Source organism: Halomonas sp. A29 (assembly GCF_046723295.1).
Lineage (GTDB): Bacteria > Pseudomonadota > Gammaproteobacteria > Pseudomonadales > Halomonadaceae > Halomonas.
Map to the genome: position 1 here is coordinate 225,502 of NZ_JAXQPR010000008.1, position 57,671 is coordinate 283,172.

44 protein-coding genes and 1 riboswitch (2 of these 45 only partly in view) are annotated in these 57,671 nt (G+C 64.8%); of the genes, 26 read left to right on the forward strand and 18 right to left on the reverse strand.

Going from position 1 to position 57,671, the window contains the following annotated elements:
• Positions 1-787, reverse strand: the 5' portion of a protein-coding gene (locus tag SPH52_RS17135) for an ROK family protein (protein ID WP_411796265.1). 419 nt of this gene lie to the left of the window's left edge; 787 of the gene's 1,206 nt are visible here — the first part of the coding sequence; its start codon is at positions 785-787; the stop codon falls past the left edge of the window.
• A 340-nt stretch (positions 788-1,127) separates the two neighbouring features.
• On the opposite strand from SPH52_RS17135, the gene SPH52_RS17140 reads away from it, so the two are divergent.
• The 11 genes from SPH52_RS17140 to SPH52_RS17190 all read left to right on the forward strand — a co-directional run bounded on the left by SPH52_RS17140 (position 1,128) and on the right by SPH52_RS17190 (position 14,406).
• The gene (locus tag SPH52_RS17140) at positions 1,128-1,898 is read left to right on the forward strand and encodes an SDR family NAD(P)-dependent oxidoreductase (RefSeq protein WP_411796266.1); all 771 of its coding nucleotides are present in this window, start codon (positions 1,128-1,130) and stop codon (positions 1,896-1,898) included.
• 64 nt (positions 1,899-1,962) lie between these two features.
• Complete coding sequence (locus SPH52_RS17145; protein WP_411796267.1) at positions 1,963-3,255, forward strand: ABC transporter substrate-binding protein; 1,293 nt, start codon at positions 1,963-1,965, stop codon at positions 3,253-3,255.
• Between the two features lie 66 nt (positions 3,256-3,321).
• The gene (locus SPH52_RS17150) at positions 3,322-4,254 is read left to right on the forward strand and encodes a carbohydrate ABC transporter permease (protein ID WP_411796268.1); all 933 of its coding nucleotides are present in this window, start codon (positions 3,322-3,324) and stop codon (positions 4,252-4,254) included.
• A complete protein-coding gene (locus tag SPH52_RS17155; protein ID WP_411796269.1) occupies positions 4,251-5,081 on the forward strand; it encodes a carbohydrate ABC transporter permease in 831 nt (276 codons plus the stop codon). Before SPH52_RS17150 ends, SPH52_RS17155 begins: the two co-directional genes overlap by 4 nt.
• Before the next feature lie 5 nt (positions 5,082-5,086).
• A complete protein-coding gene (locus tag SPH52_RS17160) occupies positions 5,087-6,691 on the forward strand; it encodes a glycoside hydrolase family 43 protein (RefSeq protein WP_411796270.1) in 1,605 nt (534 codons plus the stop codon).
• A gap of 51 nt (positions 6,692-6,742) precedes the next feature.
• On the forward strand, positions 6,743-7,783 hold the full coding sequence (locus tag SPH52_RS17165) for an ABC transporter ATP-binding protein (RefSeq protein WP_411796271.1): 1,041 nt from the start codon (positions 6,743-6,745) through the stop codon (positions 7,781-7,783).
• 20 nt (positions 7,784-7,803) lie between these two features.
• Positions 7,804-8,676 (forward strand): aldose 1-epimerase, encoded by an 873-nt coding sequence (locus SPH52_RS17170; RefSeq protein ID WP_411796272.1) that lies wholly within the window; start codon positions 7,804-7,806, stop codon positions 8,674-8,676.
• A gap of 112 nt (positions 8,677-8,788) precedes the next feature.
• Positions 8,789-10,111 carry a maltoporin gene (locus tag SPH52_RS17175; protein ID WP_411796273.1) on the forward strand — a complete coding sequence of 441 codons (1,323 nt, stop codon included), beginning with the start codon at positions 8,789-8,791 and terminating at the stop codon, positions 10,109-10,111.
• Positions 10,112-10,190: 79 nt separating this feature from the next.
• Positions 10,191-11,594, forward strand: coding sequence for a sugar porter family MFS transporter (locus SPH52_RS17180; protein ID WP_411796274.1), 1,404 nt, complete (start codon positions 10,191-10,193; stop codon positions 11,592-11,594).
• Between the two features lie 90 nt (positions 11,595-11,684).
• Positions 11,685-13,484, forward strand: coding sequence for an IlvD/Edd family dehydratase (locus SPH52_RS17185; RefSeq protein WP_411796275.1), 1,800 nt, complete (start codon positions 11,685-11,687; stop codon positions 13,482-13,484).
• Between the two features lie 34 nt (positions 13,485-13,518).
• Positions 13,519-14,406, forward strand: coding sequence for an SMP-30/gluconolactonase/LRE family protein (locus tag SPH52_RS17190; RefSeq protein WP_411796276.1), 888 nt, complete (start codon positions 13,519-13,521; stop codon positions 14,404-14,406).
• Here the strand turns inward: SPH52_RS17190 and argE are convergent.
• A complete protein-coding gene (gene argE, locus SPH52_RS17195; protein WP_411796277.1) occupies positions 14,403-15,557 on the reverse strand; it encodes an acetylornithine deacetylase in 1,155 nt (384 codons plus the stop codon). The two genes, SPH52_RS17190 and argE, sit on opposite strands and share 4 nt — an antisense overlap.
• Before the next feature lie 225 nt (positions 15,558-15,782).
• On the opposite strand from argE, the gene katG reads away from it, so the two are divergent.
• Both katG and SPH52_RS17205 read left to right on the forward strand, forming a co-directional pair.
• Positions 15,783-18,005 carry a catalase/peroxidase HPI gene (katG, locus tag SPH52_RS17200; protein WP_411796278.1) on the forward strand — a complete coding sequence of 741 codons (2,223 nt, stop codon included), beginning with the start codon at positions 15,783-15,785 and terminating at the stop codon, positions 18,003-18,005.
• A gap of 132 nt (positions 18,006-18,137) precedes the next feature.
• Positions 18,138-20,660, forward strand: coding sequence for an EAL domain-containing protein (locus SPH52_RS17205; protein WP_411796279.1), 2,523 nt, complete (start codon positions 18,138-18,140; stop codon positions 20,658-20,660).
• 106 nt (positions 20,661-20,766) lie between these two features.
• Here the strand turns inward: SPH52_RS17205 and SPH52_RS17210 are convergent, their stop codons facing one another.
• From SPH52_RS17210 to SPH52_RS17225, 4 genes are all read right to left on the reverse strand, one after another.
• Complete coding sequence (locus SPH52_RS17210; RefSeq protein WP_411796280.1) at positions 20,767-21,645, reverse strand: alpha/beta fold hydrolase; 879 nt, start codon at positions 21,643-21,645, stop codon at positions 20,767-20,769.
• Between the two features lie 98 nt (positions 21,646-21,743).
• The gene (locus SPH52_RS17215) at positions 21,744-22,112 is read right to left on the reverse strand and encodes a YciI family protein (protein WP_411796281.1); all 369 of its coding nucleotides are present in this window, start codon (positions 22,110-22,112) and stop codon (positions 21,744-21,746) included.
• A 99-nt stretch (positions 22,113-22,211) separates the two neighbouring features.
• Positions 22,212-25,514 (reverse strand): AAA family ATPase, encoded by a 3,303-nt coding sequence (locus tag SPH52_RS17220; protein ID WP_411796282.1) that lies wholly within the window; start codon positions 25,512-25,514, stop codon positions 22,212-22,214.
• A complete protein-coding gene (locus tag SPH52_RS17225; protein WP_411796283.1) occupies positions 25,511-26,803 on the reverse strand; it encodes an exonuclease SbcCD subunit D in 1,293 nt (430 codons plus the stop codon). The genes SPH52_RS17220 and SPH52_RS17225 overlap by 4 nt, the downstream gene beginning before the upstream one ends.
• Before the next feature lie 81 nt (positions 26,804-26,884).
• On the opposite strand from SPH52_RS17225, the gene nfi reads away from it, so the two are divergent.
• Entirely contained in the window at positions 26,885-27,586 is a 702-nt protein-coding gene (gene nfi / locus SPH52_RS17230; RefSeq protein WP_411796284.1) for a deoxyribonuclease V, read from the forward strand.
• An 8-nt stretch (positions 27,587-27,594) separates the two neighbouring features.
• Positions 27,595-28,209 (forward strand): DUF1415 domain-containing protein, encoded by a 615-nt coding sequence (locus SPH52_RS17235; RefSeq protein WP_411796285.1) that lies wholly within the window; start codon positions 27,595-27,597, stop codon positions 28,207-28,209.
• Here the strand turns inward: SPH52_RS17235 and SPH52_RS17240 are convergent.
• On the reverse strand, positions 28,206-29,096 hold the full coding sequence (locus SPH52_RS17240) for an aldo/keto reductase (protein ID WP_411796286.1): 891 nt from the start codon (positions 29,094-29,096) through the stop codon (positions 28,206-28,208). The genes SPH52_RS17235 and SPH52_RS17240 overlap by 4 nt on opposite strands.
• A 153-nt stretch (positions 29,097-29,249) precedes the next feature.
• Between SPH52_RS17240 and SPH52_RS17245 the strand changes: the two genes are divergently transcribed.
• Complete coding sequence (locus SPH52_RS17245; protein WP_411796287.1) at positions 29,250-29,681, forward strand: OsmC family protein; 432 nt, start codon at positions 29,250-29,252, stop codon at positions 29,679-29,681.
• A gap of 42 nt (positions 29,682-29,723) precedes the next feature.
• Here the strand turns inward: SPH52_RS17245 and SPH52_RS17250 are convergent, their stop codons facing one another.
• Both SPH52_RS17250 and SPH52_RS17255 read right to left on the reverse strand, forming a co-directional pair.
• The gene (locus tag SPH52_RS17250) at positions 29,724-30,404 is read right to left on the reverse strand and encodes a gamma-glutamyl-gamma-aminobutyrate hydrolase family protein (RefSeq protein ID WP_411796288.1); all 681 of its coding nucleotides are present in this window, start codon (positions 30,402-30,404) and stop codon (positions 29,724-29,726) included.
• The gene (locus SPH52_RS17255; RefSeq protein WP_411796289.1) at positions 30,401-31,420 is read right to left on the reverse strand and encodes an amidoligase family protein; all 1,020 of its coding nucleotides are present in this window, start codon (positions 31,418-31,420) and stop codon (positions 30,401-30,403) included. The genes SPH52_RS17250 and SPH52_RS17255 overlap by 4 nt, the downstream gene beginning before the upstream one ends.
• Positions 31,421-31,549: 129 nt before the next feature.
• Here SPH52_RS17255 and SPH52_RS17260 point away from each other — a divergent pair, with 129 nt between their 5' ends.
• From SPH52_RS17260 to SPH52_RS17270, 3 genes are all read left to right on the forward strand, one after another.
• Positions 31,550-33,904 carry a mechanosensitive ion channel domain-containing protein gene (locus SPH52_RS17260; RefSeq protein WP_411796290.1) on the forward strand — a complete coding sequence of 785 codons (2,355 nt, stop codon included), beginning with the start codon at positions 31,550-31,552 and terminating at the stop codon, positions 33,902-33,904.
• Between the two features lie 80 nt (positions 33,905-33,984).
• A complete protein-coding gene (locus tag SPH52_RS17265) occupies positions 33,985-35,517 on the forward strand; it encodes a hypothetical protein (RefSeq protein WP_411796291.1) in 1,533 nt (510 codons plus the stop codon).
• Positions 35,518-35,673: 156 nt separating this feature from the next.
• A complete protein-coding gene (locus SPH52_RS17270; protein WP_411796292.1) occupies positions 35,674-36,369 on the forward strand; it encodes a CBS domain-containing protein in 696 nt (231 codons plus the stop codon).
• 69 nt (positions 36,370-36,438) lie between these two features.
• Here SPH52_RS17270 and SPH52_RS17275 read toward each other — a convergent pair whose 3' ends face one another.
• Both SPH52_RS17275 and SPH52_RS17280 read right to left on the reverse strand, forming a co-directional pair.
• Positions 36,439-37,563, reverse strand: a complete 1,125-nt coding sequence (locus tag SPH52_RS17275; RefSeq protein ID WP_411796293.1) for an aminotransferase class V-fold PLP-dependent enzyme — start codon at positions 37,561-37,563, stop codon at positions 36,439-36,441.
• Between the two features lie 200 nt (positions 37,564-37,763).
• A complete protein-coding gene (locus SPH52_RS17280) occupies positions 37,764-38,366 on the reverse strand; it encodes a class I SAM-dependent methyltransferase (protein WP_411796294.1) in 603 nt (200 codons plus the stop codon).
• 288 nt (positions 38,367-38,654) lie between these two features.
• On the opposite strand from SPH52_RS17280, the gene SPH52_RS17285 reads away from it, so the two are divergent.
• The 5 genes from SPH52_RS17285 to thiO all read left to right on the forward strand — a co-directional run bounded on the left by SPH52_RS17285 (position 38,655) and on the right by thiO (position 44,348).
• Positions 38,655-39,776, forward strand: a complete 1,122-nt coding sequence (locus tag SPH52_RS17285) for an ABC transporter ATP-binding protein (protein ID WP_411796295.1) — start codon at positions 38,655-38,657, stop codon at positions 39,774-39,776.
• 68 nt (positions 39,777-39,844) lie between these two features.
• Positions 39,845-40,906, forward strand: a complete 1,062-nt coding sequence (locus SPH52_RS17290; RefSeq protein WP_411796296.1) for an ABC transporter substrate-binding protein — start codon at positions 39,845-39,847, stop codon at positions 40,904-40,906.
• A 96-nt stretch (positions 40,907-41,002) separates the two neighbouring features.
• The gene (locus tag SPH52_RS17295) at positions 41,003-42,268 is read left to right on the forward strand and encodes an ABC transporter permease (RefSeq protein WP_411796297.1); all 1,266 of its coding nucleotides are present in this window, start codon (positions 41,003-41,005) and stop codon (positions 42,266-42,268) included.
• Positions 42,269-42,271: 3 nt separating this feature from the next.
• The gene (locus tag SPH52_RS17300; protein WP_411796298.1) at positions 42,272-43,099 is read left to right on the forward strand and encodes an ABC transporter permease; all 828 of its coding nucleotides are present in this window, start codon (positions 42,272-42,274) and stop codon (positions 43,097-43,099) included.
• Between the two features lie 106 nt (positions 43,100-43,205).
• Positions 43,206-44,348, forward strand: a complete 1,143-nt coding sequence (gene thiO, locus SPH52_RS17305; protein ID WP_411796299.1) for a glycine oxidase ThiO — start codon at positions 43,206-43,208, stop codon at positions 44,346-44,348.
• Between the two features lie 15 nt (positions 44,349-44,363).
• Here thiO and pta read toward each other — a convergent pair whose 3' ends face one another.
• Both pta and SPH52_RS17315 read right to left on the reverse strand, forming a co-directional pair.
• Complete coding sequence (pta, locus tag SPH52_RS17310) at positions 44,364-46,538, reverse strand: phosphate acetyltransferase (RefSeq protein ID WP_411796300.1); 2,175 nt, start codon at positions 46,536-46,538, stop codon at positions 44,364-44,366.
• A complete protein-coding gene (locus SPH52_RS17315; protein WP_411796301.1) occupies positions 46,535-47,716 on the reverse strand; it encodes an acetate/propionate family kinase in 1,182 nt (393 codons plus the stop codon). Before SPH52_RS17315 ends, pta begins: the two co-directional genes overlap by 4 nt.
• 165 nt (positions 47,717-47,881) lie before the next feature.
• Between SPH52_RS17315 and SPH52_RS17320 the strand changes: the two genes are divergently transcribed.
• Together SPH52_RS17320 and SPH52_RS17325 are read left to right on the forward strand one after the other, a co-directional pair.
• Positions 47,882-48,811, forward strand: coding sequence for an EamA family transporter (locus SPH52_RS17320; RefSeq protein WP_411796302.1), 930 nt, complete (start codon positions 47,882-47,884; stop codon positions 48,809-48,811).
• Between the two features lie 110 nt (positions 48,812-48,921).
• The gene (locus tag SPH52_RS17325; RefSeq protein WP_411796303.1) at positions 48,922-49,425 is read left to right on the forward strand and encodes a porin family protein; all 504 of its coding nucleotides are present in this window, start codon (positions 48,922-48,924) and stop codon (positions 49,423-49,425) included.
• A gap of 70 nt (positions 49,426-49,495) precedes the next feature.
• On the opposite strand, the gene SPH52_RS17330 is transcribed toward SPH52_RS17325, so the two are convergent.
• The 5 genes from SPH52_RS17330 to SPH52_RS17350 form a co-directional block, all read right to left on the reverse strand.
• On the reverse strand, positions 49,496-50,746 hold the full coding sequence (locus SPH52_RS17330; protein WP_411796304.1) for a hypothetical protein: 1,251 nt from the start codon (positions 50,744-50,746) through the stop codon (positions 49,496-49,498).
• A 129-nt stretch (positions 50,747-50,875) separates the two neighbouring features.
• Positions 50,876-52,780, reverse strand: a complete 1,905-nt coding sequence (thiC, locus tag SPH52_RS17335) for a phosphomethylpyrimidine synthase ThiC (RefSeq protein ID WP_411796305.1) — start codon at positions 52,778-52,780, stop codon at positions 50,876-50,878.
• Positions 52,781-52,822: 42 nt separating this feature from the next.
• Entirely contained in the window at positions 52,823-53,491 is a 669-nt protein-coding gene (gene tenA / locus SPH52_RS17340; RefSeq protein WP_411796306.1) for a thiaminase II, read from the reverse strand.
• Between the two features lie 85 nt (positions 53,492-53,576).
• Positions 53,577-53,711: riboswitch (TPP riboswitch) on the reverse strand.
• A gap of 75 nt (positions 53,712-53,786) precedes the next feature.
• A complete protein-coding gene (locus tag SPH52_RS17345) occupies positions 53,787-57,158 on the reverse strand; it encodes a hypothetical protein (protein ID WP_411796307.1) in 3,372 nt (1,123 codons plus the stop codon).
• Positions 57,159-57,218: 60 nt separating this feature from the next.
• Positions 57,219-57,671: the end of a lysophospholipid acyltransferase family protein gene (locus SPH52_RS17350; protein WP_411796308.1), read on the reverse strand. The gene runs 477 nt beyond the window's last position; the window shows 453 of its 930 coding nt (coding positions 478-930); its start codon lies off the right edge, out of view — the gene reads right to left on this strand; the stop codon is at positions 57,219-57,221.

Genomic DNA, 57,671 nt, shown 5'->3' on the forward strand with positions numbered 1-57,671 from the left:
GCCCCCCGGGCTGCAGCACGGTGTGGCCGATTTCTCCGGCCAGCCCGTGGATGCCGCGGGCGACCAGGGGCAGGTGGCTGCCTTCGACCATGCCGCTGCCTATCCCGGTACCGGCGCTGACGTACATCAGCGATTCGGGGATGTTACCGGTGCGGAAGTAGAGCTCGCCGAAGGCGGCCGCCTTGGCCTCGTTGTCCATCAGCCAAGTGCCTTCCAGTCGTGAGAGGTGAGGGCGCAGCAGGTCGAGGAAGCGGATGTCGCGCCAGCCCAGGTTGGGCGCCAGGCGCAGTACGGGCTTGCCGGGCGCGATGGGGCCGGGGAGGGCGACCCCCAGCCCCAGGCAGCGGCGGTTGCCGTCCAGGTGAGTGCGCATCAACCCTTGCAACAGCTCGGCGAGCAGTTCGGCGGTGACCTCCGGCGTGGTCGGCACGAGGTGTTCGTGGTGCGATTCGAGCACCTGGCCCGAGAGGGTGCAGGCCACCAGGCGCAGGCCGTGCACGCCCACCTCGGCACCGAACAGCACGTGGCGCTCGTCGTTGAGGTGCAAGGCGCGCCCGGGGCGGCCGCCACTGCTCTTCTGCAGCTCGCCCTCGCGCAGCCAGCCCTGGTGCAGCAGCGACTGCACGCCGGCGCCCACGGTGGCCTTGGTCAATTGCGCCTGGATGGCGATGTCGGCGCGGGTCAGCCCCGGGGTGCGGCGCACCAGTTCGAGGATGGCACTGCGATTGAGCCGCTTGAGGAAGTGGAGATCGCCCGCCTTGTGCTGCTGCTGGTAGCTGGTTGACATAGAGGAACGAGGCCTTGCAGTCCGCACACCGGAGGTGCAGCGGAGAAAAACGGATGAAGCCGGACGCCTTGGTATCGCGTTTCGATGATGCCATTCGACGAAGGGGCGCGCGAGGGCTTCGCCTCGGCATTCCTGGCACGTGTATCGTAGTTGGTTCCAAGATTAAACGAATTGCTTTACGTCGGCCACGCTGGAAGAAAGCCTTGAATGCTAACATCCAAAGGTAGATGGGCATGATTTGGAAGGACAAATAGACATCATCGACTAACGTCTCATTGCCGCTTTTTGATGAGGTGTTCACTCTCCAGTTAGTAAATAGATAAAACTAAGTGGAGAAAGCATGAACAACGACGCGGCGCGTTACCCCAGCCTCGACGAGCGAGTGGTCTTCATCACCGGTGGCGGCAGCGGCATCGGAGCCGCGCTGACCCGGGCTTTTCACCTGCAGGGTGCCCGAGTCGCTTTCGTCGACATCGACGATGCCGCGAGCCAGGCGCTGGTGGAAGCGCTGCAGGCAGAGACGGGGCGGGCGCCGCGCTATCGCCGCTGCGACATTCGCAACGTCGAGGCCCTGCAATCGGCCATTGCCGAGGTGGGCCGCGAGCTGGGTCCCATCCATACCCTGGTCAACAACGCCGCCAACGACGATCGCCACACCTGGCAGGAGGTCGACGTCGCCTATTGGGACGAGCGCATGTCGCTCAACCTTCGGCCGATGTTCTTTGCCGCCCAGGCGGCGGCGCTCCAGATGATCGAGGCCGGTGGCGGAGCGATCATCAACTTCGGCTCGATCAGCGTGCAGATGGCCATTGCCGAACTGTCGACCTACGTCACGGCCAAGGCTGCCGTGCATGGGCTGACACGCAGCCTGGCCCGTGACCTGGGGCGATACAACATTCGCGTCAATACCCTGGTGCCCGGCTCGATCCTGACCGAGCGTCAGTTGCAGAAATGGATCGGCCCCGAGGAGGAGGCGTCGATCCAGGCCCATCAGTGCCTGAAGCTGCGCCTGGAACCCCAACACATTGCTCCTGCCGTGCTGTTCCTGGCCAGTGCCGAGAGTGCGGCCATCACCGGACAGGAACTCGTCGTGGACGGCGGCTGGGGCTGAATCGCAGAACGTTCATCAACAGCGAGGTGCATTCATGCGCTTACAACACAACAAGGAGATCGCCATGCACACTTTCGAACAACGACTGCCCAGGCCACTGCACGCCAAGCGCTGGTTGGCGGCGACGGTTGCCCTTGCCTCCGGCCTGGCAGCGTTTGCCGCGGCGGCCGATACCACCGTACGGGTGCTGCGGGTCGAGATCAGCGATGTCGAGAAGCAGTACTACGCCGACATCGTCGCCGAGTACGAGGCGCAGAACCCGGGCGTCAACGTGGTCTTCGAATACATCGCCAACGAGGCCTACAAGACGCGCTTGCCGACCCTGCTGCAGTCCAACCAGCGCCCCGACATCTTCTACAGCTGGGGTGGCGAGGGGCTGCGCGATCAGGTCGAGGCCGGCTTCGTGCGCGACCTCACCGAAGCGATGCAGGACGGTTGGCAGGATCTCTATCCCGAGTCGGCAGTGCGCGCCTTCACGCTCGACGATCGTGTCTATGGCGCGCCGCTGTATGCCACCGTGGTGGGCTTTTGGGCCAACACCGCGTTGACCGAGCAGGCCGGGGTCGATATCGAGGCCATCGAGACCTGGGAGGATCTGGAGCAGGCCGTGATCGCCCTGCGCGAAAGCGGCATCACCCCCGCCGTGGTGGGCGGCCAGGATGGCTGGCCGATGCACTTCTACTGGGGCTACCTGGCCACGCGGCTGGCCGGCGGCGAGGGCATCGAGGCGGCCAAGGAGGGCGAGAACGGCGGCTTCGAGGGTGAGCCCTTCGTGCGCGCCGGCGAGCTGCTGCAGTCGTTCGTCGAACTCAACCCCTTCCAGTCGGGCTTCATGGCGACTTCCTACGAGCGTGCCAGCGCCATGTTCGGCGACGGCGAGGCGGCCCTGCACCTGATGGGCGACTGGGACTACATCCCTTCCAAGGAGCGCTCGATGACGGGCGAGGGCGTGCCCGACGAGGACCTCGAGTTCATTCGCTTTCCCCGGGTGGACGATGGCGCCGGCAACGATGACAGCTTCGGTGGCATGAATGGCTTCGCCGTGACTCGCGACGCCTCCGACGAGGCGGTGGATTTCCTGCGCTTCCTGCTCAACGAGGAGAACCAGCGCGAGGCGGCACGGCTCGGCATCTTCGTGCCGGTGGCCCATGGCTCCGAGGAAGAGCTCGACACGTCCTATGCGCGCAAGGTCGCCGAGATCCTCAGCGAGTCGAACTTCCACCAGGTGTTCCTCGACCAGGCGCTGGGTACCTCGGTAGGCGCCACGGTCAATGACATCAGCGGTGACCTGGCCCAAGGCGAGATCACACCGGAAGAGGCGGCCGCCCAGGTCGAAGAGGCCTGGATGTTCCGCTGAATCGATGAGTATGCCCGGCGCCGCGCTTTCGCGGTGCCGGGACCTGTTCTCTGAATGGATGCTTTCATGAGTACCCTGACCCGACCCGTCGTGCACAAGAGAAGCAATGCCGATCGCTTCCGGCAAGGGCTGGCCAGCGGCAAGTTCACCGCCGTGCTGATCCTGCTGCCGCCGGCGCTGATCCTGTTCTCGCTGTTCGTGATCCTGCCGCTGGCCGACGCGGCCTACTACAGCGCCTTCTCGTGGAACGGTTACGGCGCGCCGACCAACTTCGTCGGCACCCAGAACTACGAGCGTCTGCTCGACCACTCGGTGTTCCACACCGCACTGTGGAACACCGCCAAGCTGATTCTCGTCTCGCTGATCATCCAGATGCCACTGGCGCTGGGCCTGGCGCTGCTGGTGTATCGCAAGACGCCAACCAATACACTGTTCCGCTTGGTGTTCTTCCTGCCTTATATTCTTGCCGAAGTGGCGGCGGGGCTGATCTGGAGCTTCGTCTTCGACGGCGACTACGGCATCACCGCCTTCATGTTCCAGGCCCTCGGGCAGGAGTCGGTCTACGTGCTGGCCGACCGTCAGTGGGCCTTCCCGGCAATCATGACGGTGATCGTGTGGAAGTACTTCGGCTTTCACATGATGATCTACATCGCCGCCCTGCAGAGCGTACCCAAGGACCTGATCGAGGCGGCCAAGCTGGAGGGTGCCAAGCCGCGCCAGGTGGCGCTGTTCGTGCAGATCCCGCTGATCAAGCACGCCATCGTGGTGAGCGGCTTCTTCGCCATCATCGGCTCGCTGCAGATCTTCGACATCATCATCCCGATGACCAACGGTGGTCCCTCCAACTCCACCCATACCATCGTTACCTACCTCTATACCTTCGGCCTGTCGCGGCTGAACATCGGCTTCGGTAGCGCCGCCGCCGTGTTGCTGTTCGTGCTCGCCATCGGCATCGCGCTGTTCTACCAGCGCGCCACGACGAAGGAGGAGCGGGCATGAGCGGCGCCACTACTACCCGCAACACGCTGCGCGTCATCGTGCTGATCCTGGTGGCCAGCCTGGTCATCGGCCCGCTGCTGGCCTCCTTCTTCGGCGGCTTCAAGAGCAACGCCGAACTGCGCACCAATCCGCTGGGCCTGCCGGACACCTGGAACGCGGAGAACTACATCGCGATCTTCCTCGACGGCAACTTCTGGCGCTACATGGGCAACTCGTTCCTCATCTCGTCGATGACGGTACTGCTGACCCTGGTGGTGGGCGCGGCGGCGGCCTACGTGTTCTCGCAGATCCGCTTCTTCGGCTCGAAGATGATCCTCTCCTACCTGCTGCTGGGGCTGATGTTCCCCTTCGCCGCGGCGATCCTGCCGCTGTTCATCAAGGTACGCGACCTGGGGCTGCTGGATACCTACTGGGCGGTGATCCTGCCGCAGACCGCCTTCGGCCTGTCATTGGCGATCCTGCTGTTCAAGGCGTTCTTCGACCAGTTGCCCAAGGAGCTGTTCGAGGCCGCTTACGTCGATGGCTGCAGCTACCTTCGCTTCTTCTGGTCGTTCACCCTGCCGCTGTCGACGCCGATCCTGGCCACGGTGGGCGTGTTCGTCTTCGTGCAGAGCTGGAACAACTTCCTGCTGCCGCTGGTGGTGCTCAACGACCGCTCCATCTACACCTGGCCGCTGGGCATGATGCAGTTCCAGGGCGAGTACCTGACCCAGTGGAACATGATCCTGGCGTTCGTGACGCTGACCATTACGCCGGCGGTGATCTTCTTCCTCGCCGCGCAGAAATACATCGTGGCCGGGCTGACCGGCGGCTCCGTCAAGGGATGACTCCGATGACCGATACCCTTCGCAACCCGATACTCGCCGGCTTCAACCCCGACCCCTCGATCTGTCGGGTCGGCGAGGACTACTACATCGCCACCTCCACCTTCGAGTGGTATCCGGGCGTGCAGATCCACCATTCGCGGGACCTGGCCAACTGGCAACTCGTGCACCGTCCGCTGGCCCGGGCCGCCCAGCTCGACATGCGCGGCAATCCCGATTCCTGCGGTATCTGGGCGCCGTGCCTGACCCATGCCGATGGCCTGTTCTGGCTGATCTACACCGACATGAAGCGCTACGAGGGCAACTTCAAGGACGGCCATAACTACCTGGTCACTGCGCCCGCCATCGAGGGGCCCTGGAGCGATCCGGTGTATCTCAACTCCAGCGGCTTCGACCCGTCGCTGTTCCACGATGAGGACGGTCGCAAGTGGCTGGTCAACCTCAAGTGGGACTATCGCCAGCGCGAAGGGGGCGACCGCTTCGGCGGCATCCTGCTGCAGGAGTACGACGTCGAGCGTAGGCAACTGGTCGGCCCGATCCGCAACATCTTTGCCGGCACCGGAATGAAGCTCACCGAAGGGCCGCACCTCTACCGCCGCGACGGCTGGTACCACCTGCTGGTGGCCGAGGGCGGCACCGGCTACGACCATGCCGTGACCATGGCGCGATCGCGCGAGATCGCCGGCCCCTATGAGGTGCACCCGGACAACCCGGTGCTGACCACGCGCCAAGACCCGGACAACCCGCTGCAGCGCGCCGGTCATGCCGACCTGGTGGAAACGCCCGATGGCGAAACCTGGATGGTGCACCTGTGCAGCCGCCCGCTGCCCGGCACGCGCCGTTCGCCGCTGGGGCGCGAGACGGCGATACAGAAGGTGGAGTGGGGTGAAGATGGCTGGCTGCGCCTGGCTCACGGCGGCAGCTCCCCGGCGTTGGAGATCTCCATGTCTGGCGTGATGCAGCGAGCCTCGACCGAGGAAGAGCGCTACACATTCGGATCCGGCGAGCTGCCGGCGGCGTTCCAGTGGCTGCGCACGCCCGAGCCCGAGCGGTTGTTCTCGCTGAGCGAGCGCCCCGGCTTCCTGCGCCTCTTCGGCCGCGAGTCGGTGGGCTCGTGGTTCGAGCAGGCACTGGTGGCGCGGCGTCAGGACAGCTGGCACTGCAGCGCCGAGACCGAGCTCGAGTTCGTACCAGACGACATCCAGCAGTTCGCCGGGCTGATCGCCTACTACAACCGCTTCAAGTTCCACTACCTGGCGGTGAGCCTGAATGACAGCGGTGACAAGGTGCTCAGCGTGATGAGCTGTCACGACGAGTGGCCGAGCGGGCGGCTCGACATCGCCGAGGGCGGCGTGGCGCTCGAGCCTGGCCTGCCAGTGCGTCTCGGCCTCGACATTCGCGAGCGCGAGCTGCAGTTCCGTTTCGCCCAGGGCAGTGCCGGGTGGCAGCCGATCGGCCCGGTGCTGGACGCCGGGCTGCTGTCGGACGAGGGCAGCGATCGCGCCCACGGCTACTTCACCGGTAACTTCCTGGGCATGGCGGCCCACGACATCAGCGGGCGAGCCACGCCAGCGGACTTTGCCGAGTTTCGCTACCGCCGCAACGCCCGCTGACCCGATTTTTCGCCTACGACAAACACAACCGGCGCCAAGACGAGACATGCTATGGCTGACGTAACCCTGGTCGACATCGAGAAGACCTTCCGTGGCAAGACCACGGTCATCCCCAACCTCAATCTGCACATCGAGGACGGCTCCTTCACCGTGCTGGTGGGCCCCTCCGGCTGCGGCAAGTCGACCCTGCTGCGCATGATCGCCGGGCTCGAGACGGTGACTCGCGGCTCCATCTCCATCGGCGGGCGCGACGTGACCACCGCCGAGCCCAGCGAGCGCAACATCGCCATGGTGTTCCAGTCCTACGCGCTCTATCCCCACATGACGGTGGCGCACAACATCGACTTCGGCATGCGCCTGGCCAAGGTGCCCGCCGAGGAGCGCAAGGCCAAGGTGGCCGAGGCGGCACGCCTGCTCAACCTGGAAGAGCTGCTCGAGCGCAAGCCGGCCGAACTCTCCGGCGGCCAGCGCCAGCGCGTGGCCATTGGTCGCGCCATCGTGCGCAACCCCGGCGTGTTCCTGTTCGACGAGCCGCTCTCCAACCTCGACGCCGCGCTGCGTAACCGCATGCGCGTGGAACTGGCCGAGCTGCACCAGCGGCTCGACGCCACCATGGTCTACGTCACTCACGATCAGGTCGAGGCGATGACCCTGGCCGACTGCATCGTGGTGATGAATGCCGGACGGATAGAGCAGGTGGGAACGCCGATGGCGCTCTACCAGCGGCCCGAGACGCTGTTCGTGGCCGGCTTCATCGGCTCGCCCAAGATGAACCTGATCGAAGGCGAGGTAGCCAAGGCCTACGGCGCCGCCACGCTCGGCATTCGCCCGGAGCACCTTGAGGTGAGCAGCGAGGCGGGGGAGTGGCAGACCCGCGTGCGGGTCGTCGAGATGCTCGGCGCCGACGCCTTCGCCTATGTCGACAGCGACGCCACCGGTCCGCTGATCGTGCGCCTGCCCGGCGATGCCGAGGTACGCAGCGGCGACGTGCTCAACCTGACGCCCCGTCACGAGCTGCTGCATGGCTTCGATACCGACGGCCAGCGCCTGCCGGAGGAAGCCCTGGCCCGGTCCCGGGTCAGCATGGCCTGAGCCGTGAACGAGCGAACGTCATGACGATGACACTCGACAACGGCGAGCTGCGCCTTGTGGTCAACCCGCAAGTCGGGGGCTCAGTGGTGCGCTTCGACAGGCTTACCGAGTGCGGCCCTGAACCGCTGATGCGCCCGGGCAGCGAGGACGAATGCGACCCCAACCGGCTGGCCATGTACCCGCTGGTGCCGTGGTCCAACCGCATCGGCGGGGGCGGCTTCGCCTGGCGCGGCCGTCATTATTCACTGGCAGCCAATCTGCCCGGCGAGCCTTTGCCGATCCACGGCGACGGCTGGCAACAGGCCTGGCAGGTGGAGGAGCAAGGCGATACGTGGCTGCGGCTCGGCCTGCGCTCCCGCGAACAGCCGCCTTTCGTCTATCGGGCGGAGCTGACCTACCGCCTGGAGGAAGCTGCGCTCGAGGTCACCCTCGCCGTGACCCATCTGGGGGAGAGTTCTGCCCCCTACGGCCTGGGCCTGCACCCCTGGTTTCCGCGCAGCGCCGAGGTAACAGTCGAAGCCGCTGCCGAGGGCGTGTGGGAGGTCGATGCCGCCCAACTGCCGACCGAGTGGCGCCGACTTTCACCCAGCGAGCCCTGGGACTTTTCCCGTGGTGCGGCACTTCCCACAGGCAAGATCGACAATCTCTTCACCGGCTGGAACGGCCGGGCCGTGCTGCGCTGGCCTGAGCGTGGCATGGCGCTCGAAGTGAGAGCCGACAGCTCGCGCTACCTGGTGTTCTCGCCGAACGCTCAGGCTGACTTCTTCTGCTTCGAGCCGGTCTCCCACGAGGTCGACGCGCACCGCGGCGATCCGCAGCGCCAAGGTCTGGTCGAGCTGGGCACCGAGGAAAGTCTTTCGATGCGTTGCCGTTTCCGCTGTCTCGCCAGCTAAATCCACCCGTTGATACCAAGGAGCCATCCACCCGTCACACCACAATTACTTAGTTCAGAGTTATTACCAACAACAAACCATAGAGATGCAATCATTCACGAGGAGCACAACAATGAAAACGCCACGTCTCTCAGCACATCCCTTGGCCCGTTTGGGCCTGATCGGGCTCGGCTGTCTCGCCTTCGGTACTGTCCAAGCGCAGGAAGACTTTATCTCCGGCATCGACTTCACCGGTTATGCGCGGTCCGGCATCGGCAACACCGCAGGCGGTGGAGATCAGGCCTGCTTTCGGGCCAATGGCGCCGGGGCCAAGTACCGCCTGGGCAACGAATGCGAAACCTATGCCGAACTGGGTCTGGGCGCGACCCTCTTTGAGCAGGGCGACAAATCGTTCTACTTCAACAGCATGGTGGGTTATTTCTCGAATCAGGTGAACGATTCCGAGGATACCGAGGTGTCCCTGCGCCAGTTGTACGTGCAGGGCCACAACGTGGTCGACGCCTTGCCCGGTGCCAGCCTGTGGGCGGGCAAGCGCTTCTATCGTCGCCATGACGTGCACATCAACGACTTCTTCTACTGGGACTCCACCGGTCCTGGCGGCGGTATCGAGAACATCGACGTGGGTACCGGCAAGCTGCACCTGGCGTGGATGCGCGCCACGGGCACCGACGATACCGAATACCCCGATGCCGACAATCGCATCTCCAATGACACCCTGGACATTCGCTGGTCCGACATCCCCGTCAATACCGATGGCACGCTGGTGCTGGGCTACAACTACGGCCGCGCTCAACTGAGCGATGCCCAGAGGGAGTATTACGACGGCAGCGAGGCCAAGCGGGGCCACATGTTCACCGTCCAGCACGAGCAGAACAACTGGTTCGGCGGCTCCAACAAGCTGGCATTGCAGTACGCCACCGACGGCATCATCAATGCCGGCAGCGGTCAAGGGCGCATGAATGCCGGGGTTTCTCCGGACGTGCCCGGCGGTGATATGTGGCGCGTCATCAACCATGGCAACGTGTGGCTCGCCCCCGACAGGTTCGACCTGCTATATGCGGCCATCTATGAAGAGAAGAGCTTCGATGACGACTCCGGAGCCACCTGGATCTCAGCGGGCCTGCGTCCGACCTATTACTGGACGAACAACCTGAGCACGGCCCTTGAGCTCGGCCACGACTATATCGATCCCGAGAACGGCGACGACAGCCGCCGCCTGACCAAACTGACCCTGGCCCAGCAATGGTCCGCGGGGGTGGGCGGCTTTGCGCGTCCGGTCATCCGCGTATTCGCCACCTATGCGGACTGGAACGGGGACGCCTTCCAGGCGGACCGCACCAGCCGCTCGATCGACGCGGGTGCGGCAGGCGATGCCATCAACGTCGACGATAGCGATGGCCTCACCTTCGGCGTGCAGATGGACGTGTGGTGGTAAATCACGCACTGGCACCCTTCATCGCGGGGCTTCCTCGCCTTGGCGCCCACTCGGGCGCCCTTTTTCCGGAGTACTTGTCATGCAACGCAAGGTAATGAGTCGTTCGGCCTATATCTTCATGATCTGTTGCATTGCCGCCATCGGCGGCTTCCTGTTCGGCTTCGACAGCGGGGTGATCAACGGTACCGTCGACGGCCTGCAGACCGCATTCGGCTCCGACAGTGTGGGCACCGGTTTCAACGTCGCTTCGATGCTGCTCGGCTGCGCCGTCGGCGCCTTCTTCGCCGGACGCCTGGCGGACCGCTTCGGACGCCGCACGCTGCTGATCGTGGCGGCGGTGTTCTTCCTGGTCAGCGCCTGGGGCTCGGGCGTTGCCGGAAGCTCCCTGGAGTTCGTCATCTATCGTGTACTGGGCGGCATGGCAGTCGGCGCCGCCAGCGTGATGACCCCAGCCTATATCAGCGAAGTGGCGCCTGCCGCCTATCGGGGCCGGCTCGCCACCATTCAGCAGGTGGCGATCATTTCGGGGCTGTTCGTAGCCTTTCTCAGCAACTACGTGCTGGCGCATGTGTCGGGTTCGGCGATGGCCGAGCTGTGGTTGGGTTTTGCCACCTGGCGCTGGATGTTCTGGATCGAGCTGCTGCCGGCGGCGGTGTTCCTGGTCGCGCTGCTGTTCATTCCGGAGAGTCCGCGTTACCTGATCAGCAGTGGCAAGCAGGGTGAGGCGCGACGGGTGCTGGGCCTGGTGATGCCCGAGGGCGAAGTGAGCGCCAAGCTGGCAGAGATCGACGCGACCCTGTCGCGGGATCACAAGCCGCGCCTGCGCGACGTGATCGATCGCGCTACCGGCAAGGTGCACGGCATCGTCTGGGTGGGCATCGGCCTGGCCGTGTTCCAGCAGTTGGTGGGTATCAACGTGGTGTTCTACTACGGTGCGGTGCTGTGGCAGTCGGTGGGCTTCTCCGAAGGTGACGCGCTGCTGATCAACGTCATCTCGGGAGCGGTGAGCATCGGTGCCTGCCTGGTTGCCATTGCTCTGATCGACAAGATCGGGCGCAAGCCGCTGCTATGGGCGGGCTCGGTGGGCATGGCGTTGACCCTGGCCAGCATGGCCTATGCCTTCTCCACGGCGAGTCTGGTCGACGGCAGCCTGCGTCTCGGCGACGACATGGGTGTGTTTGCGCTACTGTCGGCCAACGCCTACGTATTCTTCTTCAACGTCTCGTGGGGCCCGGTGATGTGGGTCATGCTCGGCGAGATGTTCCCCAACCAGATGCGCGGCTCGGGCCTGGCCATCGCGGGGCTGTTCCAGTGGCTGGCCAACTTCGGCATCACCATAACCTTCCCCATCATGCTGGCCACGATCGGCCTGGCCGGCGCCTACGGCTTCTACGCCCTGTGCGCGGTGGTGTCGGTCTTCTTCGTGCTGCGCCTGGTCAAGGAGACGCGGGGCAAGGAGCTCGAGGAGATGGCCTATGAATGACGCCACCGGCCGATGTCGTGTATCACTATGCCCCACTACCAAGGACAATCCGGCCAAGACAAGACCGCCGACTCGCATGAGGATCGCGACATGACCGACCGCAAGATCACACCCGACCAGCTTCGCTCGCGCTGGTGGTTCGACAATCCCGAATCTCCCGGCACCACGGCGCTGTGTATCGAGCGCTACATGAACTACGGCATCACCCTGGAGGAGCTCGCCAGCGGCAAGCCGATCATCGGCATCTGCCAGTCGGGTTCCGATCTGACCCCGTGCAACCGCCATCACATCGAGCTGGTCAAGCGGGTCAAGGACGGCATTCGTGCCGCCGGCGGGGTGCCGTTCGAGTTCCCGCTGCATCCGATCCACGAGAACGCGCGGCGGCCCACCGCCGCGCTCGACCGCAACCTGGCCTACCTGGGGCTGGTCGAGGTGCTGCACGGCTACCCGCTCGACGGCGTGGTGCTCACCACCGGCTGCGACAAGACCACCCCGGCGAGCCTGATGGCCGCCGCCACGGTCAACATTCCCGCCATCGTGCTTTCCGGCGGACCGATGCTCAATGGCTGGCGCGGGCCGGACCGGGTCGGCTCCGGCACCATCATCTGGGAGCTGCGCAAGCGCCTGGCGGCGGGCGACATCGACTACGCCGAGTTCCTCGCCCGTGCTACCGATTCGGCGCCCTCGGTGGGGCACTGCAACACCATGGGCACCGCCTCGACCATGAACTCCATGGCCGAGGCGCTGGGCATGAGCCTGCCCGGTTCGGCGATGATCCCGGCGCCCTACAAGGAGCGCTCGATAGTGGCCTACGATACTGGCGCGCGCATCGTGGATATGGTGTGGGCCGACCTGCGGCCCAGCGACATTCTCACCCGCGAGGCGTTCGAGAATGCCATCGTGGTGTGCTCGGCGCTGGGCGGTTCTTCCAACGCGCCGATCCACATCAACGCCATCGCCCGTCATTCCGGCATTGAGGTCACCAACGACGACTGGCAGGCCCTCGGCCATGCCATTCCGCTGCTGGCCAACGTGATGCCTGCCGGGGCCTATCTCTCCGAGGAGTTCTACCGCGCCGGCGGGGTGCCGGCGGTGCTTCACGAGCTGCTCGGCGCCGGCAAGCTCCATGGGGAGGCGCTTACCGTCAACGGCCGCACGCTGGCCGACAACGTGGTGGGCTGCGAGACCCAGGACCCCGAGGTCATACGCCGCTACGACAACCCGCTGGTCGAGCAGGCCGGCTTCCTCAATCTCAAGGGCAACCTGTTCGACTCGGCGCTGATGAAGACTAGCGTGATCTCCGCCGACTTCCGCGCGCGCTTCCTCTCCAACCCGGACGATCCCAACGCCTTCGAGGGCAAGGTGGTGGTGTTCGACGGCTCGGAAGACTACCACGCGCGCATCGACGACCCGGCGCTCGAGATCGACGAACACACCATCCTGGTGATGCGCGGCGTCGGCCCGGTGGGCCACCCCGGTGGGGCCGAGGTGGTCAACATGCAGCCGCCCGAGGCGCTGATAAAGCGCGGCATCGAGTCGCTGCCGTGCCTGGGCGACGGCCGCCAGTCGGGCACCTCCGGTTCACCGTCGATCCTCAATGCCTCGCCCGAGGCGGCCACCGGCGGTGGGTTGGCGCTGCTCGAGGACGGCGACCGCCTGCGCGTCGACCTGAATCGCGGCGAGGTACGCTTGATGCTCGACGATACCGAGATACAGGCGCGCCGTGAGCGTCTGCAGAGCCAGGGCGGCTATCGCTATCCTGCCCACCAGACACCGTGGCAGGAGATCCAGCGGACCCTGGTGGAGCCGCTCGACCGTGGCATGACGCTGGCAGGCGCCGCCAAGTACCGCGACGTGGCACGCCAGAGCCCACCGCGCGACAATCATTGAGGCCAAGGAACGCCGGAAGATGAAAGGAGCAAGCATGCAAGAGAGCGGCATCGAAGTGGCGGTGAAGCTCGACATGAGCCTGGGCGAGAGCCCGGTGTGGTCGGTGGAGCGGCAGACGCTGTATTGGACCGATATCAACAATGGCCATGTCTACGCCTGGCGTCCTCAGCAGGGTGGGGCGCCGACGCGTACCGAGCTGGGCGAGAAGGTGGGCTGTGTGGCGTTCGACGAAGCGGGGCTGGTGGTCGCTGCGGCGTCAGGCATCCTGCGCCTGCCCGCGAGCGGCGAGCCCGAGCGGTTGGCCGGCAATCCTGAGTGGAGGCAGGCGGGGCAGGGCAACCGCTTCAACGACGGCCGCTGCGACGCCGCCGGGCGACTTTGGGTGGGCACCATTGCCAGCGACGAGGCGAGCCTCACGGCAGCGCTCTACTGCCTCGATCGCGGCGAGCTGTCACGGCGGCTGTCGGGCATCGGCATCTCCAATGGGCTCGCCTTCAGCCTCGACCGACGCTGGCTCTACCACACCGACTCACTGAGCCGCCGCATTCTGCGCTACTCCTTCGACGTCGACAGCGGGATGCTGGGAGAAGGGGAGACCTGGGTCGACCTGGAAACGCTGGGGCTGCCCGGCGTGCCCGACGGCGCGGCGGTGGACAGCGAAGGGTGCTACTGGAGCGCGCTCTACGACGGCGGCCGCGTGGTGCGCTTTTCGCCCGAGGGCGAGCTGGTGGCGGAGCACGAAGTGCCGTGCCCGCATCCGACTATGGTGGCCTTCGGCGGGCGCGACCTGCGCACGCTTTATATCACCACTGCCACCCAGCACCTGGATGCCGAGGGCAAGGAGCGCTGGCCCCTGGCCGGCAGCCTGCTGCAGATGCAGACTGGTGTTGCCGGGCTCGCCGAGCCCGGCTTTGGAGGTTAACGGTTGGCCAGCCGGTGCCCCAACGCCTGCATGAAGCGAGTGCCTTCCGCGAGCTGCTCGATCTCGATGTACTCGTCGGGCTGATGCGCCTGGCGAATGCTGCCGGGGCCGCAGATCACGGTGGGTAGCCCCACGCGCTGGAACTGGCCGGCCTCGGTGGCGTAGGCCACCGCACCGCTGGGCTGCTCGCCGAGCAGCTCGCGGCACAGGCTGAGCACCTCGGTATTGTTGTCGTCGGCGAGTGCCGGCACGGTGACGTTGAGCGCCTCGGTGACGATGCTCGTCTCTGGCGCGCGGCGCTGCATCTCGGCCTCGAGCTCGGTGGCGTAGTCGTTCACCCTGCCGAGCAGTTCCTCGACGCGGTCGCCGGGGAGGTGGCGGATCTCCCATTCAAAGGTGCACTCGCGGGCCATGATGTTGATTGCGGTGCCGCCGGCGATCTTGCCCACATGCAGGCTGGAGTGGGCGACGTTGAAGGCCTCGTCGACACGCCCTTCGGCGCGCAGCTCGGCCATCACGTCCTCGATCTTCGTGACCAGCCGTGCCGCCACGTGGATCGCCGAGACGCCCTGGTCGACCTGACTCGAATGCGAGGCGCGGCCGGTTACCTTGGTGCGCAGGTTGGTGGCGCCCTTATGCGCCACCACCGGCTGCATCATCGTCGGCTCGCCGACGATCACCGCCGCGGGGCGCGGATGCTCGGCCATCAGCCGCTCGATCATGCGCGGCGCGCCGATGCAGCCGACCTCCTCGTCGTAGGAAAGGGCCAGGTAGATCGGCTTGTCCAGGCCAGCCGCCAGCCATTCGGGCAGTTCGGCCAGGGCGCAGGCGATGAAGCCCTTCATGTCGCAGGTACCGCGGCCGTAGAGCCGGCCGTCGCCCTTGTCGACCAGGGTGAAGGGATCGGTCGACCACGGCTGGCCATCGACCGGCACCACGTCGGTGTGACCCGAGAGCACCACGCCACCTTCCACGTCCGGCCCGATGCGGGCCAGCAGATTGGCCTTGCTGCCGTCATCGCTCTCCACCCGCCAATGCGCGATCCCGTGCTCGTCGAGATAGCTCTCAACGAAAGCGATCAGATCGAGGTTGGAATCACGGGAAACGGTGGCAAAGCCCACCAGGCGTTCGAGCATTTCGGCGGCGGTCATGTGGCACTCCTGAAGATCATTGTTCATAGCCTAACATGCCTGTCGCGGGCGAGCAGGGCGGCAAAGCTGTGCGCAGAGACAGCTCCCTGTCTGATGGCTGAATGGCTATTGATTCTCCTTGTGTGATTGTAATTAGCTATCGATCTGGTGTGTAAAAACAAGTCTCTCCTACTAGATCCAGCTGTTATATCTATTGCACGACAACACATACTCATGGAGAGCGTCATGGATCAGAAAGTCGGCAGCAGCGCAGGCAAGTGTCCCGTCATGCATGGGTCTCGCACCAAGCATGGGGACAAGGGCAATGCCACTCACGACTGGTGGCCCAACCAGCTCAATCTGAACATCCTCCACCAGCATGCTCCGAAGTCCAACCCGCTGGGCGAGGCGTTCAACTACGCCGAGGCGTTCAAGTCGCTCGACCTGGCGGCTGTGAAGCAGGACCTCGAAGCGTTGATGACCGACTCCCAGGAGTGGTGGCCGGCCGACTACGGTCATTATGGCCCGCTCTTCATCCGCATGGCGTGGCACAGCGCCGGCAGCTACCGGGTGGGCGACGGCCGTGGCGGCGCCGGTACCGGCACCCAGCGCTTCGCGCCGCTCAACAGCTGGCCCGACAACGGCAACCTCGACAAGGCACGCCGCCTGCTGTGGCCGATCAAGCGCAAGTATGGCAACAAGCTCTCCTGGGCCGACCTCTACATCCTGACCGGCAACGTCGCGCTGGAGTCCATGGGCTTCAAGACCTTCGGTTTCGCCGGCGGGCGTGAGGACGTGTACCAGCCGGAAGAGGACATCTACTGGGGCGCCGAGGACGAGTGGCTGGCCGACAGCGGCCATGCCAAGAGCCGCTATTCCGGTGAACGCGAGCTGGAGAACCCGCTGGCCGCGGTGCAGATGGGCCTCATCTACGTCAACCCGGAAGGCCCGGACGGCAATCCCGATCCCCTCGCCTCGGCCCGGGACATCCGCGACACCTTCGCCCGCATGGCGATGAACGACTACGAGACGGTGGCGCTGACCGCCGGCGGCCACACCTTCGGCAAGGCACACGGCGCCGGTGACCCGGTCAACGTTGGCCCCGAGCCGGAGGCTGCGCCCATGGAGGAGATGGGCTTTGGCTGGAAGAGCCGCCACAAGAGCGGCAAGGGCCGCGACACCATCACCAGTGGCCTCGAGGGCGCCTGGACCCCGACGCCGACCCAGTGGGACATGAGCTACTTCGACGTGCTGTTCGGCAATGAGTGGGAGCTCACCACCAGTCCGGCGGGAGCCAAGCAGTGGGTGCCGAAGAATCTCGCCGAGAAGCACATGGCACCGGATGCCGAAGACGCAACCAAGCGCGTCGGCATCATGATGTCCACTGGCGACATGGCCATGCGCGAGGACCCGGAATACCGCAGGATCTCCGAGCACTTCCACAACAATCCCGAAGAGTTCGCCGACGCCTTTGCCCGCGCCTGGTTCAAGCTGACCCACCGCGACATGGGGCCCAAGGCGCGCTATCTCGGCCCGGAAGTGCCGGCCGAAGAGCTGATCTGGCAGGATCCGGTGCCTGCCGTGGATCATGAGCTGGTCGGCGCCCAGGACATCGCCAACCTCAAGAGCAAGATCCTCGGTTCAGGCCTCACCGTGGCCGAGCTGGTCTATACCGCCTGGTCGTCGGCGTCCACTTACCGTGGTTCCGACATGCGCGGTGGGGCAAACGGCGCCCGCATTCGCCTGGCACCCCAGAAGGAGTGGGAAGCCAACCAGCCCGAGCAGTTGGCCAGGGTGCTCAAGACATTGGAGAGTATCCAGGACGACTTCAACGCGATGCACTCCAGCAAGCGGGTTTCGCTGGCCGACCTGATCGTGCTGGGCGGTGCCGCCGCCATCGAGAAGGCCGCCCGGGATGCCGGCCACGCCATTGAGGTGCCGTTCTCGCCGGGCCGCACCGACGCCAGCGCCGAGCAGACCGACGCCGAGTCGTTCGAGTGGCTGCGCCCCGAGGCCGACGGCTTCCGCAACTACCGTCGCGCTCGCTTCACCGTCTCCGACGAGGAGATGCTGATCGACAAGGCCCAGCTGCTGGGACTCAGCGCGCCGGAGATGACCGTGCTGGTCGGCGGCCTGCGTGTGCTCGAGGCCAACTACGGCAACTCACGTCACGGCGTGTTCACCCATCGTCCCGGCACCCTGACCAACGACTTCTTCGTCAATCTGGTCGACATGGGCACGGTGTGGAGGCCGGCTTCGGTGGATGCCGATGTGTTCGAGGGTCGCGATCGCAAGAGCGGCGAAGTGAAGTGGACCGGCACTCGGGTCGACCTGGTGTTCGGTTCCAACTCGCAGTTGCGTGCCATCAGCGAGATCTACGCCCAGGACGATGCCAAGCAGAAGTTCGTCAAGGACTTCGTTGCCGCCTGGAACAAGGTGATGAACGCGGATCGCTTCGACTTGGCGTAAGCCTGGAAAGAACCGCGATGTAACAGAGGCGCCCCGGCAACGGGGCGCTTTTTTATCGTTGGAAAAACATTTATTCAACGCGCCTCGCTGAACCTACCTCAAGAAGACGACCGAATTGCCGAAGATTACTTCATGACGATACTTGCCAATCTTCTGCTTGATCCGCGTAGCCTGGGTGCCGTCCAGGGAGAGCATCATCTCTCCCTGGTGCTGGTATCCTGGGCAATTGCGCTGGCCGCTTCCTATGCCGGCCTGGACCTCATCAAGCTGGTCAGCAAGGCCAAGCAGGCAGGGCGTCGCCGGCTCTGGCTGTTCGCCGGAGCGGGTGTCATGGGGCTAGGTATCTGGAGCATGCACTTCACCGGCATGCATGCCTACAGGCTCGATTTTGCCGTTCATCATGACCCCGCCCTGACGCTGCTTTCCATATTACCGGCCATGGCAGGAAGCATGGCGGCCGTGGCCCTGCTGTCGCGTGAGACCCCCACCCATCGCGAGCTGTTGATGGCCGGAACCAGCCTGGGGCTGGGCATTGGCGTGATGCATTACACCGGCATGGCGGCCATGCATATGCCGGCCCTGCTTTACCATGACCTGATACTGTTCCTGCTATCCGTGTGCGTGGCCGTTGGCCTCGGTATCGCCAGCGCTTACGCTTATCGCCTATGCCGTCAGGAGTGGGGCATGCAGCGCGCCAAGACCTGCGCTTTCGTCGCCGCCGTGTTCGTCTCGCTGGCCATCTGCAGCATGCACTACGTGGCCATGCGTGCCGCCTGGTTCGTGCCCCTCCCGAGGGCGGTTTCCCAGCCGCGGCTGATAGAGTCGCACTGGCTGATCTATCTCATTGGCGGCTGCATTCTCTTGGTCGCCCTGCTCACTGTCGTGGCCACGCGATCTCAGCGCCGGCTGCATGTCAGTGAACATCACGAACACATGACGCGTACACGCCTACTCAAAGTCATCTCCGCGCTACAGGACGGTGTTGCTCTGTTCGATGACAAAGGGCGGATTCGGCTCAGCAATGCCGCGCTCGAATATCTGCTGGGTTGGCAAGTAGAGCAAGCCGTCGGTAAATCGGTATGGAAGCTGACGTTTGCAGCCAATAGTGGGGCAATGAGAGACGTCATCAAGCAGGGCCTGGAAGACAAGGGCAAATGGAGCGGCATGATCGACGCTCAGCACCGCGATGGAAGGCGCTTCCCGGCGTGGCTCAGTGTCAGTCGTGTGACCTATACCGATAGCGACGAGCAGGACTATGTTGCGTTGATCTCCGATCGCACCGCCGAACAGGAAGCCCAGCAGCGTATTCGCTTCCTGGCCTTCCATGACACTCTGACCGAGCTTCCCAATCGCAGAGCGCTTCAGATACGACTGAACCAGTGTGAGCAGCGTCAGGCCGGGGATGGGAGGTTATCGCTGCTGGTGTTGTTCGATATCGACCGCTTCAAGATCCTCAACGACAGTCTGGGTCAAGATATTGGCGATGAGCTGTTACGTCAGCTTGCGATACGCCTCCAAGGCTGGGCGGGTGACGATATCTACGTGGCACGGCTGGACGGTAATGAGTTCGCACTGCTGGCGCGTTTGCGCTCGTCTCAACGGTCAGCCGGCCGGCATGAGGCCCGTACGCTGACCGGACGCGTGCTCGCGTCACTTACTGCCGAGTATCAGTTGCAGGGACACACGTATCCATGCCGGCTCAGTGTCGGCATGTTGGTTTTCAATCCTCAGGATGGCACCCGTCCGGCGCAGCTGTTCAAACGTGCCGGGCTTGCTCTGCTCGAGGCCAAACGACAGCGTGACGCGACTCCTCAGCTGTTTCGCCCGCATCTGGAGCAAGAGCGCGAGGCGAGACTCACCCTTGAGCGTGAACTTAGGCATGCCATTGAAAACGGTGAGCTGAGCTTGCACCTTCAACCTCAGGTCGATTCTCGTCGGCATGTCATCGGCGCTGAAGCGCTGGTTCGCTGGCAGCATCCAGCGCGCGGATACATCTCCCCCGGTGAGTTCATCCCTCTGGCCGAAGAGAGCGGGCTGATTCTTCCTCTTGGTTACTGGGTCCTTCAGGAGGGGTGCCGACTACTGGGGGAGTGGCGGCAAAGCCCCGAATTTTGCGAGCTCAAGCTCTCCCTCAACGTCAGCGTGCGGCAGTTTCAGCAGCCGGACTTCGTCGACCAGGTGCTGACGTCCATCTACCGCCACGCCGTAGTGCCGAGCCACCTGACGCTTGAGCTGACCGAATCCTTGCTGCTCAAGGACCCGGAGGGCACCATCGAAAAGATGCTGCTGTTGCGGCGCATCGGCGTCAGCTTTGCACTGGACGATTTCGGCACCGGTTACTCTTCCCTGGTCTATCTCAAGGCACTGCCGCTGGATACGCTGAAGATCGACATCGCCTTTGTCCGCGACCTGAGCCATGACACCCAGTCGACGCCTATTGCTGCAGCTATCGTAGCTCTGGCTCAGAGCCTCGAGCTTGCCGTCATTGCCGAAGGTGTCGAGACGGAGATTCAGCGTGATGTACTTGCCGGCCTGGGCTGCCACCTTTACCAGGGCTACTTGTTCGGACGGCCGGTCCCCATCGAGGAGTTCCGGCCGATCCTGGAAATCCAAGTGAGCGAGACACCGCCCATAGCGGATAGGGGCATGACATAGGATGACAACTGGGCGTTTTGTGGCGCAGCCCTCAAGCCGATTTGATGGCGGCCACCCAGCCAGCGCAAATGGCTTCGGACCGGCCGCTACCCGTTCGTTATGAGCCTCATGGCGGCGTGCCGATTATCCGTTCCAGCTCCCGGTTGAATTCCGCAGGCTTGGCCATGTGCAGGAAATGATCGGTGCCTTCCATAATCACGGCGTCGAACTCGGGCAGCAACTGCCGGTTGGCTTCGACGTCGGTCGGCCACAGGTCGGCGTTGATAGCCACTACGGGGATCGCCAACTCTTCGAAGTGCTGCGCCGCTTCCCCATCGATGTGGCGTGTTCCCATGTCCTCGAATGCACTGAGGGCGACTTCCGGCACAGCGGCTGCCATGTCCCGTATGACCCAATCGCGTAGCGTGGCATCGGTCTCCTCGACGAACATCGTAGCCGTGAAATGGCGCGCGGCGTCGGTAAAATTTTCCTGCAGTGGCGACAGCATTTCCTCGAGATCGGACGGGGCCATTTGCGGTGCGACATGATGGAAGGTATCGACGCCCACGATGCCGATGACGCGTTCCGGCATCAGGCGCGCCGCTTCCACGGCGACCGACCCACCCATGGAGTGCCCGATGAGGATGGCCTGTTCCAAGTCCAGGTCCTCCAGCACCGCCTTCACGTCCTCGCCGAAAGCGGGCATGGTGTAGGCGTCACGCCCCAGGCCGGAATGTCCGTGACCGGCGAGATCGATCGTTACCACTCGATGCCGTTGCGAGAAGTGCGGCACCTGTCCGCGCCAGTAACGCCCGTCGCAGCTCCAGCCGTGGATGAACACGAGCGTGGGCTCGCCGCTACCCTGCACCTCATAGGCAATCGGAACTCCGTCTGCCGACTCGGTCATGCGCGGCCAGTTCACTTCGGCTGCGAATGCCTGACCCGCCAGCCCCAACAGCAGTGTCAGGCCCAGGCAACGCATGCCGTGCAACGCAAAAGCCTGCATGATGCCTCCCTTCAAAGACTCTTGAATCATGCAGCATAGCCGAGGCAGACCGCCTATCGACGTTTCTTCGAGCGGCTAGCCACTCACCAACCTCCCGCTCAGTAGCGGCTTTCGGGTCTCAATTCCTCCTCGACGGGCCTCACCTCGATGGTGCCAAGTCGCGCTGACGGCCAGCCGGCAGCAATCTCCAGGGCTTCCTCTTCTGACGCGACCTCGATCAAGAAGAAGCCGCCTAGCTGCTCCTTGGTCTCGGCAAAGGGCCCATCGGTCATGATGAGTTCGTCATCACGAATTCTCAGGGTGTGCGCCTTGGTGGCGCTCTGCAAGGCGTTGGTCAGGACCAGCTTGCCTCGTTTCTGCAGGTCGGCCACATAATCCACTGTTTCCTGTAGTAGCTCATGCCACTGGGCTTCCGTCATCTCGCTGAATATTCGCTCTTCCTCATAGGCGAGACAGAGGTACTTCATGGGAGACCCTCGCGTTTGCAATGCTGTCCTGTAGAAGATGCCGCACGGGATGAACCAGTGCAATGAACCGGCGCAATGGCCGTGAAGGGCGACGAGACGTCAAGGGCTGACCAACCTTGCCCGACTCGTGCCGTTGCCCAGCGGCTCTACCTGGATCTGCACTGGAATGCGCTCGTGCATTTCCTGCACGTGGGAGATCACGCCGACGCGGCGACCCAGCGCCTGCAGGCCGTCGAGCGCTTCCATAGCCAGTGCCAGCGACTGCGGGTCGAGGCTGCCGAAGCCTTCGTCGATGAACAGCGACTCGATGGTGAGTTCGCCCGAGGCCATGGAGGCGAGCCCGAGAGCGAGGGCCAGCGAGACGAGGAAGGTCTCGCCGCCGGAGAGCGAGTGCACCGAGCGGCGCTCGTCGCCCATGTCGTGGTCCACCACCAGCAGGCCGAGTTCGCTGCCGCCGCGGGCCAGTCGATAGCGGCGGCTGAGGTTGGCCAGGTGGGCGTTGGCATGCTCCAGCAGTTGCTCCAGGTTGTAGGCCTGGGCGATGCGGCGAAACACCTTGCCGTCGGCGGAACCGATCAACTCGCTGATACGCCCCCAACGCACCTGTTCGGCACGGGCGGCTTCCAGCTCGGCCTGGCCCTGCTGCTGGCGCAGGCGCCGGCGGTTGTCGTCGCGCAGGGTGTGAATGGCCTCGTCGCGTGTTTGCTGGGCTGTCTCCAGCTTTGGCTCCAGAGCCTGCCGTTCGGCGACGAGCGCCTCACGACGACTGACGATCTCCGCTTCCACCTCTTCGCCCAGTAACGCATCGTCGCTGTCATCATTGGCTAGCGCCTGCCCGCGGCGGTGCGCGAGCAAGGTTTGGCGCCGTTCGACGAGGCTTGCCTCGGTGCGTTGGCGGGCCTCGTCGGCATCGGCCAGCTCGCGTTCCTCACGCTCGGCTTCCGCCTCGGGCTGCGCCAGCAGTCGGGCCAACGTGGCGTCATCCAATTGCGGATGGGCCTGGCGCCAGTCGGCCAGTCGAGCTTTCAGCTCGACCTGCTCCTGACGGAGCCCTTCGATGCGCTCGGCTTCGTGAGCGGCCTGCTGGGTGAGCCGGGCCTGCTCGCGTTCGGCGCCGTGGCAGCGCTCGATGGCCTGGTCGCGCTCACGACGGGCGGATTCCTGGCCGGCTTCCAGCCGTTGTTGCCAGGCGTCGGCCGAGGCGTGCTCGCCGAGCAGGGCCTGGAGCCGCTCGGCAAGTGACTGCCGCTCCTGGCGCAGAGGCGGCAGCTGGGCGTCGAGCTGGGCCTGGGTTTCCGCCAGCGAGGTGCGCCGGGCCTCATGCTGGGCGCGTTCGATCTCGACCTGGCGCAGGGCCTCTTCCAGCGGGCTCAGCGCCGCCTCGGCGCGGGCCAGCTCCTGGAGCGTACGCTCGGCCCGTTCACGCTCGGCGGCGCTGTGCTGGCGCTGGTGAGCGAGCCAGGCTTCACGCTCCACAGGCGCAATGTCGGCCAGCTCCGTGTGCAGGGGATGGCCGCTCAGGGCGTGCCGGGCCTGAGCCAGTCTCTCCTCGGCCTGCTGCAGCTCCTGCCGTCCGCGTGTGATCGCCGCCAGCGCGGCGCGGTACTCGCCCTCGAGTTCGCTGCGTGCCAGTTGGGCCTGCTCGAAGGTCTGTCTGGCCTCGGCCAGCTGTGCCTCTTCCTGCTCCTGTTGGGCGGCCAGTTGGGCTGCCTCCGGGGTGGCCGGCGGTCGGTGACGGAAGGGGTGGTCGTGGCCGCCGCAAACCGGACAGGGCTCGCCTTCCTGCAGCGTGTCGCGCAGCCGTGCCACGCTCTCGCTGCGGGCAGCACGGCTGCGCTCGATGAAATCGCGCAGGGTGGCGTAGCGCTGTTCGCTGCCGTCGAGCCGCTCACGGGCAGCCTTGCCCTGAACGGTCAGTTCGGCCTGCCGCTTCTCATCCCCGGCCAGGCGTTCGCTCAACTGACGCTGGGCCAGCTCGGTGTGCAGAAGCTCCTGCCAGCGGCTGGCCAGTTCCTCCAGCGCCAGGCCGCGGCGGGCGGCATGGTCATGGGTCTGCTGCGCCGCCTGGCGGGCGGCATCGAGTCGTTCGTGACTGCCCATCAGCTGGCGCAGGGTGGCCTGCCACTCGTCGCGTCGGCGTTGCAGCTCGCGCAGCCTGGCCGCGGTGGCCTGGTGCTGCTGGTTCAGTGCCTCTGCCTGCTGGCGGCAGTTGTGATGGCGGGATTCGAGCTCGGCCAGCTGACGCTCCAGGGTGGCCAGCGCCTGGGTGTGCTCGCGCGCCTCTCGCAGGCTCGGTTCGGCCTGCTGGCGGGCTTGACTTGCGGATTCCAATTGACGGGCGGCCTGATCCCGGGCCTGCTCGGCCTGGGTTTGCAGGACGCGGGCCTGCTCGAGGGCCTCTCGGGTCCGGCGATGTGCCTGCTCCAGCGCGGCGACTTCGTCCGGCAGCGCGGCCTGGCGCAGCAGGTGATGGCGCTGGGGCGCAAGCAGGCGGCGACAGTCGCGGTCGCCCCGTGCTTTGGCTAACGCATGCCAGTGTGTTTCGGCATCTTGCTGCTGCTGCTTGCCTTCCAGGTAGGCCTGGCGCAGCCGTTCGTCGGCGCTATGCCACTGTCGCTGGGCATCGAGCTCCCTGGCCTGCTGCTGCAGGTCGGTCAGGGCCTGCTCGGCGCTCTCGGCCTGGCGTTCCAGCGCGCTGCGGGCCTCGGGCTCGGCGGGCAGGTCGTCGGCGAGCTTCGTCTGCAGGGCGTCGACGTGCCGCTTCGCCGTGATGGCCCGCCGGTAGGCGGCTTCGGAGATGCGCGAATACTCGGCGGTGCCGGTGAGCCGTTCCAGCAGGTCGCTACGCTCGTTGTCGTCGGCCTTGAGGAAGGCGGCGAATTCGCTCTGCGCCAGCAGCACGGCGCGGGTGAACTGATCGAAGGTCAGTCCCAGGCGCTCCGGCAACAGCTCGGCGAACTCGCGCTTCTGGGCGGTGAGCAGGCGTTCGTCGTCGAGATCGGTGAGCGACTGTTCGACCGCCTGCAGGCGCCCGCTGGCCTTCTCGCGGGCGCGGCGCACGGCCCAGCGGGCGCGGTAACGACGCCCGTCGCGACCGAGAAAGTCCACCTCGGCGTAGCCGCCGGCGGTGCCACGGCGCAGCAGGGTGCGCGGGTCGGCGGTGCTCACCGTCTCGCCTTCCACGTCGGGCAACGGCGCGTTCTGGCTGGGCGCATGGCGCAGCCGCGGCGTGCTGCCGTAGAGTGCCAGACACAGGGCGTCGAGCAGGGTGCTCTTGCCGGCGCCGGTGGGGCCGGTGATGGCGAACAGGCCGGCATCGCGGAGCGGCGGCTCGGTGAAATCGAGCTCCAGCGGGCCGGGCAGGGAGGCGAGGTTGGCCAGGCGCAGGGCGAGTATCTTCATGGGCGACGCTCCCCGGTGCGCTGCTCGTCGGGGCTATCGAGCACGTCCTGCAGCAGTTGGTCGAAGTCGGCCAATACGTCGTCGCCGGGGGGCTCTCCCCACTGCTTTTTCCAGGTGCGCTGAAACAGCTTTCTCGGCCCCAACTGCTGCAGATCGACTCGCTCCGGCCTGCCATCGGCAGCCTGCTGGGGCAGGCGCCGCTCCAGGCGCAGCAGGCGCACGGCCTTGCCTTCGAGGGCCGTTTCCACCCGGGCGCGCAGGTCGGGCACCGGGGCGCTGAGCGAGACGCGCACTTCCAGCCAGGGCCAGCGCTCGCGTGGCAGGGCGGGGGCGTGGGGCAGCCCCTCGAGCTCCGCCAGCACCGCGTCGAGCTCGCTGGGGCCGACACGCTGCATGGCCACGGGGTGCGGCACGGGGATCGCTTCCGTGGTGGCCAGGGTTTCACCATCCAGCACCGCTTCCACCACCTGATGCGGGTAATTCACCTCGCTGAAATCCAGCGGCAGCGGGCTGCCGCTGTAGCGGATGCGTGCCTCGCCCACCTGCTGGGCGCGGTGCAGGTGGCCCAGCGCCACGTAGGCGATGTCGGCGGGAAAGAGCCCGGCGGAGATCGACTCCTCGCCGCCGATCACGATGGGCCGCTCGCTGGCCTCGGAAACGGCGGCGCCGTGCAGGTGGGCGTGGCTCATGGCCACCAGCGCCTGGCCCGGCTGGCGGCGCTTGCGTGCGGCCTCGATCAGCTGCTCGTGAACGCGTGAAATGCCGGCGACGTAGTCGTTGCATGGCTTGTCGCCGAGCGGCTCGCCTTCGTTGTCTTCGGCACGGGCCAGGCTGTGGCCGGTGACCTCGGCGGGGCGCAGGAAGGGCAGCGCCAGGCACCAGGCGCGGGTCTCACCGGATGCGTCGGTGAGTGGCACCAGCAGGCGCTCGGCGTCGAGGGTGCCGTCGTCAAGCCAGCTTACCCGGCCCAGGGCGTGGGTGCGCAGGCGGCGCATCAGCGGGGCCGGCAGCTCGATGCGGTTGCCGCTGTCGTGATTGCCGGCGATCAGCACGATGTCCAGTGCCGGCAGGCGCTCGTGGGCGCTGACGATGAAGTCGTAGAGCAGTTCCTGGGCGCGTAGCGACGGGTTGACCACGTCGAAGACGTCGCCGGCGACAAGCAGGGCGTCGGCTTCGCGGGCAACCAGGGTGTCGAGCAGCCAATCGAGGAGGGCGCGATGTTCGGCGTGGCGCTCCTGGCCATGGAAGGTCTGGCCCAGATGCCAGTCGGCGGTATGGATGAGCTTCATCGTGTCCCTTGCAGCGGTGGCTTCCGGCTATCCTGAGGCGATAGTCTACGCGAGACCCAAGGACGAAACAGGAGGCCAGGGATGCCCGGCGCCAACTTACACGACTGGAATCTGAGCCCCGAGGAAGCCATTGCGCTGCAGAAACGCATGGCGGGGCGTATCGAGCGCGAGGATCGTCTGGCACCGGTGCGCCATGTCGCCGGCATCGACATCGGCTTCGAGCAGGGCGGCGAGATCACCCGGGCGGCGGTGGTGGTACTGGCCTGGCCGGGTGACCCGCTGGTCGGGCTGGAGATCGTGGAGCAGGTGGTGCACCGCGAACCGACCCGCATGCCTTACATTCCAGGGCTGCTCTCCTTTCGTGAGATCCCCGCAGCGCTGGCGGCCTTCGGCCAGCTCGCGACGCGGCCGGAGCTGGTGATGGTCGACGGCCAGGGCATTGCCCATCCGCGGCGCCTGGGTGTGGCCTCACACCTGGGGCTATGGCTCGATCTGCCGACCATCGGCGTGGCCAAGTCACGCCTGTGCGGGGTACACGAGGAGGTACCGGAGGCGCGCGGCGAGTGGACGCCGCTGCGCCATCGCGGCGAGACGATCGGAGCAGTGCTGCGTACCCGAGTCGGCGTCAAGCCGGTGTTCGTCTCGCTGGGGCACCGCATAACGCTTGCGACCTCGCTCGACTGGGTGGTGAAGTGTCTGGGCCGTACCAAGCTTCCCGAGCCCACACGGCTGGCTGATCGCCTCGCCTCCCGGCGCGGGCCGATGCCCAGGCCCGCGGACTGAGCCCCGTCATGCGCCATGGCTCGGGTATACTGGCTGGCCCCTTTGCCGTCGAGTTCACCATGTCCGCTACCCTGACGCCCGCCTGTGCCGCTACCCGTGAATGGGTCGAGGGCTTCGTCGTGGCCCATAACGTCTGCCCCTTCGCTCGCCGAGAGCTGGTCAGTGACACCATTCGCTTCGTCGAGGTAACGGCGGGTGAATGGGAGCCCGCACTCGAGGCGCTGATCGACGAGTGCCGCAGACTCGACGAAACACCCAAGATCGAGACTACCCTGATGGTGTTGCGCCCGGGATTGGAGGATTTCGATGACTACCTCGACTTCCTCGCCGTGGCCGAGGCGCTGCTGATCGAGCAGGGCTACGAGGGTATCTATCAACTGGCCAGCTTCCATCCCGACTACTGCTTCGACGGCGCCGAAGAGAACGATCCGGCCAATTTCACCAACCGCTCGCCCTGGCCGATGCTGCACCTGCTGCGCGAGGCGGGGCTGGAACGGGCCCTGGCGAGTTACCCCGACCCCGAGGCGATTCCCGAGCGCAATATCGAACGGATGCGCCAGCTCGGCAGCGAAGCGCTGGCCAACGAGCTGTTAAACCTGCGCGCTGCCGCCGACAAGCGCTAGACGATATCGAGTGGCATCTTTCCGGTCGGTGCAGGAAACGCCTGATCGAGTCGGACCAGGGCCTCGTCGTCGAGCCTGACCGTGAGCGCGCTGGCATTTTGCTCGACGTGTTGCGGCTGAACTGCCTTGGGAATGGCGATAGCGTCGCAGCGGCCATTGGCGGGGCGAATCGCCCAGGCCAGCAGCAACTGGGCGGGCGTAATGCCAAGTCCATCGGCTACTTCGCTCACCACCGGATGGCCGAACAGATCCTGGCGCAGCTGGCCGGCCTGGGCCAGCGGACAGTAGGCCATCAGCGGCATGCCGAGGCGCTGCATCAGCGGGCGCAGGGAGTGCTCGATACCGCGTGAGCCCAGGTGGTAGAGGACCTGGTTTACGGCACAGGCCTCGCCGCCGGGCAGTGCCGCCAGTGCCTCGAGCTCATCGACATCGAAATTGGAAACGCCGTAGCGGCGAATCTTGCCCTGTTCGCGCAGCCGATCGAAGGCCTCCAAGGTTTCCTCCAGTGGGATGCTGCCCGGCCAATGGAGCAGGTAAAGATCGAGATGGTCGGTGCCAAGCCGCTTCAGGCTGCGTTCGCAGGCGGCAATGGCGCTGTCGCGGCCGGCGTTCCACGGGTAGACCTTGGAGACCAAGAAGGCCTGGTCGCGGCGGCCGGCCAAGGCCACGCCGACCACCTCCTCGGCGCCGCCGTCGGCATACATCTCGGCGCTGTCGATCAGCGTCAGACCCAGTTCCAGGCCGTGCTGCAGGGCGCGTACCTCGTCGCTGCGAGATACCAGCCCTTCGCCCATGAACCACGTGCCTTGGCCGATTGCCGGCAGCGCTTGCAAGGGCTCGTGGGAAGTAGCAGGCAGGACTACCTGAGGAGTCGAGGCGTCGACCATGAATGAAGGCCTTTTGTGGAAAATGTTTTCAATACTATTCGTCAAAGAGATGGCGAAGACAAGTCGATGCGCTATGGTGAGGGAGGGCAGCATAGCTTTGGCGCTGCCTTCCAATCTTTTGGCCAGTTCTCATATCGCAAGGAGTCGACCCACATGAGCATCAAGAAAACCGGTAGCGCTGTCTGGGAGGGTAGCCTGAAAGAGGGCAAGGGTCAGGTTTCGACCGAGAGCGGCGTGCTGAAGGAGGCGCCTTACAGCTTCGGCAAGCGCTTCGAGGGCGAGTCTGGCTCCAACCCCGAGGAACTCATTGGCGCGGCGCATGCCAGCTGCTACTCCATGGCGCTGTCGATGATCATGGGCGAAGCCGGACTGACCCCCGAGCGCATATCGACCGAGGCGGCCGTCACCCTCGAGCAGGACTCCGGCGGCTTCAGCATCACGAAGATCCATCTCACTACCCGGGTACGCAGCCCCGGCGCAGATGCTGCCGCCTTCGAGGAAGCCGCCAACAAGGCCAAGGAGGGCTGTCCGGTCTCCAAGCTGTTCAAGGCCGAAATCACGCTGGATGCCGCGCTGGACAACTGAACGCCCACAGCGGTTCGAAGTGGCCACCTCTGGGTGGCCGCTTCAGTTTTCGGCCGCCATGGTGCGGCGTGCCGCATCGACCAGAGCACGGATCAGCCGCTGCTGAGGACGGTTGAAGATCAGCCATTCCGGGTGCCATTGCACACCGATCAGAAACTCGTGGTCACGCGACTCTATGCCCTGGACGAGGCCGTCGCGATCGCGGGCGACAATCTCGATACCGCGTCCTGCCTCTTGCACGGCCTGATGATGCAGGCTGTTGATGCGACACCAGTTCACCTTGAGGATACGGTGCAGCTGAGTGTCGGGCACGATATCGAGCGTCTTGCGCGGCAGCACGGTACGCCGTCGTTTGAGACCTTCATGGGTCGTGTAGATATCGGGATCCAGCGTGCCGCCCAGGTGCACATTGAGCATCTGGGCGCCGCGACAGATTCCCAATACCGGCTTGCCCAAGGGGATGAAGCGTTCCATCAGCTCGAGTTCGAGTTCGTCGCGCTGAGGGTCGAGACGCACGTCGAGCTGCACCTCGCCACCGTAGAGGTGGGCCTGGATGTCGTCTCCGCCGCCGATGATGAGGCCGTCGAGCGCTGGTGGCTGCGGACGCGAAGGGGAGAGGCGAAGCGGCCGGCCACCGTGTCGCCACACGGCGAACCAATCGAACCACCAGGCGATGCGGCTCTTGTAATCCGACGTGGTGATACCGATGAGGGGACGCGTCATGAGGGGGAGCGGACCTCCTTGATCCAATGACGCAGCCTGCCGAGCATGCGGGTTACGAGCGGCTGCGTATGCAGGTTAACGTAACGGCTGGCACGCCCGTTGAGCTCCTTGCAGTCTGCAGCGAGGCGTTCCACGGCCACCCAGCGGTTCCATTCCACCACGGCGCCCCAGCCGCGCTGGGACAACTGGGCGTTGGGCAAACGGTAGTGGAACGTGGGGCGTGGCTTGATCAGGTTGTTGCGGAACAGCTCGTCCGGGTAATCCGGGCACAGATAGGCGAACAGCGGGTAGAGGTCCAGCTCGCGGTTGCGCGTGGGGTTGAAGCTGATGTAATCGGCGATCAAGGTATTCAGATCGGGAGCATAGTCCGTGTCGAGTACCTTGAGGGCATAGTGCTTGGGGAAGGGGTTGGCATGCGGCAGCACTTCCCGCGTGATATCGATGTTGATTTCCTTGCGTAGCCAGGCGGCCATCAACAGGAAAGCCCGAAACAGCCGCAGAATGTGCTCGGGTTCCAGGCTGGCCACCTCGGGATTGAGGTGCAGTCCGAAGCCATACAGCAGGCTGGCATCGGTGCCCTTGGCGCCATGCGCGTGGAGGGCACCGAACAGGGTATCGAGTTCGTTCAGCTCGTTCCATGGCACCGGCGGACAAACGATCTCGGTCGGTACCAGGCCCGTGACGACGTCGCCGATCAGCTCACGGGTCTTGTTGTGAAAATCCAGACGCATCTGGTGACGCTGGCGTTCCCACTCGGTGTCGTGTCGCGGTAACGCCTCAAGCAGCCTGGTATCGGGGTGGGCATACTGGGTATCGAGTTCGATGACGAAATCACCCCAGCGTGTTGCCTCGACTCGCAACCGATGGGGGCTGACCAACTTCAGTTCGCCACCGAACAGGTCGCGTACCAGTTCGCCGGTCTGTTGGGGAGGGAGACCAGCGAATTCTATCTCGACGCCAACCCGTCGGGTCCTACCCTGGACATTCAGAGGCTCGGGTGGTGATTGCGGCAGCATGAAAGCATCCTGTGCGACTCGAGAGTCTGAACGCCAGCCTAGCACAGTGCGGCGGCAAGTCGGCAGGGAGCGATTCCCGGTCAACTGTTGTCCCAGGCCCATGGCAAATGGAACAAGGGAGTGTGATCGATGCCAGGAGCTTTTTTCCCACGCGATGGCACTGGGCACGGGAGAGTGGCGATTCGCATCGGGCCTTTGCTGCTCATATCGCTGCTCATATTGGGACCGCTGGTGTGGGCTGCCCCATTGCACGCCCAACTGCCGCTCGGTGGGCTGGGGCAGGAGGAGCCGGCCCAGGAGGATGCCCATGATGCCGAGGCGTTCCAGCAGTCACTGAACGAAGTGATCACAACGCTGGAGGACGACGAGCGCCGTGGCGCCCTGCTCGACGAGCTGCGTGACATCCGTCAGGCCCATGGCGAAAGCGCTCCCGCCGATGCCTCCGTCCAGCGCCAGGGGTTGCTCGGTGCACTGGCCGAGACGTTCAGCGAGCTGGGCGACCAGGCCGAAGCCGGCGAGTCGCCGATCGACGACTGGCAGCGCCAGTTGGAGCACGGCTGGGCGGAATTCAGCGACCTGATGGTGGATACCGGGACCAGCGAAATCGTGCGCTTCGCCATCCACAGCGCCGTGCTGCTGGGTATCTGGGCAGGGTTGCTGGTCATTCTGATTGCGCTTGGCAGGCTATTGTTCGCGCGACGGGAATTGCCTCTCGACCTGCCCCGGGAGCCGCGGGGCTGGCTGCTGGCGCTGCACTTCCTGCGGCGCATGCTGCCTTGGGCGCTCGCTTTCGTCATGATCATGGGGCTGGTCCAGGTATTGCCTCCCAGCCCCGGACGCACCCTGGCGTTGATCATTGCCTACCTGGCACTCTGTGGTCGCACCCTGTCGGTCGTGGTGGAGTGCGTGGTATCGGTGTTCACCCGTGGGCATCGTTTTCCCGCGGTATTGATGCTGCAGCAGCAGGGGCTGCGCATGCTGTTCGTGATCGGCGCGCTGATCGCACTGGGCGATGCGCTCAATGCCGCGCGGCTCTCCCTGATCGTGGGAGAGGAGCTGGCCGCGCTGGGCTCGGTGCTGGCCAACGTACTGGCGGCCCTGCTCAGCATCCGCTTCATCTTCAAGTTCAAACGCCCCATCAAGCACCTGATTCGCAACCGTTCCTGGCGCGTGCGCCGTGAAGGCGGCACCGGCATCGAGCTGGCACGCATCGTCGGTGAGCTCTGGCACGTTCCGGCGCTGCTGATCGTCGTGGTTTCGCTGCTGGCGATCTTCGTCACCGCAGGAGATGTAGGGGCCGCGCTGGCACGCTCGATCATCTCGGCAGCACTGCTGGTGTTGACGTTGGTGGTCACGGGGCTGATCCAGCGCCACGGTGAGCGCCGCAACAAGCGCCGCCGAGTCAGCGAGTATCACCGCCGCCTCGAGCGCTTCGGCTATGCGCTCTCCCACGTGGTGGCCTGGATCGTCTTTGCCGAACTGTCACTGCAGGTATGGGGCGGCTCGCTGTTCGGCCTGGGGCGTGAGGGCGTGGCCGGTATGCGCATCGGCCAGGCACTGCTGGCGCTGGGCTTCACGGTGCTGCTGGCCTGGCTGGCCTGGATCTTTGCCGATACCGCCATCCAGCGCGCGCTGATCTCTTCGGCCCGCTCACGGGGCCGACGGGTCAACCAGGCACGGGCCCAGACCATCACGCCGATGATCCGCAACGTGATCTTCGCCACCATCGTGATCATCGCTGCCATCGTCGGGCTGGCCAATCTGGGGGTGAACGTCACGCCGCTGCTGGCCGGTGCCGGTGTCATCGGCCTGGCTGTCGGCTTCGGCGCCCAGACCCTGGTGCAGGATCTGATCACTGGCATCTTCATCATCGTCGAGGACTCGCTGGCAGTGGACGACTTCGTCCAGATCAACGGCCACATGGGCACCGTCGAGGGGCTGACCCTGCGCACGGTGCGCCTGCGCGACCTGGACGGCATCCTGCACATCATCACCTTCAGCGCCATCCAGTCGATCCACAACATGTCGCGGCACTTCGGTATCGCATTGATGCGTATCCGCATTCCGCACACCATGAAGATCGACGATGCCATCACATTGATGCAGGAGACCGCCCAGGAGCTGCGCCAGGATCCGATGATGCGCCACCACATCTGGTCGCCGCTGGAGATGCAGGGCATCGATCGCTTCGACGAGGGGGCCGCCGTGCTGCGCATGCGCTTCCGCACCGCGCCGGTCATGCAGTGGGACGTGGCCCGTGCCTTCAATTTGCTGCTCAAGCAGCGCATGGAACAGCAGGGCATCGACCTCGGCATGCCGCGCCTCAGTGTGAGCATGGAAGGCGAGCCTGGCGAGTCCATGGAGGACGAGGCGCCGGACACGACACCGCAGCGTGATGCCAAGGGGCGCGCACCGGGCGAAGCCGGCATCGCTGACCCTGAAGGCGTTACCAACCCGCAGCGTGCCTCGCCGGATTCTTCTTGATGGAAAGCGGGCCGGCATTCCTCGTACTATGAAAATCATTCGGCCTGACAATGGCCTTCGGTACAAGGAGCTACGCCGACGTGATCACCGTCGAACGCAAGGATAGCTTCCACCTCAAGATTTCCCGCGTGCTGCAGGAGGAGACCTCGCATCGGCTGGACCTCTTCCTGTTCGTGCCGGGGGAGCTCGGTCTCAACGAGCACGTCATTTCCGAAGATGCGTTCTACTACAGTGCGATCCACGTCAAGCGGACCTACTACAGCGACAAGCACCACCTGCCGTTGGTTCTCAGTCGCCTGGCCAGCCGTGGCCGACTCAGTACCGAGCAGTATCGCCTGAGCCTGAGCCTTTATGCCTACCAGTACGTCGTGGCACTCGAGCGGGCGACCCAGACGCTGCTGGATACCGCAAGGCGCGTGCAACAGGTCGAGAGCCACGCCGATACGACCGGGCGCGAGACACAAGGCGGCGAGTCGAACGAGTCGAGTGGCGGCAGCGAGGCGCAGGAGCGCATCGTGGCGGCCGGTCTGCAGGAACGTCTCGAAGAGCTGTGCGAGCTGGCCCAGGGCATCCTGCGTCGCTTGCGGCGCAACCAGCCGAGCGATGATGGGCTGCTCAAGTACTACGCCAATATCGACAACTACCTGTCGTGGTTTACCGAGCAGCGCCTGCTGGGGCTGGTGGCGTACCTTCCGCGAGGCCGTGACTACCGCACCATCCGCGAGCGATTGCTGGAGATCTGCCTGGCCGAGAGCGAGCATCGCGAGCAGGCGGAGTACAACGCCAGCCGGGTGGTACGCGACCCTACGCGCATGTCCAACAAGATGCGCCTGCTGCGGCGGTTGATCGAATACCCAGTGACCCTGAAGCAGCAGACCCAGGAATTGGGCGGCGCGGAACAGAAGGCGGTCAAGGGACTCGCCACCGGCGTAGTGATGATCTTTGTCTCGCTGGGACTGCTCCAGGCCCGCGATACCGTGGGCAATATCACTGCGCTGTTCGTGCTGGCGATGGCGGTGCTGTATGCCATGCGTGAGGTGTTCAAGGACGATTTGCGCAACACCCTGTGGCGCTGGCTGCGCAAGGGACGGCCCAAGTGGCGGCGTCAGTATTTTGATGCCACCAGCAACAAGCCGGTGGGGCGTCAGCTTGAGTGGTTCGACTACAAGCGCTTCGGCAAGCTCGACGAGCAGATCAAGCGGGTGCGCCAGCGCAACGTGGCCCAGCGCGAGGAGATGGTGCTGCACTATCGCTCCAGCTCGCGCATGTCACCCACGCGCTTTCTCAGCGGCTACGAGAAGACCCGTGAAACCCTTTCGCTCGACCTGTCGCAGTTGACCCGACTCATGGACAAGGGCAGCCATCGTGTCTATCGCCTCAAGGACGGGCAGGTTTCGCGAGAGACGGTCGAGAAGCGTCACCTGCTCAATCTGGTGGTGCGTGAGGAGGTCGCCAACGCCGAGCCGATACTGCAGCGCTGGAAGATCGTCATGAGCCGATCCCGCATCGTCGACGTGGTCAAGGTGCACCAGGAAGGAGGAAAGCCCGATGGACGTGAAGACGAAGAGCTCAAGGAGCGGGAAGAAGAGAAGATAGAAACTCCTGTCATGTAACGCGATATGGCTCCAGTGTTGTTTCAGGTCAAGTCGTTTGCGGATTCGGTTTGTTAGTGTCGAGGAATGCGGGAAATTGTGATGCCTGCCAAGCCGAACTAGATTTCAAGTAAGCCGGCCGGAACCCTTTACCGTTCCCTTTACGGAGATGCCGCCATGCAAGCTGTCGATGTCATGACTCCCAAAGTGATTACCGTATCGCCCGATGCCGATGTGCGGGAGATCGCGCGCCTCTTGCTCGAGAACAACATCAGCGCCTTGCCCGTGGTGGATGACAGCGGAAAAGTGCTGGGTATCGTCAGCGAAGGGGACCTGATGCGCCGGATCGAGAACGGTACCGAGCAGCGCAAGTCCTGGTGGCTCAAGTCGATCTTCGCTGGTGCCAACAACGCCAGCGAGTACATCAAGTCCCATGCTCGCAAGGCGCATGAGATCATGACGCCCGACCCCATCACCATCACCGAGGACGAGCCGTTGCATCGCGTGGCCAAGCTGCTGGAGAAGCGCCACATCAAGCGGGTACCGGTCGTGCGTGACGGCAAGCTGGTGGGCATCGTCAGCCGTGCCAATCTGCTGCGGGGTTTCTCGGCCACCACCCCTGACATGGCAACGCCGGTAACGGTAGATGACCGCGAGATCCGCGATGCCATCCTCAAGGAAGTGGATGACAACACCGGGGTCTGGGTCGACCGGATCAATGTCATCGTCACCGAGGGAGCGGTGCAAGTGTGGGGCATCGTCGAAAGTCAGGAAGAGAAACTGGCCGTCCAGGTCGCTGCCGAGAATACGCCGGGAGTGAAGAGCGTGGAGAACAACCTCGGCATGGTGCCGCGCGGTGTTGGTCACTTCTGAAAGGCAGTGTCGTAACTGCTGCGGAGCGGCCCCCTGGCCGCCCCGCATGCACCGGCCCCGCCAGGCAGGTCAACCGACCTGCTTGAGCCCTGCTTCCAGGTTGGCCAGGCTGCGCTCGAGGTCGTGCAGCTTGTCGAGACCGAACAGGCCGATGCGGAAGGCCTGGTAGTCGTCACCTTCGTCACACATCAACGGCACGCCGCCGGCAACCTGGATGCCGGCGGCGGCGAACTTGGCCACGATGGCCGGGTCGGCGGTATAGCAGACCACCACGCCGGGTGCCTCGAAGCCGGGGGCCGCTACGCTGCGGTAGCCATGGCGGGCCAGCAGCTCACGCGCGCCGCGCCCCAGTGCCCATTGCTCCTCGCATACGCGCTCGAAGCCGTACTCGGCGGTCTCGTTCATGATGTCACGCAGCCGGGCCAGGCCATCGGTGGGCAGGGTGGCGTAGTAGGCATGACCGCCGTTCTCGTAGGTCTCCATGATCCACAGCCACTTGCGCAGGTCGCAGGCAAAGCTGGTACTCACCGTCTCTTCGATGCGCTCGCGGGCCCGTTCGGAGAGCATCACCATGCCGCAGCAGGGCAGGCCGCTCCAGCCCTTTTGCGGGGCGCTGACCAGCACGTCGACGCCGGTCTCTGCCATGTCTACCCACAGCGTGCCCGAGGCGATGCAGTCGAGCACGAACAGTCCGCCTGCCTCGTGCGTTGCCGCCGCGACACGGCGCAGATAGTCGTCGGGCAATAGCAGGCCGGCAGAGGTCTCGACATGGGGCGCGAACACTACGCCCGGTTTCTCCTCGAGGATGGTACGCTCGACCTCCTCGATGGGCGCCGGGGCGAAGGGAGAGTGCTTGTCCTCTGGCTCGAGGCGACGCGCCTTGAGCACCGAGGTCGAGGCAGCGATGGCTCCTGTCTCGAGGATTTGTGACCAGCGATAGCTGAACTGGCCGTTGCGCACCACCAGGCAGTGCTGGTTGGTGGCAAATTGGCGTGCCACAGCCTCCATGCCGAAGGTGCCGCTACCGGGAACGATAGCAGTACTGTGGGCGCGGTAGACTTTCTTGAGGGTGGCCGAAACGTCGCGCATCACCCCCTGAAAGCGCTGGGACATGTGGTTGAGCGAGCGGTCGGTATAGACCACCGAGTACTCGAGCAGGCCATCGGGGTCGACGTTGGGCAACAGGCCGGGCATTGGATTCTCCCTTGCGATGCGTAACTGATGAATCACGGAACCGATGAGAATAGGCCGATTCGTGGTGGCGAACCAGCGCGGAGGGCTACGTTCCGATGGGTAACGACCCTCGAAACCGCCCAAGCATCTTGTCAATGGAGTTGAGTCAAGAACGCCACGCACACCGCAGGCTTGCCGGACCTGCAGTGGGAGCCTCCAGCCTACTTATGGCAGAAATAGACCCTGGCTGGCGGAATGTTGATCGGCTCGAAGGCACTCTCTACCCGGGTGAAGGTCTGGCGCAGGTCGGAAGATACCTTGGGTGAGAACTGATAGATCAACATTGCTCCTTCAGGGCCCAGTGCCTCGTGACTGCCCTTGAGAATTCGCTCACGAATCTCTGCAGGCATGGTACTGAACGGGAGGCCTGCCACCACGTAGTCGGCAGCGGCAAAGCCCAGTCGTTCCAGCTCGGCTTCGATCGTTTCGGCCGAGCCCGCTATCACCCTCAGGCGCGGGTCGGAGAGCGAGCGATTGAGGAAATTGACGAAATCGTCGTTGGTTTCTATGACGATAAGCGTTGCATCAGGGTGCAGGCGGCTGAGGATTTCTCGGGTAATGGTGCCCACCCCGGGCCCGTATTCGACGATGACCCGGGCCCTCTCCCAATCGACTGGCTCCAGCAGGCGACGTACCAGGAAAGACGAACTGGGAATTATCGAGCCCAGCATGCGGGGATGTTTGAAGAAATTACGGGCAAACAGCGACAGTTGAGCCCGTCGCTCGGGGCCTGCCACGACCGAGGGTCGCTCTTGAACCGCCATGGACATTCCTCCTTCAGTTTTAGCTCAACATGCCTCCACTCTAGGCTAGCCTGCGCCAGCGTGAAAGGCCGGGGCGCTCCCTGTCGGTGCGTCGCCGCGATCCCGTTAGGATCGTTGGTGCGGTAAAGGATGGCCTGCAGGCGCTTGCGTTGAATTACTGCCAAAGGAGAGCGTGGAATATACTTGACGACAGGAGGGCTGGTGTTTAGCTTGGAAATCTGGAAATTTTGGGCGATCGTCGTAAATTATTGACGCCGCCCGCACCCTTCTCCGTGCACGGGTGAAACGATGCCTCATAACAAGATCAGTGAATCGGATACCCACCAGGCAGCAGCGTTGGTTACCTTCGAAGGGGTACAGAAGACCTACGACGGCGAGGCTCTGGTCGTCAAGGATCTCAACCTGACGATTCGCCAGGGTGAGTTCGTGACGCTACTCGGCCCGTCCGGCTCTGGCAAGACCACCTGCCTGATGATGCTCGCCGGCTTCGAAGTACCCACCAGCGGGGACATCTTCCTGCGCGATCAGAGGCTAAACAGCGTACCGCCCCACAAGCGCAACTTCGGCATGGTGTTTCAAAACTATGCGCTGTTCCCGCACATGACGGTTGAGGAGAACATCCGCTACCCGCTCAAGACGCGCCGGATGCCGGCCGCCGAAGCCGACCGCAAGGTTGCCCGCATCCTCGACATGATCCAACTGCGCGATTTCGCCAAGCGTCGCCCAACGCAGCTCTCCGGCGGGCAGCAACAGCGCGTGGCGCTGGCACGCTCACTGGTCTTCGAGCCACAGCTGGTGCTGATGGACGAGCCCTTGGGAGCGCTGGACAAGCAGCTGCGTGAGCAGATGCAGTTGGAGATCAAGCATCTGCACGAGCAGCTCGGACTCACCGTGGTCTTCGTCACCCATGACCAAAGCGAAGCGCTGACCATGTCGGATCGGGTGGCGGTGTTCAACGACGGCGTCATCCAGCAGATCGATTCACCAGGCAACCTCTACGAGCATCCTGCCAACGCCTTTGTCGCTCAGTTCATCGGCGAGAACAATACGTTGTCAGGCCGCATCGAGTCGGTGGAAGGGGGCCTCTGCCGGGCGCGCTTCGGCGATGGCTTCAGCACGGGAGCACTGATCGGACCCAACCTTGCCGTAGGCGATGCCACCCGGCTGTCGATCCGCCCCGAGCGGGTCAAGCTCAACGGCTCCGCCCAGGGGCTGCCCAATCGTCTCCAGGCCCGCGTCTGTGAATTCATCTATCTGGGGGACCACCTGCGGGTGCGCTGCGAGCTGGCAGGCAATAACGAGTTCATGGCACGTGTGCCCGTGGACGATTTCGAGAGCAGCATGCAGCCGGGCGATCTGGTGGAACTAGGCTGGCGAGACGAGGACGTGCGCGCACTCAACGCATCCTGATACGCAGAAGAAGTGTCACATCGACCGTTATACATCAATAACAAGGCCATTCTGGCCGGGAGATAAAAATGTCTCATAACCGCTTCCCTCTGTCTCGTCTTGGCCGTGGCGTCGCCCTCGGCAGCCTGGCCACCCTCGGCCTGGCGGTTTCCGCCGGCGCCCAGGCGCTGACCGTGATCTCCTTCGGCGGCGCTTCCGGCGATGCCATGCAGAAGGCCTATTACGGTCCGTTCGTCGAACAGACGGGAACCAACCTGACGCCGGGCGATTACAACGGCGAGCTGTCGCGCATTCGCGCCATGGTGGAAACCGGCAACGTCAGTTGGGATCTGGTGGAGATGGAGTCTCCCGAGTTGGTGCGTGGCTGCTTCGAAGGGCTGTTCGAGCCCATCGACTGGCAGCGCCTGGGTCTGGGCGGTGTGCTTATCGATGCGGCTTTCGACGAGTGCGGTGTGGGCACCTTCGTATGGTCCACGGTGCTGGCCTACGACGCCGATGCGCTGGATGCCGCACCCACTTCCTGGGCCGATTTCTGGGACGTCGAGCAATTCCCCGGCACCCGTGGGCTGCGTCGCGGTGCCAAGTATACCCTGGAGTTCGCGCTGATGGCCGATGGCGTTGCTGCCGACGAGGTGTACGAGGTGCTGCGGACACCGGAAGGCGTTGATCGTGCCTTCGCCAAGCTCGACGAACTCAAGGACCACATCCAGTGGTGGGAGGCTGGCGCCCAGCCGCCACAGTGGCTGGTGGCAGGCGACGTGACGATGACCTCGGCCTACAACGGACGCATCGCCGCCGCACAGGAGGAGGGTAGCAACCTCGACATCGTCTGGAACGAGAGTATCTACGATCTCGACTACTGGGCCATCGTTGCCGGCAGCGAGCGAGTCGACGAAGCCTACGACTTCATCCAGTTCGCCAGCCAGCCCGAGAACCAGGCGGTCTACTCCAGCGAAATTCCCTATGGTCCGGTACATCCGGAAGCCATCTCCCAGTTGGAGGAAGCGCAGGCACGGCGCATGCCGACCAATGAGGAGAACATGGCCGGCGCGCTGGCTATCGACACCGGCTTCTGGGTCGACCACGGCGAAGAGCTGGAACAGCGCTTCAGCGCCTGGGCAGCACGCTGACAAGCGCTGTGGCAGCGGCCCGAGGGCCGCTGCCAAGGCCGTTTCCATCGGGCCGGTGCTGGTTGGGCCCGTCATGCTGGATCCATGGGGAAGGCGATGTCCGCGAATCTGACGGCAACCGTATCAACGGCGAGGCCTGCCGGTAGTCTCAAGGCGCAGTTGCGCCGTGCCGAGCGGCTGCGCAAACTCAAGGCCATCGGCTTGGTGGCACCCCTGGCATTGTTCCTGATCGTCGTGTTCGTCGTTCCCATCGGCAACATGCTGTGGCGCAGCGTCGACAACACCGAGCTGGACTCGGTGATGCCGCTCACAGCGGAAGGGCTCAGGCACTGGGATGGTGCCGGGCTGCCGGATGAAGCCACCCTGGCGGCGTTTGCCGCCGAACTGCGCGATTCTCGCCAGGGCGGTGGATTGGGACGTATCGGGCGGCGCCTCAACTATGAGGACATCCGCTATCGCAGCCTGCTGATGTCGACCCTCCGCGAACTGCCGGCGACCGAGGAGATCGGCGCCGATACCGACTGGGTTGCCCTGCTGAGCGAGATCGACCCCGCTTGGGGCGAGACCGAAACCTGGCTCGGCATCCAGCGTGCCGCGCCTACCACCACCGACCGCTACCTGCTGGCGTCGCTGGACCTGGAGCGCGGCGTCGACGGCGAGATTCAGCGTGTGGGAGACCGCGATCGAATCTACCAGGCGGTATTCCAGCGTACCTTGGTGATCGCCGGAGGGGTGACCCTGATTTGCCTGGCGCTGGGCTTCCCGCTTGCCTACCTGCTGGCTACGCTACCGGCGAAGACCAGCAATATGCTGATGATCCTGGTGCTGCTGCCGTTCTGGACCTCGCTGCTGGTACGCACCGCTTCCTGGATCATCCTGCTGCAGTCCAATGGGCTGGTGAACCAGAGCCTGATCTTCACCGGGCTGATCGACTCGCCGCTGCAGCTGGTGTTCAACCGGATCGGGGTGTTCTTCGCCATGGTGCACATCCTGCTGCCCTTCATGGTGCTGCCGCTCTACAGCGTGATGAAGGGCATCTCGCCAAGCTACCAGCGTGCTGCAGTATCGCTCGGTGCCCACCCCTTTGCCGCCTTCTGGCAGGTCTATGCGCCGCAGACCATCTCCGGGGTGGCGGCGGGGACCATCCTGGTCTTCATCATGGCGCTGGGCTACTACATCACTCCGGCACTGGTGGGCGGGCCTGCCGACCAGATGGTGAGCTACTACGTAGCCTACTACACCAACACCACCAACAACTGGGGAATGGCGGCAGCGCTGGGCAGCCTCCTGCTGGTGATCACGCTACTGCTCTACCTGGTTTATCACCGCCTGGTGAACCGCAAGCAGCTGATCAGGAGTTGAACGATGGCGCTACCCCCTTATGCCTCGCCGGTCGAGAAAGTGTGGTTCTGGGTATTTCGCATCTTCTGTGGCCTGGTGCTGCTGTTCCTGATAGCACCCGTGCTGGTGATCGTTCCGCTGTCGTTCAGCAGCGGCTCCTTCCTGACCTACCCGCTGCCGGGTTTCTCACTGCGCTGGTACGAGGCAATCTTCACCTCGTCGGCCTGGATGGGGGCGCTTAAGAACAGCTTGATCGTGGCGCCGCTGGCCACGCTGCTGGCGATGATCTTCGGCACCCTGGCTGCGGTCGGCCTCAATCGCGCCGAGTTTCCCGGCAAGGGGCTGATTGTTGCACTGCTTATTTCGCCGATGGTGGTGCCGCTGGTGATCGTCGCGGTGGGCATGTATTTCTTCTTCGCCCAGGTGGGCCTGCTCAACTCCTATACCGGACTGGTGCTGGCCCATACGGTACTGGGCGTACCCTTCGTGGTGATTACCGTCAACGCCACGCTGCAGGGGTTCGACTTCAATCAGATGCGCGCAGGGGCGAGTCTGGGCGCCAACCCGATGCGTGTTTTCTTCACCGTGGTGCTGCCGCAGATCGTGCCTGGGGTGGTGTCGGGCGGGCTGTTCGCCTTCGCTACCTCGTTCGATGAGGTGGTGGTGGCGCTGTTCATCGCCAGCCCCACCGAGCGTACGCTGCCGATCCAGATGTTCTCGGGTATTCGCGAGAACATCAGCCCGGCGATCGCCGCCATGGCCACCATCCTGATCCTGATCTCGACGCTGCTTTTGGTTACCATGGAGCTGCTGCGACGGCGCAGCGAGAGGTTGAAAGGCAACGCTGCCTGACACTCTTCCTGCTGTATGATTGCCATGCCTGCGCCCCGCCTCGACGGGGCGCAGTCTTGTACGATGCCTTGACGCCCGCAGCTGTGGGCATGAATCGGAGTACAGCGTGAACGACTTCTTGATCGTCGGTGGCGGAGTCATCGGTATGCTCACCGCTAGCCAACTGGCCGAGGCTGGCCATGGCGTGACCCTGGTGGAGCGTGGCCGCTGCGGCCAGGAGGCATCCTGGGCCGGCGGTGGCATCGTCTCGCCACTTTACCCCTGGCGTTACAGCGAACCGGTATCGCAGTTGGCCCGGGCAGCAGGGCAGCGCTATGCGGATCTGGCCACCATGCTGCTGGACGCTACCGGCATCGATATCGAATATCGCCAAGAGGGATTGCTCTACCTGAGGGTGGACGATGCCGAGCTTGCCCGTGAGTGGGCGCAGCAGCAAGGCTGGCCGCTGGAGCGGGTCGATGCGGATTTTCTCTACGCCAAGGAGCCCTGGCTATGCGAGGGACTGGATGGTGGCCTATGGATGCCGACCTTGGGCAGCGTGCGCAATCCGCGGCTGTGTCAGGCATTGCGCGCACGCCTTGAGATGCTGCCCAACGTGACCCTGATGGAGCATGCCGCGGTCGAACGGCTCGTGGTCGAGCAAGGGTGCGCCCGTGGCGTGGATACCGCGCAAGGGCGCATCGATGGCGGTCGGGTAATCCTGTGTGGCGGGGCCTGGAGCGGTGTACTGCTGGCCGAGCTCGACGTGGGACTGCCCGTGCGGCCGGTGAAAGGGCAGATGATGCTGTTCACCACGCCGCCGATGCCGGGCGGTCGCCAACTGCTCGAGCGGGTGGTGCTGGCCGACGGGCGCTACCTGATCCCACGTGGCGACGGGCGCGTGCTGGTCGGCTCCACCCTGGAGCAGACCGACTTCGACAAGCGCACCACCGAAGAGGCGCGCGAGTCGCTGTGGCGCAGCGCGGTGGCCATGCTGCCGGCCCTGGCGGAGTGCGAGGTAGAGCACCACTGGGCTGGGTTGCGCCCGGGTGCACCGGACGGCATTCCCTTCATCGGCGCCGTGCCCGGCATCAAGGGGCTCTACGTCAATGCCGGACACTATCGCAACGGCCTGGTGCTGGCGCCGGCGGCGACCCGGCTGCTGGTCGACCTGCTGCTGGAACGCGAGCCGGCCATCGATCCCGCCCCCTATCGTCCCGGGCGCCTGGTCAGGGCGGAGCGGGCGGTGCAGGAGACCGGGCAAGCCTGACCCGCACTGGCAAGGCTACCCGGGCTGGGCGGCCTGGATGGCCGTCAGCGCGATGGTATAGACGATGTCGTCGACCAGGGCACCCCGCGAGAGGTCGTTGACCGGCTTGTTGAGCCCCTGCAGCATTGGCCCCACGCTGACCACCCGGGCGCTGCGCTGCACCGCCTTGTAGGTGGTATTGCCGGTATTAAGGTCGGGGAAGACGAACACCGTGGCCCGGCCCGCTACCGGTGAGTCGGGCGCCTTCTGCTTGCCCACGCTCTCGATGGCGGCGGCGTCGTACTGAAGCGGGCCGTCGATCAGTAGGTCCGGTACCTGGTCGCGGGCCAACTGCGTGGCCTGGCGCACCTTGTCGACATCGGCGCCGCTGCCGGACTCGCCGGTGGAATAGCTGATCATTGCCACCCTGGGCTCAATGCCGAAGGCCTGGGCGGAGCGCGCGCTCTGGATGGCGATCTCGGCCAGTTCTTCGGCGTTGGGGTCGGGATTGACCGCGCAGTCGCCGTAGACCACTACCTGCTCGGGCAGCAGCATGAAGAAGATCGACGATACCTGGCGGTAGCCGGGGGCGGTCTTGATCAGTTGGAAGGCGGGGCGCACGGTGTTGGCGGTGGTGTGAATGGCCCCGGATACCAGGCCATCTACCTCATCGAGCTGCAGCATCATGGTGCCCAGCACCACGTTGTCCTGCAACTGGTCCTCCGCCGTCAGTTCGTTCACCTTGCCGCGACGGCGCTCGACCATGGGCGCCACGTAACGGCTGCGAATATGCTCGGGGTCGAGGATCTCGAGCCCTTCCGGCAGCTCGATACCGCGATTGCGGGCCACTTCCTCGACCTCCTCCGGGCGGGCCAGAAGCACGCAGTTGGCGATGCCGCGGCGCTGGCAGATAGCCGCGGCCTCGACGGTGCGCGGCTCGCTGCCTTCGGGCAGCACGATGCGCCGGTTGGCACGCTGGGCCAGCTTGACCAACTGGTGGCGAAACGCCGAGGGCGACAATCGCCGGGCGAAGCCGCGGCTGAGGTGGTCCTTGAGCCACTGCAGGTCCAGGTGGCTGGCAACGAAGCGGGTTACCTGCTCGGCGCGCTCCAGGTCATCCATGGGGATGTCGTTGCCCATCCGACCGAGGTTCTTGGCCGTGGTGAAGCTGTCGGTATCCACCGCCAGTACCGGCATGCCGGTCTTCAGCGCCGGCCGGCACATCTCGATCATGTTGTCGTTGGGCATGTAGCCGTTGGTCAGCAGCACGCCAGCCATGGGCACGCCGTTCATGGTCGCCAGCGCCGAAGCAAGCACGATGTCGTCGCGGTCGCCCGAAGTGACGATCAAGCTGCCGGGGCGGAACACGTGCAGGGCATTGGCGGCGCTGCGCGCGCACAGGCTGGTGGAGAGCACGCGGCGGTTGGCGGCGTCGCCTTCGTTGAGGAAGCGTGCGTCGAGCGCCCGCGCCACGTCGACCACCCTTGGCGCGATCAGGGCCGGGTTGTAGGGCACCACGCCGATCAGGTGGAAGCGGTCGGTGGCCAGTGCCGGGGAGTGGCGGCGCAGTTCGGCGAGGAACTCCTCGTCGAGCAATACGCTGCTGGTGCCCGGGGCAAGCGACGGCTCTTCGACACCGGGCAGGTTCTGCATGCGCATCAGGATGCAGCCTAGGGTGCGTGTCGATCCTACCCCGCCGAAGGCTCGGGCGTGCATGTCGAGTTGCTCGGCCAGGGCCTCGGGGGCGGCGGCATCGCCACTGCCAACCAGAATGATACGCGCGTTCAGCGCATGGGCCAGTTGGGTATTGAGCTGGGTGGCGTAGGTGCCGTGGGCGGTAGGTACCACGCCTTCCACCACGATCAGGTCCGGCGTCGTGCCGTCATCGCTGCCAACCGCATGGTCGTAGAGCTCGATGACCTGTTCCATCAGCACGTCAAGGCGGTCCTGGCGCAGCAGGCGCTCCATATCGGCCTGAGAAATGGGCGCTGGTGGTCGCATTCCGAGCGTGCTGCTGACCAGTGCCGTGGAACGGTCGGGCCCGGGGCCGTTCAACTCATCCTGGCGGAACGGTTTGAGGAAGCCGGTCTTGAGGCCGATGGTGTCGAATGCCTGCATCAGTCCGAGGCTGGCCGAGGTCAGGCCGACTCCGACGCCTGTGGGCACCATCAGCAGGACCTGTGTATGGGGGCGTACGTCGCGGGGCGTCATGCGGTGGTCTCTTGTTTCAGGCGTTGACGTGTTTCGCTGGCGATCTGACCCTCTTCGTCGGTGGGGATGACCCACAGCTGGCGCCCGCCTGCATCGATGCGACCTTCACGTCCACGAACGGTGTCGCTGTTGGCGGTGCGGTTGAGCTGCAGACCGAAATGGGGCAGCAGGGCGACCACCCGCTCGCGTACCTCGGCGGAGTTCTCGCCGATCCCGCCGGTGAAGATCAGGCCATCGAGGCGGGGCAGGGCGCAGGAGAGCGCCGCCAGCGACTTGGCGATGCGATAGCAGAACACCTCGACGGCAATGGCCGCTCCTTGGTGGCCCTGGGCCGCGGCCGCTTCCAGCTCGCGCATGTCGTTGGTCAGCCCCGATAGTCCCAGCAGGCCGCTATGGCGGTTAAGCACCTCGTCGATGCGTTCGAGCGACCAGCCGAGCTGGCGCGCCAAGTGCGCGTGCAGGCCTGGGTCGACGTCGCCGCTGCGGGTGCCCATCGCCACTCCCTCCAGCGGTGTCAGCCCCATGCTGGTATCCCTGCTCTGCCCCTTCCATACGGCGCAGGTGGAACAGCCGTTACCGAGATGGGCGGTGAGCCAGCCGCCGCCTTCGAGCCCGCTCAGCGTGTCGGCGCGCTGGCTGACATAAGCGTGGCTGGTGCCATGAAAGCCGTAGCGACGGATGGCGTGGTCACGGTAGAGCGCCTCGGACAGGGCATAGCGGTAGGCCCGGGGTGGCAGGGTCTGGTGGAAGGCGGTATCGAACACCGCCACCTGGGGCAGGTCGGGAAACAGACGCCGGGTGGCGGCCACGCCTGCCAGGTTGGCCGGGTTGTGTAGCGGTGCCAATGCCGTGGTCTGCTCGATGGCGGCAATCACGTCATCGTCGATCAGGGCCGCACGCGTGAAGTGCTCGCCGCCATGGACGATACGATGGCCGACCGCCAGTGGAAGGCGCCCTTCCAGCCGGTCGAGAATGGCTTCCAGCGCCAGGCCATGGTCGGCGCCGGGCAGTGATTGCTCGAAAGGCTCGCCGTTGCTGGCTGTTCCCTTCAGACGGGCATCACTGCTGCCCAAGCACTCGGCCAGCCCCGCCAGCCGCGGCTGGGCGGGATCCTCGAGCACCAAGGCGTACTTGATCGATGAGGAACCGCAGTTGATCACCAATACTGACGTATCCATCTGATCTCCTGTTTGGCAGGCTGTAGGGCCAGCATAGACGTAAGACTTTAGTCTATCATTCTGGCATTGCTACGGGACTGCTACAGATCAAGCGAGCACATCATTAGTCGTCTATCGAAAATGCTGGCATGCTATTGGCCGACCTCCGTACTGCTGGAACCTGCCATGTCGACTGTTACCGCGGTGCCTGGCGCCGCATCGCTGTTGCCGCGCCACCTTGCCGTTCTACTATTGGTCTCTGTTGCCACCCTGTTCGCCGGCAATCATGTTGCGGCCCGGCTGGCATTCGATGAGGGTACCGGACTCTTGCTGGCCGTACTGGTGCGCTCCGCCGTCGCGCTCGCGGTACTCGTGGTGCTGTTCCTGTGGCAGCGCAAGGTCTTTGCACTGCCGGCCGGCACGGGCCGCTGGCAACTCCTGGCGGGGCTGATGGTGGCGATTCAGAGCCTGTGTCTCTATTCGGCGGTGGCGCGCATCCCGGTGGTGGTCGCGCTGCTGTTGATGAATACCTTTCCCATCCAGCTGGCGCTGCTGACCTGGGCATTGGGAGGCCCGCGGCCCACGCTGCGCGCCGCCCTGATCATGGCCGTCATCCTGGCCGGGCTGGTGGTGGTGCTGGACGTTCCCGCCTGGCTGGCTTCCCCCGAGGCCCTCGGTCCGCAGTGGCTGCCCGGCGTGGCCTTCGGGCTGGGGGCGGCAGCGGCTTTCTCCTGTGCACTGTGGATTACAGAGAACCACCTGAGCGGCGTGGGCAGTACCCTGCGCAGCCTGCTGACCATGCTCACGGTACTCGTCGTCATGGTCGCTGCCGGCGCGCTGCAACTGGTGCCGGGCGGCATGGCGCTGCCGGCGAGCCCGACGGGATGGGGGGCGTTGGTGGCACTGGCGCTGCTCTACAGCGTGGCCTTTTCGGTACTGTTCATCAGCGTGCCGCGGCTGGAGATGGCACGCAATGCGCCGGTGATGAATGTCGAGCCGGTAGCTTCGCTGCTGCTTGGGTACCTGGTGCTGGGGCAGATGTTGTCGGGAATACAGCTGATCGGCGGAGCGATCGTGCTGGCTGGCATCGTCGTGCTCAGCCTGTCGCCCCGCTGAGCCCCCTCGGCGCTGAACTTGTCACGTGTAGATTCGTCTTGCACACAAGCTGACTCTGTACCAGACTTGAGTCGACGAATGGAAACACTGTTTCTTAATGGAGGTGCGATATGAAACTGCTAGCCGTTTCTACTGCTGCGCTGATGGCCACCGCTTTCGCTGCCTCGGCCCAGGCCCAGCAGTATCAGACGCCAATGTACCCTCAAGGTTATGCTGGCGCAGACGCCATGTTCTGGGAACTCGATCCCGACCGTGGCCCTTCGGCCGATTCCGTGGGCCTGCGTCTCAACGGTGGAATGAAGTTCAATGACTATTTCGCCGCCGAAGCCCATCTGGGCACTGGGGGCTCCGATGGTCCGGTCGATCTGGATTACCTCGTCGGTGCCTATGCCAAGGGGATCCTGCCGGTTTCGCAGGAGTTCCGCCTCTACGGCCTGGCGGGCTTCACCGAAGTAGATTTCGACATTGACCGTGAAAGCGGCTTCTCCTACGGTGGGGGCGCCGAATTCGACGTGGCGCCCAACTTGGCGATCGGCGCCGACTACATGCGTTACCTGGACAAGTCGGACTATACCTTCGATGCGGCAAGCGTCGGGGTTCGCTATCGCTTCTGAGGCGAACCGACCGCACTAGCCTCACCGCCCCCATGGCAGTCGCCATGGGGGCGATTTCGTTGCCAGCCACTCAGCCTCCCGGCCAAGTACCATGCTCCTTCCAACTCGCCAGCAGGGTGGGGAGGTGCTTGAGATCTCCGTTCTCGATGACTTGGACCTGTAAGCCTTGCAGCCGCTGCAGCTCGGTAAGGCGCTGACGGGACTTGTCGAATTCACCACAGGCCAGGAGCACCCGGGTGGCGGCGAGCCCCGCGGAATGGTTGAGCATGCCGTGCAGCCGCTTGAGCCCCTGCTCGAGGCAGGTCTTGGTCCCCGGTCGCGCGATCAGACATTCGATGAACAGTAGTTGGTTGCCCTCCACCGCCAGGCAGTCCGATACCACGGGTTCACCGTTGTGCTGGCCGCTGAGGTCAAGGATGTGAGCCTCGCTGCATACCCGCGATAGCCCGGCCTCCTGAGCGCTGATCCAGATGTACTCCGTCAGCCAGCCACCGCCCAGATAGAGGGCGCCTTGCAAAGAGCTGATGGTGATGTCCCGGGGGGAGACACTGTTCCAAGCGAGCAACCCGGCCTCGTTCAGGGCGGTCAATGCATCGGTGGCAGGAAACCGAGGTGTGGCGTGCAATTGCTGGTGCTCGGCCCCCGGGCGAAGCCGGGGTGGTGCGTGGGGGTCGGGGTCGTCCAGCACTCCTCCCTCGCCGTGCACCATGTCGTGCAGTTCACCGAGCAGGACGGCCAGGTGGTCGGCATGATGGGCAAGCAGGCGGGTAAGAAACTTGCGCTGTGCACATTCCAGACGCCATTCGTCGCTGTCGGAGAGGGCTCGGACTCGCTTGCGGCCATAAGCCTGCAGGATGCGGTCCACGTCCAGCACCGGTTCGATGGCCATGACCTCGGGAGCGGAGTCCGGGCCATCGCAGGCCAGGCGGTAGAGCGCCCCGGCCTGTATGTCCACATGCAACCAATCGGCGGAGCAGCGCCCCATGGCCTGCTGGAACAGCAGGGCGGTAAGCGTGCTGCAGCCGCCTGCGTCCAGGGTAACCGCAAGGGAGGGGGTATCGAACTGCTGGCGATAGAGGACTTCGGCCAACTCGTCGGCATACTTGGCGCAGCGGTAGGGCTCGTCGGTGGGAAGTCGAGCGTGCGTCTCGACCACGGTGTCGGAAGGCAGCTCATGTCTTAGCAGGATTGCCAGCCGCTCGGCCGCCTGGGGCGACGATTGGCATGGTATCAGCACGATCCGCTGGGGGCGCAGCTGCAAAATCGGTATCAGGCTTAGCTCGGGGCGCTCGGTTACCAGCGCGACGTGCAGGTGTGGCATGGGCTTGCTCCCTCCGCACTTGGTCCTTGCCGTTCCCTACAGGCTACATCCGAGCGTTCCTTGGTGTCGCCCACGGCGACAAAAAAAACACGCCGACCTTGGGCCGGCGTGTCGTTGCAGCGTCTAGGCTCAGACTTCCTTGTAGAGTTCCGCCCCTTGCTCGCGGAACTTCTCCGCCTGCTCCTCCATGCCCTTCATCACGGCTTCCTGGTCGCCGTTCAGCCCGTGTTGGGCGGCGTAGTCGCGCACTTCCTGGCTGATCTTCATCGAACAGAACTTGGGCCCGCACATCGAGCAGAAGTGGGCCACCTTGGCCGAGTCCTTAGGCAGGGTCTCGTCGTGGTATTCGCGCGCGGTGTCCGGGTCGAGGCCGAGGTTGAACTGATCCTCCCAGCGGAACTCGAAGCGCGCCTTGGAGAGCGCGTTGTCGCGGCGCTGGGCGGCCGGGTGACCCTTGGCCAAGTCGGCGGCGTGGGCGGCGATCTTGTAGGTGATGATGCCGGTCTTGACGTCGTCCTTGTTGGGCAACCCGAGGTGCTCCTTGGGGGTCACGTAGCAGAGCATGGCGCAGCCGAACCAGCCGATCATTGCCGCACCGATGCCGGAGGTGATGTGGTCATAGCCAGGAGCAATATCGGTGACCAGTGGACCGAGGGTGTAGAAGGGCGCCTCGTCACAGTACTCGAGCTGCTTGTCCATATTTTCCTTGACCAGGTGCATGGGCACGTGGCCGGGGCCTTCGATCATCACCTGCACGTCGTGCTTCCAGGCGATCCTGGTCAATTCGCCCAGGGTCTTGAGCTCGGCCATCTGCGCTTCGTCGTTGGCATCGGCCACCGATCCCGGGCGCAGGCCGTCACCCAGCGAGAAGGCAACATCGTACTGTTTGCAGATCTCGCAGATCTCCTCGAAGTGGGTGTAGAGGAAACTCTCCTGGTGATGGAACAGGCACCACTTGGCCATGATCGAGCCGCCGCGGGAGACGATGCCAGTAACTCGCTTGGCGGTCAGCGGCACGTAGCGCAGCAGCACGCCGGCGTGGATGGTGAAGTAGTCCACGCCCTGCTCGGCCTGCTCGATCAGGGTGTCGCGGAAGACCTCCCAGGTCAGGTTTTCGGCCACGCCGTTGACCTTCTCCAACGCCTGGTAGATCGGCACCGTACCGATCGGTACCGGCGAGTTGCGGATGATCCACTCGCGGGTCTCATGGATGTTCTGGCCGGTGGAGAGATCCATGATGGTATCCGCCCCCCAACGGATGCCCCAGGTCATCTTGTCGACTTCCTCCTCGATGGAGGAGGTCACCGCCGAGTTGCCAAGGTTGCCGTTGATCTTCACCAGGAAGTTGCGGCCGATGATCATCGGCTCCGACTCCGGGTGGTTGATGTTGCAGGGAATGATCGCCCGGCCGGCGGCCACCTCGGCACGTACGAACTCCGGCGTGATCTCCTCTGGGAGGTGGGCACCGAAGCCCTGCCCCGGGTGCTGGTGACCCAGGATGCGTTCGACCTCTTCTGTCCCGAGCGCCTGGCGGCGCTGGTTCTCGCGAATGGCGATGAATTCCATTTCAGGAGTAATGATGCCCTGGCGCGCATAGTGCAGTTGGGTGACGTTGCCTGCCTGGCCATCTTTTTTGGGGCGTGCGCGGCGGGGCGTACGCGTCAGGTCGAAGCGCAATTGGGCGAGCATGGGATCGCTGGCGCGCCGCTTGCCGTACTCGCTGGTGGGGCCGTCGAGTAACTCGGTGTCGTCGCGCTCCTCGATCCAGGTACGACGCAGCTCGGGCAGGCCGCGGCGCAGGTCGATCCCGGCCAGCGGGTCGGTGTAGGGGCCGGAGGTGTCGTAGACCAGCAGCGGCGGGTTCTCCTCGTCGGCACCGGAGGTCCGGGTCGGCGAGAGTGATATCTCGCGGAAGGGCACGCGGATGTCGGGGCGGGAGCCCTCGACGTAGACCTTGCGTGAACCGGGCAGTGGCTTGATGGCGGCCTCGTCGACCTTGGCGGTTTCGGCGAGGAAGTGGGCGGTCTTGCTCATGGGCAGGGTCCTTGATTTGCGTTTGTTGTCGTTGCGGGGCGATCAGAGGCTGCGGTCGAGCCCCATCTGCCAGAAATCGATCTCGAGTCGGGTGGCGTCGCGGAATATCTCCGCGAGCTCTTTGAAGCGTGTCGGGGTGACATCGGCCAAGCGCGCGTCGAGCCATTCGAGCTCGGCGTGCATGGCGGTCTGGAACTCCTCGCCTTCGTACATGGCGATCCAGGCGTCATAGGGGTTGGCGTCGCCGCGTACCGTGGAGTCCTGGGCATTGAGCCAGTTGGCGATTTCGCCGTAGCCCACCAGACAGGGGGCCAGCGCTATGTGCAGGTCGAGCAGGTCACCGCGGTTGCCGGTATCCAGCACGTAGCGGGTGTAGGCCATGGTGGCCCGGGCCTCGGGCAGTGCGGCCAACTGCTCCTCGCCGATGCCCCATTCGCGGCAGTAGTCCACGTGCAGGCCGAGCTCCACGTCAACGATCGCCTTGAGGCCTTCATGGGCCTGGCGCAGGTCGGCCAGGCTGCGGCTCTTGTAGGCGGCCAGCGCATAGGCGCGGGCGAAGTGGATCAGAAACAGGTAGTCCTGCTGCAGGTAGTGGCGAAAGGCCCCCTCGGCGAGAGTGCCCGTGCCCAGGCCTCGCACGAAGTCGTGCTCGATGTAGGCGCGCCACTCGTCGTGGCAGGCGCGGGTCAGGTCGGTGAAGCGATAGCCCATCTTGCCTCCGGTATCGAATCGGATCCGGAGCGTGGGCGGGAGGAAGGAAGAGGTGGCTGGGGGCAGGCGGCGGATGCTTGCCGTAATGGGGCCACCGCTTGATCCCTACGCCGGTACGAGCCGGATCAGGTTCTACGGGCCCCGCCGTGACGACTGCTCGCAAGTAAGCAATGTCGTATGGCGATCTCAGCCGGTTCCACCGGCACCCCGTCAAGCGTCTGGGCCAGTCTAGCAGGTCAGCGCTCTCTTTCCAGTCATACCTCGTGTCCCAGACACACTTGCGCCTGGTGATGGCTCATTCCTCCTGTACGTCCAACTGCTCGAACCAGGCCAGGCTTTCGGGCAGGGTCAACTCGCTTGCCGGTTGGCCACTTGCGTACCACTCCCGGGCGTTGCGCAGCTGCCAGCGGCGGCGATCACCATCCATCTCGATCCCCAGGCGCAGCGGCCCATAGCGGGCGAAGGCGCGCCCCGCCAGGTGTGAGTCGCGCAGGGCGAGATTGGCCAGCAGCTCCAGGCGATCGCCAGCCTGGACGGTGAGATTCTCCAGTCGCACGGTGTCGTCATTCAGCATTACCCGCGCCTCGCCGTGCACTTCGCCCAGGGTAAGGCGGTCGCGTAACCAGCGACGCTCACGGGCGGCGTCGACGAGCAGGTTGACCAGCAGACCGCTGTCGCGCATGGCCAGCTCCAGCCGGGCGTCGAGTTCGAGCGGTGTCTCCCAGCGCATGCGCCCCTCTGGCAGCGCGAGCCGTGCCCACCAGCCGTGGCTGAGGCTGCCGCTTTCATTCTCCAGGCGCACGCCGGTCAGGTTGAGCTGCGAGCCGGAGACGTCGAAGTCGAGGGTTTCCAGGTCGCCATCGGTGAGCAGGGCTTCCAGGCGCAGGGTGCCTTCGAGGGTTTGTGCATGGAAGGCGAGGCGGGCATCCGGTGCATGCAGCTCCAACTGGCCACTGGCGCGCATACCCTCCAACTGCAGGTGAGTGGCCATCCGCGCCTGGCCGGAGAGCAGCGAGATACCACCGCCCTCTGGCAAGTAGCCGTTCAAGGCGGCGAGGTTCGGTACCGCCACGTGGGGCATGTCGATGCGTGTGCTCAGCTCGCGCAGCCCTTCGGGCAGATCGAAGTGGTGGGCCCGGCTGCGTATTTCCAGCAGTTGGCCCTCGATCAGTGCTCCATCTTCCGCCTGGCGGCGCAGGCCGAAGCGGGGCAAGGAGAGATACAGCTCCGCGCCGGGATCGGTTATCTCTACGTTGAGCGATCCATCGCCAAAGGCTTCGTAGTGCAGGAAACGTGTGGCGAGACTGTCAGAGTGCACACGAAGCTGGCTGCCGGACGTGGCTTCGCCGCCGGCGAAGTTAAAATCGGCGCTCAGCCGCCCTCCGCCCTGTATCGCCAGGCCGTGCTCCTCGGGAAGAAAGGCATTGAGAAAGCCGAGTCGGTCTAGCAGGCCATCCAGGCGTAGCGTGCCCGATAGCGGCCTGCGTGGTGTCTCGCTGCCGGGCCAGTCGAAGCCACCCTGAAGACGTGCCTGATGGGCAACCAGCAGGGTACGCATCGATTCGCCATCGTTCGCCGAGGCGGTCACTTCCAATCGGCTGCCGGAAAGGTCGAGGCGCTGGCGGGCGGGATCAAGGTCGCGCAGCTCCAGGGTCAGGTCCAGCTCGCCGTGAAACGCTTCATCCAGCAGGCGCCCGTCGATGGTATCGCCCGTGAGGGTGATTCTGCCCCGCCCACGCTCTTCTTCGAGCGCAAGGTAGCCGTGACTGCTGGCTTGGCCGCCGTGGAGCCGCAGCGGCGCTGACTGCGGCAGGTAGGCGTTGAGTACGGTTACGTCGGGAAGGCGTGCGCCGTGCCACTCTACTCGGGCCGTGTCGGGACGCGTGGTGAGCGGCCCTGCCTGAGTGGCAGCAGTGAGTGAGAAGTGCTCGGCCTGGAATAGTCGGCGGCCATCCGTGAGGCGAGTCAGGTCCACCTCGCCGAAGATGAGCTCGACGCTAACCTCGGGGTGAGGTTCGCCGGGGTGCAATTCAAGGTGCACGCGACCGTCGCCGCGGGCGTGGAAATCGAGAAAGCGTGCCCCCAGCGCTTCCGAGCTCACCTTCAAGTGGCTGTTCTCGAGTGGTTGGCCGTTGAGGATGTGCAGCGCGCCATCGAGCCGGCCGCCACCCTCCAAGGCGAGGCCGCGTCCATCGAACAGGCCGGTGAGAAAGGGGGCGAGCACGCCGAGATTGGCGACGTGGCCGGATAGTTCCAGCTCCGCTTGCCATGGCGTTTCGCGATCGAGCAGAGCGTCGTCGCCCAGTTCGTGCCAGGCCAACGGCGAGTGGAATCTGGCCGTGGGGAGTTCCAGCGAGGTGGTGAGCGGCCGTACCTCGTTCGGGGCGGCAGCCTCGAGGTCGAAGCGAGTGCCGGAAATGTCCATCGTGCCGCGCATCACGTCGAGTTCGGCAATGGGCAGATGCAGGCCGAGCCGCCCGATTAGCGGCTGCTCGCCGAGGCGCAGCGCAATGTTTTCGCCGTCAAGATCGAAACCGCCGGAGAGGCGCTCGGCGTTGTAGACAAGTCCGCCCTGCAGCCGTACCGAGCCGCCCTCCAGCGTCAGCGGCAAAGGAGGCGGAAGGTAGCGCTGGAAGGCGGCGATATCGACCGCTTCGGCGTTCTCCCAGTGCAGCTCGGCCCGCTGCAGTTCATCCGGCGGCATGTTCAGGCGCAATGCGGGAGCAGCCAGCGCGAGCCGAAAACCCTCGCCGCGAAGCAGGGGGCGCGGCGCTGAGTCAGGGGTTTCGGGCATGATCTCGACCATCTCGATGTCATCGAGATCAAGGGCGAGATGAGTATGCGCCTGGACCTTGGCCTCCACCACGCCGGCGCCGCGGATATGGTAGAGCGCACCATCCTCCAGCCAGTGGCGCTCGTCGAGCCGTACGCTCAGGCGGGGGGAGCCCAGGCGCAGGCGACTGCCCGGCTGAACCTCGCCGCCCTCGAGGATGATCTCGCCTGCCAGGTCGCCGCGACCGCCGATCTCGAGCCAGTTCAGCGCGCCAAGAAAGGGGTTGAAGACGTCGTAGGCGTCGCTGCGCCCGGCTAGGGCAAGGGTACCGGAAACGAAGCGTGTCGCCTCCGCGCCGGGGTGTTCGGCCAGTGTCAGCGGCGCGAGGCTGAGGTCGGCATCCAGCGCCACGCCTTCCACAAGCGAGGTATCGCCGTGCTGTACGACACCGCCTTCCAGCTGCAGCGACACGTTTTCGATACCCAACTCGCCGGCCTGCCAGTGAAAGCCAGCCAGGTGCAGGATGCCGCCACCTTGCAGGCGGTACTCATCGAGGCTGACCTGCCTGATGCCCTCTGCCTTCAGGTCGCGAATCCTTGCTTCGCGGTCGAGTAGCGGCACGAGGGCGAAGCTCAGCGTGGCGCGCTCTGCCACCAGCGTGTAGCGGCGTTCGGCGGCGGTGCCGGCAAGGCGCGGTTGGGTGAGCTGCAAATGGCCGGGTAAGAGCGTCCAGGCGCGCTCCCACTCCAGCGTGAATCGCGGCGTACGGTCGAGCTGGCTGCGTCCCCAATGGCTATTGAGTAGAAGATTGGCGGTGACGAGGTAGAGCGCGTAGAGCAGCACCAGGGACAGCGAGAGCCATGCCAGTACCTTGAGCGGTGCGGGACGGGTCATGGATGGCGTTCTCGTCCTTGATGCATGTCATCTTCCCGATACGAGCGGCGGCAGTCCCGCTCAGTAGAGGCGAAACTCCTGATGATTGGGCACGCCCTGCTGTTCCTCGATCACCTTGCGGTAGCGCTTGTATTCCCACTGGTACTGGGCCGGGTCCAGGGCGATGGCGTCCTCCACGCAGGCGTTGACGCCGGTAGCCGATTGTCCTTCGTCCGGCGAGTAGACGCGCTCGTCAGCGGCCAGGAAATGGATGGCGAAGCCGCGGCCGGGAAGGCGCCGAGCCACGCCGGTGACGACCCGGGCATCGGTACGGGCCACCAGCTTGGGCAGCAGTGTCGCGGTGTAGGCCAGGCGATGGTAGAAGGGTGCGAATACGCCGCTGCCCCAGTCGGGCTCCTGGTCGGGCAGGATGCCCACTGCTTCGCTGCGCTTGAGCGCCTTGAGCAGGGCGGCGACACCGCGCGGATTGGTTGGCACCAGGCTCGCCCCCATGCGCTCGCGGCCTTGGCGAAT

Bases quoted from the DNA above. Each gene is read 5' to 3' on its own strand.
- SPH52_RS17140 (WP_411796266.1), top strand. From the start codon at position 1,128: ATGAACAACGACGCGGCGCGTTACCCCAGCCTCGACGAGCGAGTGGTC.
- SPH52_RS17145 (WP_411796267.1), top strand. From the start codon at position 1,963: ATGCACACTTTCGAACAACGACTGCCCAGGCCACTGCACGCCAAGCGC.
- SPH52_RS17150 (WP_411796268.1), top strand. From the start codon at position 3,322: ATGAGTACCCTGACCCGACCCGTCGTGCACAAGAGAAGCAATGCCGAT.
- SPH52_RS17155 (WP_411796269.1), top strand. From the start codon at position 4,251: ATGAGCGGCGCCACTACTACCCGCAACACGCTGCGCGTCATCGTGCTG.
- SPH52_RS17160 (WP_411796270.1), top strand. From the start codon at position 5,087: ATGACCGATACCCTTCGCAACCCGATACTCGCCGGCTTCAACCCCGAC.
- SPH52_RS17165 (WP_411796271.1), top strand. From the start codon at position 6,743: ATGGCTGACGTAACCCTGGTCGACATCGAGAAGACCTTCCGTGGCAAG.
- SPH52_RS17170 (WP_411796272.1), top strand. From the start codon at position 7,804: ATGACGATGACACTCGACAACGGCGAGCTGCGCCTTGTGGTCAACCCG.
- SPH52_RS17175 (WP_411796273.1), top strand. From the start codon at position 8,789: ATGAAAACGCCACGTCTCTCAGCACATCCCTTGGCCCGTTTGGGCCTG.
- SPH52_RS17180 (WP_411796274.1), top strand. From the start codon at position 10,191: ATGCAACGCAAGGTAATGAGTCGTTCGGCCTATATCTTCATGATCTGT.
- SPH52_RS17185 (WP_411796275.1), top strand. From the start codon at position 11,685: ATGACCGACCGCAAGATCACACCCGACCAGCTTCGCTCGCGCTGGTGG.
- SPH52_RS17190 (WP_411796276.1), top strand. From the start codon at position 13,519: ATGCAAGAGAGCGGCATCGAAGTGGCGGTGAAGCTCGACATGAGCCTG.
- argE (WP_411796277.1), bottom strand. From the start codon at position 15,557: ATGACCGCCGCCGAAATGCTCGAACGCCTGGTGGGCTTTGCCACCGTT.
- katG (WP_411796278.1), top strand. From the start codon at position 15,783: ATGGATCAGAAAGTCGGCAGCAGCGCAGGCAAGTGTCCCGTCATGCAT.
- SPH52_RS17205 (WP_411796279.1), top strand. From the start codon at position 18,138: ATGACGATACTTGCCAATCTTCTGCTTGATCCGCGTAGCCTGGGTGCC.
- SPH52_RS17210 (WP_411796280.1), bottom strand. From the start codon at position 21,645: ATGCAGGCTTTTGCGTTGCACGGCATGCGTTGCCTGGGCCTGACACTG.
- SPH52_RS17215 (WP_411796281.1), bottom strand. From the start codon at position 22,112: ATGAAGTACCTCTGTCTCGCCTATGAGGAAGAGCGAATATTCAGCGAG.
- SPH52_RS17220 (WP_411796282.1), bottom strand. From the start codon at position 25,514: ATGAAGATACTCGCCCTGCGCCTGGCCAACCTCGCCTCCCTGCCCGGC.
- SPH52_RS17225 (WP_411796283.1), bottom strand. From the start codon at position 26,803: ATGAAGCTCATCCATACCGCCGACTGGCATCTGGGCCAGACCTTCCAT.
- nfi (WP_411796284.1), top strand. From the start codon at position 26,885: ATGCCCGGCGCCAACTTACACGACTGGAATCTGAGCCCCGAGGAAGCC.
- SPH52_RS17235 (WP_411796285.1), top strand. From the start codon at position 27,595: ATGCGCCATGGCTCGGGTATACTGGCTGGCCCCTTTGCCGTCGAGTTC.
- SPH52_RS17240 (WP_411796286.1), bottom strand. From the start codon at position 29,096: ATGGTCGACGCCTCGACTCCTCAGGTAGTCCTGCCTGCTACTTCCCAC.
- SPH52_RS17245 (WP_411796287.1), top strand. From the start codon at position 29,250: ATGAGCATCAAGAAAACCGGTAGCGCTGTCTGGGAGGGTAGCCTGAAA.
- SPH52_RS17250 (WP_411796288.1), bottom strand. From the start codon at position 30,404: ATGACGCGTCCCCTCATCGGTATCACCACGTCGGATTACAAGAGCCGC.
- SPH52_RS17255 (WP_411796289.1), bottom strand. From the start codon at position 31,420: ATGCTGCCGCAATCACCACCCGAGCCTCTGAATGTCCAGGGTAGGACC.
- SPH52_RS17260 (WP_411796290.1), top strand. From the start codon at position 31,550: ATGCCAGGAGCTTTTTTCCCACGCGATGGCACTGGGCACGGGAGAGTG.
- SPH52_RS17270 (WP_411796292.1), top strand. From the start codon at position 35,674: ATGCAAGCTGTCGATGTCATGACTCCCAAAGTGATTACCGTATCGCCC.
- SPH52_RS17275 (WP_411796293.1), bottom strand. From the start codon at position 37,563: ATGCCCGGCCTGTTGCCCAACGTCGACCCCGATGGCCTGCTCGAGTAC.
- SPH52_RS17280 (WP_411796294.1), bottom strand. From the start codon at position 38,366: ATGGCGGTTCAAGAGCGACCCTCGGTCGTGGCAGGCCCCGAGCGACGG.
- SPH52_RS17285 (WP_411796295.1), top strand. From the start codon at position 38,655: ATGCCTCATAACAAGATCAGTGAATCGGATACCCACCAGGCAGCAGCG.
- SPH52_RS17290 (WP_411796296.1), top strand. From the start codon at position 39,845: ATGTCTCATAACCGCTTCCCTCTGTCTCGTCTTGGCCGTGGCGTCGCC.
- SPH52_RS17295 (WP_411796297.1), top strand. From the start codon at position 41,003: ATGTCCGCGAATCTGACGGCAACCGTATCAACGGCGAGGCCTGCCGGT.
- SPH52_RS17300 (WP_411796298.1), top strand. From the start codon at position 42,272: ATGGCGCTACCCCCTTATGCCTCGCCGGTCGAGAAAGTGTGGTTCTGG.
- pta (WP_411796300.1), bottom strand. From the start codon at position 46,538: ATGACGCCCCGCGACGTACGCCCCCATACACAGGTCCTGCTGATGGTG.
- SPH52_RS17315 (WP_411796301.1), bottom strand. From the start codon at position 47,716: ATGGATACGTCAGTATTGGTGATCAACTGCGGTTCCTCATCGATCAAG.
- SPH52_RS17320 (WP_411796302.1), top strand. From the start codon at position 47,882: ATGTCGACTGTTACCGCGGTGCCTGGCGCCGCATCGCTGTTGCCGCGC.
- SPH52_RS17325 (WP_411796303.1), top strand. From the start codon at position 48,922: ATGAAACTGCTAGCCGTTTCTACTGCTGCGCTGATGGCCACCGCTTTC.
- SPH52_RS17330 (WP_411796304.1), bottom strand. From the start codon at position 50,746: ATGCCACACCTGCACGTCGCGCTGGTAACCGAGCGCCCCGAGCTAAGC.
- thiC (WP_411796305.1), bottom strand. From the start codon at position 52,780: ATGAGCAAGACCGCCCACTTCCTCGCCGAAACCGCCAAGGTCGACGAG.
- tenA (WP_411796306.1), bottom strand. From the start codon at position 53,491: ATGGGCTATCGCTTCACCGACCTGACCCGCGCCTGCCACGACGAGTGG.
- SPH52_RS17345 (WP_411796307.1), bottom strand. From the start codon at position 57,158: ATGACCCGTCCCGCACCGCTCAAGGTACTGGCATGGCTCTCGCTGTCC.